Source organism: Candidatus Cardinium hertigii, from assembly GCF_003176915.1.
Taxonomy (GTDB): Bacteria; Bacteroidota; Bacteroidia; order Cytophagales; family Amoebophilaceae; genus Cardinium; species Cardinium hertigii_A.
Genome location: NZ_CP029619.1, coordinates 865,073 through 922,743 on the forward strand (window position 1 = coordinate 865,073; position 57,671 = coordinate 922,743).

Below are 57,671 nucleotides of genomic sequence, written 5' to 3' on the forward strand. Positions count from 1 at the left end.
GAAGGATTCTGTGAGGAAAATCCACACTTCGGCGCGCATCTGGTAAGCGTAGGTGGGGAGTTTTTATATGTAGCGGACTATGAGAAAGCGAGGCAAAGGTTTCGCGATTACCTTGATAGGTTGCTTTAAGCTAGTGGAAAAATGGATTTTTGTAGGTATTGGTCAGGCGTGTAGTTGGTACAATGGAATGTATTTGAAGTTGTGTTTCCTTTTTAATGGGCTTTAGGGAGTGTGTGTGCATATAAATAGTAATGATGAAAAAGATGATAAAGATGTGGAGATCTGTGCTATCTTGTTTTTTAGTAGCGATAGCTATCAGCTGTGGTAAACATAGTGGCCAATTAGGCATACAATCTAGGGAAAAAACAGCGTTGCAAATAGCGGCAGCAGAAAAAAATGCAGCAGCGCAACCATCCAAGCGATCAAAGCGAAAAAAACAATCGAGAAGTCCGTCGTGGACTAAGTGGGCTTGGACTATGTGGGCTAAATTTTATCGGTCTTTTATGCCTATATATTTCTTTTTATCTTTATTACAAGTAGGGCAAGCAGCATCTGCATATAATCCTATGTCTTGTGCTTTATTTCAGCCTGTATCTGTTGTGCCTGAAACAGCTACCTTATTGATTCCATTTCCATTAAATCTTCCTTTTAATGAAAGTAATGCTAGATTGCTCTTGTATGATTCCCTTAATAGTATTGAGGATTCGTTGCATCCAGAGGAGGTACGCAGAGGTGCGTGTCATTTATTTGCGGATCGAGACGTAGACATAACCGTTTCTGCTAGTAATACTACACTATGTCGTTCCTATCTCACAAAGGTACGTGGTTTTTTTTCCAATACAATAAGGAGTAGCATTACCTCAAGCAAGGGGCTGTGGTCGTTGCATTTTGAGCGCGTAAAGGATTATTTACGAAATTTTAAGCCAGTAAATGGATCCCCTTTTCAAAGAGTTGCTAAGCATAAATATGTAGTTTTTTCGAGCAATTCAAACAGAAGGCTCCCCCACCATCCTGTTCAAAGAGTTGCTAAGCATAAATACGTAGTTTTATCGAGAAATTCAATAAGAAAGATCCCCCACTATCCGCGTACTACCTTAGTGGAGAAGGTGGATGGCGCGTGGTATTTCCATATATGGCGCAAAGACCGGGGAAATGCTCCGCCAGTTTTTAGGAATTTCAATAAAGGGAATACCCGGCAAGGAATAAGGATGGTACATTATTTGAGTCCACAAAGTCAGTTTCATAAAATAATAAAAAAATATGGAAAGGAACCATCAAAATGCATTAATAAACTCCAGGCGCAAGGAGCAGCCATTTTAAGTAATGAAAACCTTGATGCATACTGTGATGATCCTAGTAAAGTAAAGCTAGCCGAGCATTTGATAAGTGTAGGTGGGGAGTTTTTATATGTAGCGGACTATAACAAATCAAGGCAACCGGTTAGTAATTACCTTAAAAAAATGATCGGATTCTAAGCTAGTGAAAAAATGGATTTTTGTAGGTAGTGGTAAGGCGTGTAGCTGGTACAATGGAATGTATTTGAAGTTGCGTTTCCTTTTCTAGTAGGTTTTAGGGAGTGTGTGTGCATATAAATAGTAATGATGAAAAAGATGATAAAGATGTGGAGATCTGTGCTGTCTTATTTTTTAGTAGCGATAGCTATCAGTTGTGGTAAACATAGTGGCCAATTAGGCATACAATCTAGGGAAAAAACAGCGTTGCAAATAGCGGCAGCAGAAAAAAATGCAGCAGCGCAACCATCCAATCGATCAGAGAAGCAAAAGAAGAGAAAAAGGAAAAATCAACCTAAATATACATGGTGGGATAGATGGATTGGATTTTGTAGGTTTCTTTTTCCTATACTTCTCCTTGAATCCTTGTTACAAGGAAAAGCAGCAGGCGCGTATCATGCTACGTCTTGTAAGCTATTTAAGCCTTGGCATGTTACGTCTGGATATGAAGGATCTAGAGATGACAGAACATTTACTATCCCCTTTACATTGCCAGCAGGCAGTAGTTTAAACGAAAATGGAGTTAAGTCGCTCTTATCTGATTTCCGTACTACGCTTGGTAAGGTTGCTGTTTGGTCGTATCCAGAAGAGGTGCGCAAACAAGCATGTCACTTATTTGCGAATCAAAACGTAAACATAACTTCTTCTGCTCATAATACTAAGTCATGTGATTGCTATTTCACAGATGTACATGATTTTTTCTCTAAAACAATAAATAGTATTACCTCAAGTAAGAACCTATGGCCGTTGCATTTTGAGCCCGTAAGGAATTATTATGGGTTCCCTGAAAGAGTTAAGAATAACAAATATGTAGCTAATAGAAGGCGCCTACATCCTGCTACCTCCTTAATAGAGGAAAGGGATGCCAAGTGGTATTTATTTTATGTATGGAGGGAATTCAGAAAAAATAATTCGTCATTTCCCATGAATTTTGTGAAAGAGCATATGCGGCGAGGAGTAAGGACGGAACATTACTATAGTCCACAAAGTAAATTTCTTGAAATAATGGAAAAATATGAAAATGAACCATTAAAACGCATCGAGAAACTTCAGGAGCAAGGAGTAGCTATTTTAATGAGAAATTGGAACCTTGAAGGATACTGTGATGAAAAGCCAAACTTAGCTAAGCATCTGATAAGCATAGGGGGGGAATTTTTATATGTAGCGGACTATGAGAAAGCGAGGAAAATTTTTAGCAAATACCTTAAGGGGTTGCCTTTAAGCTAGTGAAAAAGCTAACTTTTGTAGGTAGTGGGAAGTTGTTCAGCTGGTTAAAATGGAACATATTTGAAGTTATGTTTCCTTTTTAATGGGCTTTATGGAGGGGGGGCACTTATTTAAAAGGGAGGAAAGCAACATTAGAGCAAGGAAAATTACTTTACAAGTAGTATTTTTTTATAGGTGCGTTCTAAAAGAATTCTTGTGAAGAACTACAGAAAGATGTAACTTTAAATGATCTATGAAGTAGGTCAGTGAGGAGGGAGATAATCGGTGGGTAGTGTGGCATATCCCTCTGTCATGGAACACTATTATTTTAGCATGCATGCGCAAAATAGATGGCTATACGATCCACTCTTGTAAAAGGCACACGTGATTACAGTGCAGAAGAAATATACCGGCGTAATCATATACTTTCAGTCGTCCAATCGGTATATGCACTCTATGGCTTTGAGCCATTAGAAACGCCTGCTATAGAAAGCTGGTCTACGCTTGCAGAAAAATATGGAGAGGAGGGGGAACAGTTAATGTTTCATATCCTTAAGTCTGGAGATTTTTTAAAAAATATTTCTTTAGAAGGGGAGGATTATGCCAAAATAAAACCGATTATTAGCGATAAAGGATTGCGTTATGATTTAACCATTCCTTTGGTACGCTATATTGCCATGCATCGGCATCAACTTTGTTTTCCATTTAAGCGTTACCAAATACAGACCGTATGGCGTGCAGATAGACCGCAAAGAGGACGTTATAGAGAGTTTCTACAATGTGATATAGATATTGTAGGCAGTGAAGCTTGCTTGTGTGAGGCAGAAATTTTAAAAATCATTTATGATGTTTTGACAAAATTGCAGCTGCGCAATTTCCATATTAAAATTAACCATAGAGGGATCCTTTCAGCTATAGTATCCAAAGCAGCGCAGTCTACAAAAGAAATTCAATTCTGTACTATTATAGATAAGCTCGCAAAAATTGGATGGGAGCAAGTAGTGCTAGCTTTAAAGCAGGAAGGATTTGCTGCTGAGATCATTTCCTTACTTGATGGATTGGTCCATTTTAAGGGAAGCGATGAACAGCTTTTAGAACAGCTGCAAACAGCTGTTGGTTCAATAGATAAGGGGGCAATGGCATTGAACCTATTGACCCAAACGCTAACCCAAGCCCATCATTTAGGACTTCCAGCTGAGATCTGCCATATAGATCCTACTTTAGCAAGAGGATTGGCCTACTATACAGGAATGGTTATGGAAGTAATGGTAGCGGACAGTAGCTTGGGTAGCTTGGGGGGAGGAGGGCGGTATGATCAGCTGGGGGCTTGTTTTGGCTTAGATGCCTTGTCTGGTGTAGGTTTTTCTTTTGGGATCAATAGATTGTATGCTATTATGGAGGAGCAGCAGCTTTTTCAATCGACAGCTGGCTATACAACAGAGATTTTATTGGTTAATATGGAAACAACTGCCACCAAACGGCTGCTGCAAATGGCCAATCAGCTGCGTATACATGGGTTGAGCACAGAGTTATATCCGCAATGTATTAAACTCCAAAAGCAATTAGCATATGCCCATAAAAAAAAGATTCCCTTTGTAATCCTGTTAGGGGAGCAAGAGCTTGCTACGGATAGCTATACGCTTAAAAATATGCAAACAGGTCTGCAAATGAATTATAACTGGCCTGATCTTATGCAGGTCTTACAAAAAACATTACGAGCATAGTCTATGATAACGGCAGATGCATTTTGGACTATTTTAGTTGCTACGCTGGCTAGTATCAATTGTTCTTTGGTTGGAACTTATTTGATATTGAGGAAAGTAGCTATGGTTGGGGATGCCATTGCCCACGCAACCCTTCCCGGCATCGTAATCGCGTTGCTTGTAACAGGATCTAAGCATTCCTCTATATTGGTTGTAGGGGCTGGTATGACAGGATTACTGGTTACTTTTCTTATAGCTTTTTTAGAAAAAAAAGTAAAGGTACAAGCAGATGCAGCGATAGGTATCAATTTTACTTTTCTTTTTGCGTTGGGTGTTATTTTGTTTTCCTTTTTTAGTAGAAAAATAGATTTAGATCCAGAATGTAGCCTTTATGGAGAATTGGCTACGGTTCCATTAGATGTCTATCGTACGGCTACTGGTATTAGTTTAGGTCCTAAGGCATTTTACACTGTATGCATAGCCTTATTGATTAATTTGTTTTTTTTACTAATTGGTTATAAGCAACTCTTTGTGAGTACTTTCGATCCACAATTTGCCCAAAGTATTGGAATACGTACGACTAGTTGGCATTACTTGCTTATGGCTATTACTGCATTAACTACTGTTGCGACATTTGAAATAGCAGGGGCTATTTTAGTAGTAGCGCTGTTAATTGTTCCACCTACCACTATTTATTTGGTTACCAAATGCTTCAAGCATTTGTTAGTCTGTTCCATACTTTTTGCTATGCTCATGTCTATTGGTGGCTATTATCTTAGTTGTCTTTTTAACAGTTCTATGGCAGCCGCGATGGTCACTGTAGGGGGATGCTTGTTTTTAGTTGTTTATCTATTTGTTAGATTTAAAAATAGGTAGGATGATGGTAAAGTAGAATAAATAGAGGGGGACTTTTGTATAATAGAGCGTGGTTATTTTTGTTTGAATTTTTTATATAATGCTGTTTCACAATGAATATTACTGGGAGATTAGTTGAAATAAATGCTGTACAGCAGCTGTCTGATACCTTTAAAAAGCGTACATTTGTCATAGAGTATACGGAGAATCCTCAATATCCGGAGTATATTTCTTTTGAGTTGGTTCAGGACAGATGCGAGCTATTAGATGGATTTAGTGAGGGGGAAGAGGTGGTTGTCCATTTTAATTTACGTGGTAGGAAATGGTCAAATCCAGAGGGTATTGTAAGATATTTTAATACACTACAGGCATGGCGTTTAGAAAAAGGCAGTAGATTAGATGATGTGGCTACTACCCCTACCTCGTTTGATGTAGCAGATGATCTTCCTTTTTAGCAAGGCAGGCAGCCTGTATGGCCCTTCCCTTTGTAGGGTAGGATTTTTATACTATTTGTTTTGTGCAGATAATGTCTTATCCTGGGAAGGTTTTCCTTATGGGGTGCTTACTTCTTTAGAGGGGTAATGCCTTTACAGGTATAAAGCCCATGGTTTTACTGGAATAATTGGTTGAGAGGGAAGAGACGGGTAGCTTTGTAGCTCAAGTTGCCTGTGTAATTTATAATAAAAAGGCTACACAAGCTATGTATTATTTATTTTGTATCCAAACAAGGGCTAACCCATAAAACAGTTGATGCTTTAGAAAATTTCAGTGCATTATTCCATTTTAGGGAATGCACTTTGTTGTACTTTATTTACAGGATCTCCTAACTATAGGAGACCTCTTGTAAATCGTTATGACCTTACTAGATTAACATGTATACAACATTCAAATTTACAGAAAAGCATAGTGAACCCAAATCCACTCACACAGCCAAGAAGCCTTAAAACCACCAGAAAGAGAGGTAAAATCCTTACATCTGCCAGCAGGAGGAGAGGGTGCGTGCACCAGCGCCAGCCAACCAGTCACCAACAACAGCTAATCAATGAGTCAGGACAATTATCAGCAGCAGAAAGAAAAGTAAAACAAGCACAAGAAGGAGCAAGGGATTTTTCTTGTAGGCACAGATTCTGTTTCTGGCTCTTGCTCTTGCTCTTGCAGCTTCAGGTGAAGGAAATGAGCAAGAAGGGGGATTGTATTCTATTATAATGGAATCAGTAGGTTGGCTTTGCGCTTATAAGGAACCGTGGTAAGAAACTATTGTACTTTTTCTTGGCATAGCATTAATTTAGTTGGAGTATAGGGAATAAATTTTTACTTTCTTATAATAGTTATAAGCGTTCCTTAGAAAACCTAGGTAACTAGTAAATAAAGGAGGTTATAAGCTGTAAATTGTTGTAACACTTAACTAATAAATAAATTACATGCAACGTTCAAATTTAAAAAGGAATATACTGCCTTTATGGCTTCTTTCTACACTAGTGCTAGCATCGAATTGTGGTAAGAAGCACACTCCCATTAGCAGCAATGAGGTAGCAGTTGCAACCAAACCAAAGCCACTCGCACAGCCATTACCAGCAGCAACAGCCTTAAAATTACCAGAAGAAGGAGTGAACGTACCAGTAACAGCAGCTGTTCAGCCGACAAAAGAACAACAGCAGCAGACAGTCAGCAGCATCCAACCAGTTAGCAACAACAGCAGTAACAGTCAGCAACAATCGGAAGTAGAAAAAGACCCAATATCAATAACAGAAATGAAAAATTTCTTGTCTTGGTTCTCTACCTTTTTTGATGATTCAGCTTGTTAGTCAACAGCAGCAGTAATAGTCAGCAGTCGGAAGAAAGCGTAGACAATTTTCTTTTCAGTAGTTACATAAGACTATCACGCTAGGACGGATGATATAGCAAATTGCTTATTCCCTTGACTTTTTCATGGCAGAAAAATCGTACAGAAATCTATGGTAGTGCTTTAAACTAGATGAAAAGATATCTATGGTATTGTTTAAAGTGCTAAATGCCATAGGCTACAAAATTATTTTATTTAATTCAAGTGTTTATGGCTTTAGGGTGTACATGTTGGCATGTATAAGCAGCCTATTTGTAAAAGGAGATAAGGGGTTATTGATACTTTTTGTGTTCTTGTTTAGGGTAAAAAATATATGGTATTCCCATTCATTCTTATAGCTATCCACCCTTAGTAGTGTTTTATTGGAAGTGGCTTATAATTGTTATACCCTTCAAATTAATATATTTTGTCCAGCTAACTAGAATGTATTGCGTTGGATGCGGTAATTAATTTTCGTACTATTTTTCTTTCAGATAGAGGAGTGAGCAGTTTTTTAGTTTTTGTTAGCCGTTTATGGGATTTAGCCTTGCTCAAGGCAGTGTATAACTAATGATCAATAAGTTATAAACAGATTGGCATTGGTAAATAAATGCGCTATTGCAGGAAATAGGGTGGTAATAATGGGAATCCCATTTTAGCCTGTATAGCAAAAAGCATAGGCTTTTTTTGTTTTTTTATTATACTTCCGCAGTATAATTTTTTATTTCTACCTTATAGAATAAGGTCACTTTTCTATAAGAATGTAAAATATATCTATTTCATAAATAAAAATAAATAGATGTATTTTAGTTTTAGCCAGTCCATCTAGGATGAACATGCAAACAAGTCTAAGTAAAACTTTATCAGCAGTTCCTAAATCAGTAAAGTTGACGCCTGATTTGGTTATCAAGCAATTGGATGAATCTCATACAAAGGAATTGTTCTCTTTGACGGATAGAAATAGATCCTATTTGAAAAAATGGTTGCCTTGGTTAAATTCCTGTACTAGGGAAAGCGATACGTTACATTTTATTATTAGCACAAAAGATGCGCTTTCTCAACATACTGGACTTACATTTGGTATATTTTATAAATGCAGCATAGCTGGATCAATAAGTTTTAATCAGATTAACTGGTCGGATGGAAGGGCTGATATTGGTTATTGGATTGGAGAAGCGTTTCAAGGCAGCGGTCTGGTTACATTGGCTTGTTCCAAGCTTATCGATATTGGTTTCAAACAATTTGATTTAAAAAAAATATCTATTAGCTGTGCATTAGAAAATACTAGAAGTAAAAATATACCTATGCGATTGGGTTTTAAAAAAACCGAAATTGTGCCTAAAAAGGAAAATCTTTACGGAAGTTATGTAGATTGTATCGTTTATACCATGCACAAAGATGAATGGACTTGCTGAAAGCAAAAATTAACCGACCGTTCCTCCCATCTGGTTGAAATTATAGATGCCCTAATAAAGAACCTACCATGCAGCATTTTACCTTAGCAATAGCAGTTAGAGCATTGATAGTGCAAAATAAACAAATATTATTGGTTAGTAATGATAATAATATTTGGTATACACCTGGAGGGAAGTTAAAGCCAGGCGAAACGCTTCCCGCGTGTGCCATAAGAGAAGTAAAAGAAGAAACAGGTATAACCATTAAGCCAAAGCAGCTTGCCTTTGTGCTGGATTTCTTTGATAGCAAGGATAGTGTTCATAAAGTTGAGTTGTATTTCTCTGCTGAAATGCAAGGAAATGAGATCCCTAGCAATTGGTCAGATCAAGATGGGCCAGTTCGGTTTGTCCATTTTTTTGACAGGGAAACCTTGGAAAAGATAACTGTTGTACCAGCTTTTTTAAGAGAATGCTTCCATACGGATGCTGCTATTTACCGAGGATCGGAAAAGAGAGATCTGTTTTAAACTTGCCTACAGTCATCCCCCTAGCAAGCACGCAATAATCTACTGCTTGTATACAGTAAACGCAAACGCTCCTTTGCAGCAGCCTTTCCAACAAATTTTAGCATATTATTTCGCTCAGCCTTGGTTAGATTCACTAAAAGCATACAGAGGGTATAGCAAAACGTCAGCGGAACGAGCGTGCACGAAACCTGGTAGGACTTTTTTGTGGTAAATGTTATCTATAGCGCAGAGGCACGTGCCTTTTGCTTAGGAAACGCGCATTGCCTATTGCTAGCCGATACCGTTAGATAAGATCTTTTCACATATCTGTTTCATTTCTACTGTCCATTCCTTAGCTATCTTATGTTTTTCACCCCATGGGACATAGAACAGCAGTGTTTCTTGGGCGATGCGTTGCTGATCTTTCCATTTACGTATGGATAATGTACGCATATTATGTAACCTATCGGCCAATTTTATTTGCACTACCCGTACATCATCACATTGGTTCAGCCTATTTTTCTTTTCCTCTTTGTCCAGTTTCCAGGGGTATCCATTGGTATTATAATGGGTAACTTGGTCTACCAGTGTAGCCACTTCTGCCCCATACATAAGTTCTACTTGATGAAGCGTAACAGGGGTGTCCTCTACGACATCGTGCAATAGCCCAGCTAGCAATGTTATAGGATTCTTGGTAACTGTTAACAGCAGTTTGGTTACGGCCATAGGATGCGTGTAGTAGGGTTCCCCCGATTGGCGCATGACCAGCCCATGTGCATTTTTAATAAATGCAATAACAGGAATAATTTTTTCTTTAGTTAAGGTAGTGCCATTGGCAAGCAATGCAATCAATTCATTTTCTTGTGCAATACTTTCAGCCGTTTCAGCTTGTTTGTGCGCAGCTAAGTAAACAGGATCGTAGTTTTTAAAGCGCATTACTTTTTGCCCCTCTATAGGTAATACATAGAGCGCCTGTATAGCATCAGCTGTTTCCTGAATCGCTACGTAGCCCCCATGCGCCTCTACCATTTGTCTGCATTCTATTTGGTAAAGGTGCTTGTCAGTTAGCGGAGCAGCCGTTACCCTTGGTTCAGCAATGTTGTAAACAGGTAACGTTTGAGGCAGCTTTGTATCGGTAGTAAAGCAGAAAGCCAATGCAGGCAAGCGCAGCGGATCTGCTGCAGGCGTATCCCTATCGTAATTATACTGTAGCAGGCTATCCGCAATAGTAGCTGTAACCGTATGCTCTACTGTTTGTGCACATTGACTCATTTCCCATAGGTTAAGCATCAAAAAACATTCAAATAGCTCTGGGTCTACCCATAGCTGCGTACGATTTGTTTGTTTGTTTAAGAGTAATTGTATGTCAGTATCTAACGTTCGTATGTGATCGTGTACGGTTAGCAAGCAATCTTCCCATGCGATCCGTTTTATTTTGTTTTGATTCAATTCTATACCATGTCCCAATTGGGCTTTCCATAAGTGTAGTTTTCCAAATTTATGTAGCTTGTTTAAAAAGTTACTAATATTTTTACTCAGTTTTTCTTGCCCATGGGTAGCAAGGTAGCGATAGGGTTCCTCTAATGCATGGCTCATATCCAAAAGTAATTGATTACCATGGGTAGCATCCAGTCTGGACCAGTTGGCTTGGTTGTAAATGGCTTCTAGTGAAATCCTATGCTCATAGGTTCTGGTGAGTTCTATTACCCTAAGTTTGGCAGTTGATTTGTCTCGTAAGTACTTATAAATACTTAGTCCTACTATAATAACCAATCCCAGTGCAGTAGCATAGAGGAACTCTATCACTAAACTAGGCAGATTTAAAGCTGTAATTTCTTTATAAGCAGACCATAATGGATCTGAAGCAGAAACAAAGGGAGGAATGAATTTATGGATAAGCATAGCCAAACAAAGCATAACGCTGCTTACCTCTAGGGAGAGTAAGACAGTAGCAATTCCTAAATGACCTAACCATAATACACAAGCGGTTGGGCTGTAATGCCCCAATTTTACAAATTGTATAGGCGCTATAAAGAGCAGTAGAAATAGTAGGATAGGCCATAGCCAGTGTAAGCGGGTATTACCCCCCTGGCGGTAGGAATGCAAGGCTGGATAGATGGTTACCATAGTTCCGACTGCCATTAAAGCCATGTACCCATATATATAGGGGTAAAGATAGTGCCTTTTCATAAAGCACAATGCTATAATGCTGCTTACAATGATATATATACCCAATAATATAAAAGTACTTCCCCTATTGGGAAAAACATTGCTGCGATACGCTTTTGTAAAGGGCGCTTTAAGCTGCCTCCATCGGTTTAGCCACCATCGTTTGGTTGTTTGGTTTTGCAGATCCCATAGGCTACAATCTTTGATCCCTATCCACCCCGTTCCTGGAAGTTTAGGGAATAAGTAATGTAATAGCAATAAAATACATACACTAGCCATAAGTGCAAAAAATATCTTTTGCCCTAACAGAATCATTGCTGCAAATGGACTTGTGTTTGTACTTTCGTTTCCTTGACCTACCTTACAATAAAAGAAACCCAACGCTATAACCGAATTGATACATGCACCGCATAGGATAACCATTGTGCGGGGTCTAAAGCCCAAGCAGGCCATAATGAAAGGTATAGAGACGGCTGCCCCATAAATAATGCCAACATTAACTATCATATGCATAACATGGGTAGTATGTAATGCCACCACAAGGCTAATTAAGCCAATAAGAATAGAAGCCATACGCACTACTTTAAGGGAGGGTTGTGTGGCGCTATGTTTTTTCGTACGATTGTTTAAGAAAGGCCAGAGATCATTGGAAAATAAAATAGAAGCAGCGTGTAAATTGGAATCAGCCGTAGACATCAATAAGGCAAAAATAACTGTTACAAACAGGCCTCTAACACCTGGAAAGTGGGCAAAATCAATAATATAATAAAATGCATTATACCCCGATTCAATGGTATAGTTGCCAACATGCAACGCTACGGCAAGGCTGAGGAAAAGCAGCGGTATTATAATACGGCTTATAGCTGTTTGGTTGAAAATTTTGATAGCTTGGGTAACGGAAGAAGACATATAAAAGCGTTGCATACGAGCAGGATCAAATGGAATAATAGAGCGCCAAATAAAACAGGCCAATACGCTTACCAATGTATCATCCCATGTACACACCTTGCTTATATTGAACGCTGGCATAGCTGTGAGTTTTTGCCATCCTAAGGTTTCATGCTTGGCATAGAATAGGCAAATAAAAATGAGCAGTGGGAAGCACAATCCGAAAAGCAAAAACTGGTATACATCTGTGAAGGCTACAGATCTGGCACCTCCAAAGGAAGCATATAAAATAACCAATGATACCCACACTATCGTTGCCTGATTTGACCAGGTATGTAGGCTGGGCATTAATTTTTGGGTAATGTTTAAAGCGACCTTAATTTGAGCAGCTAAAATAGCAGTAGCCATCATAATGCCCAGTACTGCTGTAACTATGCGTATGACCGGACCATACAATTCCCCCATAGATTCCGCTATGGAAAGGTGCCCTATAAATTCCTTCATTCTTGAAATTACAAATCTGGAAGCTAGATAAAGATTGAATACACTGTTTAAGTCTAGCAGTAGCGCATAAATGCCTTGTCGGTAATAGGCATCTAATCGTGTATGCAAAATGCCACCATCATAGATGGTGGCTATCATAGAGAGGGTAAGCACTAGGGTAGGCATCTTTCTATTCCCAACTGCATAATCTTGGAAAGTTTTGATGCCCCTGCCATAGTATAGGCCAATGATAAGCGTGATAAGTAAGAATATACCTATAATTAAAAAGTCCATTGATGTCATAACGGTAACTACATTACATGTTTTTTGCTGATAAGTCTTTCAGCTATAATGTAAGAAAAATAGGTACGTTTATGCAAATAATAAGGTCCTATATGGACATATATGATCAAATATTGATTATAATGCCTATACAATAGATAAGGGATCTGTTTGCCTATACCATTCCTTAGTCTTCCTATTTGTATAGCATGGGGGTAAGCTAAAAATGGAGCAGGGAGTTTTTAAGAAGCTATCTATTTATTCCGTTAATTTTCAGTATTATAGAAAAAAATTGATGGAAGTATAATATAAGTTCCATGGGGTAATTGGCGAAAGGAGGCAAAGTAATTTTTTACCTTACTTGTTGGGAAGGGGAAAGTACCTTATAGGGTTATTCCCCATAAGGTACAAAGAGATCTATACGCTAAATGATAAGCTATGGTTATAGATCGGCCGTGGCATGAGAAGTACCAAGATTATGCTCTATTACTTCAAGGCTCTTTTTAGCAAGGTAGTAGTTAATTTTAGCTATTTCCACAATGGCTTTACCGATTATAGGAGCGGTTATTTTGGTTGCTTTCCAAATGCCTTCACCGATTATAGGAACGGTTGTCTTGGTTACTTTCCATAATCCTTGGCCTACTATGGGAGCAGTAACCTTAGCCTGATTCCACAAACCTTGAGCTATATAAACGCTGGCTTCTTTACCTTTATTTATAGCATAGTATGCTAGTTTTGCTGCAATTCCATAAGCTTCCATTCCACTTGATTGAGCAAGCGTAACGCCGTTATGGTAAGCAAAAGCTAACTGACTAGTAAGGCAGTTCTCTTGAGCTACTATTTCCTCTATACCCTGCGTAAAAATAATAGATAAATTGCGTACGTGGCAGATAATTTTGAATAAGTTTGTGAGATGGTTTTTTATGTGCAAGTGAATTTGCATGGAGTTGTCGTCCATAGGCTCACACATTCTATCTGCTATTGTATACATACGGTTTATTACCTTCTCCTCAATCTCATTTATAATAGCTACATAGCGTTTCACCTCTTCAAATCTTTCCTTTTTTATACGTGTAATAGCTGACTTTTCTGTATGTTCTATAGTACGTACATCATTCCTTAAATTAAGTATATTAATAGTGTTACAGTCTTCATTTTCTATTTCCTGAAGATATAGAAGTGTATCTTGTGGTTGGTTTCCTATCTCTGCAATGCCTACTGCCAATAGTGCTGCAAACTTATGTACCTCTTTGGAATCCCCTATGGTTTCATGAAGCATTTCGAACAACTTTTTGGTATAATTCTTTTCTAATAAGGCTAAGGTAACGCTCATCTTATCTAAATCTTTCTTAGACAATTTTTGAAATTGCGCTACTTGTACGCACAGCTCCTTTATATTTGCGATTGTGCCTTGTGCCTTATCTTCTGCTTTTCTTATGATGATATTTTTTGCTCGACTCCTGATTCTTTCTGCTTCTATTCTAGATATGGGGTCATGTGGCGTCCTTCTACTACTTTGACATTCCAAATCATTTATGCTTTTGCTGCACCCAACTAAAGCTACCGAGGCTAAACAAAATGAAATTTCCTTCCAAATTTTACTTAAGTGGCTTCTATTTTTGCTTTTATTGCTATACATACTGTTTATTCATTTTAATACGCTGCCTTCTATTGTTATAGGAAGTTCATTAATTATTGATTTTCTATATAAAAATGTACCCTTAAATATAATAAATCTAATTATATAAATCTAATTATAGTAGTTAAATGTACAGTATCGCTTGATCAGAACCAAATTTACGTTTTTTTATACAAAAAACAAATTATATTATTGCGTGCCCTCATTATTAATATTAACTAGCTTAAGGTCCTTTTTTAATTTATTAAGTTTCCAAGCCAAAACTTAGATCCTTCTTTTTTGCTGATCCATAAACCTAAAATATTCTTTCTACCTGATACATCTATACCTAAAGCATTGTATACCAATTGGTTAATAATGCGCTTATCTTGCCTGACTTTTACTGCAAGGCAATCAAAATACACTATAGCATATACTGATTTAAGCGGATAGCTTTGTTATAAAAACATGTCATCCATCGCATTATCTGTATTACTCATAGTGGCACCTTACAATGCTGCTAATTGCAGCTTACTATCAGATAAGCGCATGTTTTTGGCATAGAAAGATAGAATTTTTTCTAATCCAGGCACTTTATGCTTCTTTTCTGCTTAGGAACGATGATAGGGGGTCCAATGTCCCCGATCTATCCCTTAGAACATCCAGGGATATTTCCCATGATCTATAGTTAAACGCTTGTTATAGCTCCCATTTCTGGAATTATCAGACTGTTTCCTATTATATTTATTATGGCCTAAATGATTTTTTCCATCTCTACTTCTAGGGATTGTTCTACTATGTTTCTGGTTAAAACCTTTAATAGACCATTTTGAGCAAAGAAAGTTAGTCAATAAATCTGCTCCGCTTTGAAGTTTTGGATTAAGAAAATCTTTTTCGTTTGAATGCTGCATAGAATGCATAGAGATATATAATATGTAAGGATATAACAAAAAAATATTATTACATAATCTTTTCAAGACAACATTGTCTACAACTACATTCGTTGTTTAGGTTAATAGTTATTTTTTTCTTCTTACATTCTAAAATTATAGGAAAACGTATTTACACACTGCCAACACGCCCTCTTAGTAGATAAAGAAAAAGGTTCTATTTGTATAAAGGCTTTGGTATGGTATAGCGATGCTAAGTTACCCCTTTACACTACCTTTCATATCATTTTGATGCACTCTTCCTACTTCAGGCATAAGGTTAACATATGTTTCTTATGTTTCCTATAGCTGTTCCATTATTATAATAGCATTATTATTTGTGTACTATCTAAATAATGATTATGTATCAAAGTTCTACAAACAATTTTAATACATAAATACAAAGTACTTGGTTTTATAGCTTTGTATACTTATACTTACCCATGGTTGTATAGAGCTTCTGTATATTATAACAGATTGTATCTGAATAATTACGAACAATTCATTAATAACTTATCACAATGACACTATTCAATAATTTACCCCTTGTAATGGTAGTGACCTTCTTGTTATTGACATTAGCCGTGGGATTTTATTTTAGTAGAAAAACAACCACCTTCCGAGAATATGCGGTAGGGAATAAACAGTTTGCTACAGCTACGTTAGTAGCTACAATGTTGGCTACTAATTTTGGTGGAGGAGGGTTGGTGCGTGAGATAGAAAAAAATCCATGATATCGGACTTTATTGGATAATATTTCTAATTTTCGATAGCAGTTTTTGCGTTTGGATTATTAGTCGATTAGCAGTACGTATAAGACCATTTATGAAACACCTCTCTATGGCAGAGACCATAGGGCATGTATATGGTAAGTATCCAAGGATTATTACTGCTATATCCAGTATTTGTCGATCCATTATTAGTCTTTCTATCCAAATTGTTGTAATATCTAAAACAATTAGTATCTGTGTAGGACCAGTTGACTCCGGAGAAATTACAATCCTCGCTACCTTAATTCTTATTACTTATTCTGCTTTTGGGGGTATTCGTTCGGTTACTTTTACAGATGTACTGCAGTTTTTAACTTTTTCCATGATTATTCCTCTTTTAGCTTGGTTTCTTTTTATAAAAATAGGGATCCCAATCTCAGAAGTTATTTCTTTTTTACAAAGACAGGAAAAATTCCAGCTTAGAACTGTATTGCATTTTGATACTAAGCTAGCAGCTATGGTTTCACTGGTTTTATCTGGTATAGTGTATTATATAAAACCTACAACTATCCAGAGATTGTATATGGCTTCGGACCCACTTCAGGCCCAAAAAGTTTTCTCATATGGTAGTATTTTTAGTGTTCTTATAGAGGGTTGTATTATTCTAGTAGGTCTGTTTATTTTTGTTGAAACACCTGATTTACCAAAAGAAAAGATTTGGCCCTATATAATGCACAATATCCCCTCTACTTTTAAAGGTTTTTTTTCCATTAGTTTGCTAGCTATGTCTATGTCTACAGCTGATTCGTACTTAAATTCTTGTGCCATTATGGTTAGTCATGATATTGTGGGAAGTGTCCAAGGGATAAAAAAAACTTCCTATATCTATCAAATACGGATAGCTAGGCTGACTACTATAGTAATTGGCCTGTGTGCTATGTGTGTAGCTTTTTGGTGCAGGGATTTATTGAAATTAATGTTTCTAGCTATTGACTTTTCAATACCCGTAGTAACTGCTCCTTTTATATTATCGGTTTTTGGTTTTCGAGGTACTTCTCGTACAGCGTTAATTGGTATGGCTACAGGTACACTAGCCATTTTAGTTTGGAGCAAATGGGTTGAACCACTTGATCCAAGTATAGGTATAGATGGTGCTTTTCCTTCCATGCTAGCCAACGGATTAGCCATGTTAGCCGCCCACTACCTATTGCCGCAACCAGCAGGAACCGGCTGGGTACCTCCTGATAAAACGTACCAACAATGGCAACAAGAAAAGGAAAGAATCAAAAGGCGTAATAAACAAGAACGTGCCATTTTTTTTACAAAAGAAAACTTAGCCAAGCTGAAACCCAAGGCCATTACAACTGTATTTGTAGGGGTTTATCTTATTATAACTAGCTTAGTTAGCAGCTGTTATTACAACGGGCAAACAAAGGCAGTATGGGTATCTATTCCCTTTTGTATGCTAGGGGTTGCTTATATAGGCTATGTAGCCTTCTTTGCTAACAAAATCCCAGATTGGGCAATAGGCTTTTGAAACAATTTTTATGCATAAATAAAAAATTATCGGTTTTATAGCCTTATATAATATATTGTATACTTGGCTGTGGATAGGTTTGTAGTTGTTGTATTAACAGCTATTCACCATTCTATTACTTTAAAATAAAATTCACATATATCTTCCTGCTTATGATAAAGCTCATTATAAATGAATATAAAAGAAAGTGTGGTGATTTTTTGTTACGTTGGAAGCCCGAAAGTAAAAATCATAAACTTTGTATTGAGACGAAAAGATTTATAGCCTATACCTTATATTCAGAAGAAAATGTTTTTCAAATGTTCCCCTTAAGTATACAAAATTTGTATACCATAACTTTTGCAGATCCTATAGTAATGAGCAAATATAAATATGGATTACCAAAAACAGTTAAAGAGTTTGAAACTATGGTAAAAGAAAAATCTCTTTGTGCTTTACATGGTGATCCATTTGTTGCTTTTATAATCACAGATAAAGAGTCTGGTAATGTGATAGGATACGAAGAAATCGATAAAAGCGATACAGATGGCATTGGAGAAATTTCCTATATATTTAGTAAGCAGTACCATAATGGAGCTGGGCAAGCCTATAAATACGTAGGATATGAAAATGTTGGAGCACTAACATGGGGATATGGTGCCCATTTATACAGAAACGGTACCTTTGTTAATCCATCTAAACAACAGTTTAAGACAACTGTCCCATTTAAAGGGTTAATGGCTACTGTACGAACAGATAACTTTGCTTCTTCTAAAATATTGGAAAATTTGGGCTTTAAACAAATGGCTATCATTAAGAAATTTGGACATGAAAGATATCTATTTGAATTGGATTTTAATAATTTTGAATAAATATAAATATACGGACTATATCCACAAATTTATTCATTCAGGGTGATGGTTTTATTTTTATTATCTTGAGATTGTTGCTATAGATGAGACTTATTGCTAATTTAATATTTAATAACAATATAATGGGGATTTACGATGAATATTCCACTTATTATGGTAATAGCCTTTTTGTTACTATCATTAGCAACAGGGCTTTATTACAGTAAAAGAACCACTTCTTTAAAAGAATATGCAATAGGGCATAAAAAATTTACTACAGCTACATTAGTAGCTACTACATTAGCTACTACCTGGGGAGGGGGCCAGCTGGTACGTGATGTAGAACAGGTTTATGACCGTGGCCTTTACTGGATGATTTTCTCTTGTTTAAGTTTTGCTGATGTACTGATAATTATCCCCTTGTCTTTACGTATGGGTTCCTTTATGCAGCATTTTTCTATGCCAGAAAGCATAGGAAGTGTATATGGAAAATATCCAAGGCTTATTACTGCTTTAGCTGGTATTGCTTCTGCTATAGCAATTATTGCTAGTCAGATTAATGTAATGTCTTTGGCCATTAATAGATGTATAGGAACAGGGCATTCAGCATATACTGAATGTATTACAGTAGCTGCTACTTTGATTCTTATTCTTTATTCCACTTTTGGTGGCATTCGTGCTGTTACTTTTACAGATGTATTACAATTCCTAACGTTCTCCGCGATTATTCCTCTATTTACCTGGTTTATGTTTAGACAAACAGGGAAATCCATTGGTGAAATTGTTGCTTTTCTTCAGAATTATCCAAAATTTCAGCTAAGTTATGCATTTCATTTTGATCATAATCTTTTAATTATGTTATCGATGGTTTTAGGCATTGTTTCTTCCATAGATCCTACTACCATGCAACGCGTATACATGGCTTCTGATCCGAGGCAAGCTAATAAAACTTTCTTTTATTCTGGTATATTTAGTTTTATAATTATTGGCTGTGTTATTGCAGCTAGTTTATTTGTTTTTGTAAGTATGCCAAAACTGGCCATAATAGAAGTATGGCCTTATATCATGAATCATCTTCCCTCTATCTTCAAAGGGTGTGTTTGCATCAGTTTATTAGCTATGACTATGTCCACTGCCGATTCCAAATTGAATACTTGTTCCGTCATGGTTAGTCATGATATAGTAGAAAGCATAAAAACAATGAAGTTCCCTTATTTTTCTTCTTTACGGTTTAGAGCACGTTTACTAAAACGGTTGATTCGTTTAGTAGATGGAATAAATCCTATTCAATTGGCTAGACTTACTTCTATGATAATAGGTTTATTTGCTATGGTATTGGCTTTTTATTGCAAGGATTTGCTAACATTATTAATGCTAGCTTTAGCTTTATACGTTCCTATTGTAACAGCACCTTTCGTCTTAGCACTTTTTGGTTTTAGAGGCAGTTCCCAAACAGCATTAATAGGTATGATTACTGGTATAGTAGCTATTTTAGCTTGGAACCGATGGATTAAACCAATAACTGGTATGGATGGTTCCTTTTTTTGCATGTTAGCCAATGGTTTAGCCATGTTAGCCGCCCACTACCTATTGCCGCAACCAGCAGGAACCGGCTGGGTACCTCCTGATAAAACGTACCAACAATGGCAACAGGAAAAGGAAAGAATCGCAAGGCGTAATAAACAAGAACGTGCCATTTTTTTTACAAAAGAAAACTTAGCCAAGCTGAAACCCAAGGCCATTACAACTGTATTTGTAGGGGTTTATCTTATTATAACTAGCTTAGTTAGCAGCTGTTATTACAACGGGCAAACAAAGGCAGTATGGGTATCTATTCCCTTTTGTATGCTAGGGGTTGCTTATATAGGCTATGTAGCCTTCTTTGCTAACAAAATCCCAGATTGGGCAATAGGCAAATATGGGTTTATAAGTGTATTAGTTGGATTCCCGCTCCATCTTCTCTTTAGCTGCTTCCTATGCCAAACACTTTTAGTCCCCTTCCTTTTATTTTTTACCCATGGAACAGTTCTATTGTGGACACTTCCGTTGTATTGGAGCCTAAGAGTGCTAGCTATTACGGCAGGGGGTATGCTAGTAGCTATTTGTTATTGTAAAGCAACGGTAGTATGCCCTTCCCTCACACTATTATTGTCTATACTAGGGTTTGGCTTACTGCTTTTAATGATCAGTGTTTGGGCAAAAAATAGTATTGTACAAAAGGAATCCCGTAATCTTTATTTCCTGCAGAAACAAGCTACACAAGAAGCCTATGAACTAAAAAAATTAGCCTATAGTGAAGAACTGCCTATTGCTTCTTCCCAAAGCACCTTAGCCCAAGAGGGAACTATTTTAGAAAAAGCCATCCAAAATGTTACGCAATCTATTGCCTTTGTAGATAGTACCACTCCCTTCCTTAAGGAAGACTTCCAAAGCATCCTAGATAAATTTGCAGAATGGGCCTACTATTTAAAGCAGCGGGCTAAACGCCAGGACCAGCTCCTTTTACAACCAACGGTTATCCCATTAGAAGCGCTTATCGATGCAGGAGAGGTAGCCTACCAAAAAGAAAAAGGCTACTTACCTGGTTTATGGGTAGAAGAAGCCGACATTATGCCCGCTACGATGCTAGGCGATAGGGCGCAGTTGGTACAACTCCTATGCATGGCGTTTAGCTATGTAAGGGAAGCCAGTGCTTCCCGCTTCTCCCCTATTACGTTACAGCTGCAGTCTACCCAACTGCGCTACAAAAAAAGAGAACCGCTTGAAGAAAAAGAATCCCCTGATTGTATTACTTTCCCTGCATTGGCGTTGGTAGTACATACAGAAAATAAACAGATCCCCCTGCCTATCTTACAAACCATATATGACGTGGAAGGTCCTGCCGTTACCCAACCGGTGGTTTCTGCCCTATCTCCGCAAAAGGTAAACCTACACAAAGAAAAGTTAGCATCGATTGTGTATGCGCACTATGGGCTTTTGCTATGGCCCCATGCAGAGCAGCTGGTCTGCCTACTCCCCCTAGATGTAACCCAAGTAAGAGAGGAGATGCTAGCACTTTCCTTGCCGAGGGAAGCGGGTACGCAGGAGGAAGCCTCTATTACGCCCCATGAAAAGACCGCATCGCTCGCACAACTGTCCGCTTTTCATGATTGGGTGCGTTCCTTTAAAAATATAGATCCTTTTCTTATTGCAGAGATACTGCTCTTATTGCGGCGCTGCTATGGGTTTAAACGGCATGCATCGGGTCAGCTTTTTTATGTACGGGCCGTAAAGATTGCCGAGTGGGTAGCTACTTGGACAGATGGTTATGCTAAACTGGTTTATGCGACGCTGCTGTATGATTTGGTCCGCTATACCAGACTGCCGCTTTCCTATATCAAAGGTAATTACAAAAGGGGAATTTACTGCTTTGTAGAAAATACAATCGCTATCGATAGCCGAAAGCGTTTAGAAGAATCGCTGCTGGCTATTGCTAACCGCTTTAAGGAATCCTTGCAAAAAGAACATATTTCTGTACTCTATGTGAAGCTGGCAGAGCGGTTATATGACTTAAAGCATGCTTCCGGTTACAAAGATCCCGCCATTATACAAGCCATGGCCAAAGAAAGCTTAACCATCGATGTGGAGCTGGCCCAGCGCTGTAGAGAACCAGGTATGGCTATTCTTTTGAAGCAGGCAGCAGAGGAAGTATTGCTTATAAACAAACAATAGCATTCATTTGGAACATAGGTACTTTTTTAGGTAAGACATTACGTAGAGTACACATTTCTATTTTGTTATGTAAATCAAACAATACGTTAGGTGCAAACAATAGACACAACAAGTCAGCTTTGCAAGAAGACAATTTATGCTCTTTATACCCATTTTGCGTTTAAACCATAAGACAGTATGACCAGCCATCTAAAATAGGATGCTTTAATCAAAAAGATCTTAACGGATCAACTAGCTGCACAGGAATTCCTAGAACACTATTTACCAGCTGACTTTAAAGCGCTTGTTGATTTAAGTCAAATCACCATAGAAAAAGAATCTTTTGTTGAAGATAACCTTAAAAGAAAATTAACCGATCTCCTCTATTCCGTTAAAACCAAAAATCAGAAAAAAGCTTTTGTCTATGTATTAATTGAAGCACAGGTTATACCAGATCATTGGATGGCATTGCGCTTATGGAAATACATGCTTTTGTTATGTGAACGCAATAGGAAAAATAAAAACAGTTTACCTTTAATATGTCCCATTGTAATTTACCACGGCTCTAAACCATACCATGCACCCAGGAATATATGGCAATTGTTTAGCAACCCTGAACAAGCCCAAAAATTAATGGGGGAAGAGTATCAACTAATTGATTTACAAAGCATGTCAGATGATGCCATTTTACAAAAGAAACATTTGGCTATGTTTGAATACCTGCTCAAACACATCCATAAACGCGATATACTCAAATTATGGGAAAACGTATTTACACACTGCCAACACGCTCTATTAGTAGATAAAGAAAAAGGTTATATTTGTATAAAGGCTTTGGTATGGTATAGCGATGCTAAGTTACCGGAAGAAAAACAGGCGGCATTAGAACGGGTCATCTCGAGCCATTTATCTAAAGAAGAAACAGCTACGATTATGAGAACCATTGCACAAAAATACATTGAGGAAGGCAGACAGCAGGGGGTAATGCAAGGCATGGAGAAAGGTATGGAACAGGGGATAATGCAAGGTATGGAAAAAGGCATGGAAAAAGGTAAAATGGAAAGGAACCTTGAAATAGCTAAAGCCATGCTAGCGAATGGTGTTGAGGTCTCTTTTATTGCCCAAATTACTGGACTTGATACGGCTTGTATTGCTTCCCTTCAATTATAAATTTACAATAATTCATTCTAGTAAGAAAGCGGTTCCCCCTTAACATTGCATTATAAATAAGGTTATATTAACTTGCCCTATTGTAGAAGGGAAATAAAATTAACAAGGTAAACAAATAACCTGCATTGATTTCATCCCTATTTTGCAAGGTTTTTATACAAAAAATTCAAAATATAGTTATTGTATAGTATGAATATAATGATTTTTATATTGATTAATATATAAATATATAATACTTTAGGGCATACTACCTAGGGTAGTCATGGCTATATTCTTTACCATAAAAATAGTTAGATTAAAGCTCTTTTCAGCTGGCGTTAGTAAGGTATCGCTACTTGTTTTGCAATGGCATCTATAATAGTAGGGTTCCTCTCCTTGTAAAAAATAGATAGGGGCATAGCTACCTTTTTGTAATTTCTGTAGAACTGTTTCAACTGATTGTATCATACATATGTTTAAAACCTGGGTAAACGATGCTAACTTACCAATGGTTTCTAATGGGATGGCTTGTTTGTACGGTTGGTAGCTTCTTTATATATTTGTGCATCCAGGTGCGTAAATTACCCTTTGCTATATCTCATCGACCTTACAAAATACAAAAATATAATTTGTATATTGTCATATCAATGTAGGTAGGGCAGCTAATTATTTTTTTTTGCGTAGTTCCGCGGCAGCTCTATCGCTTCCCACTGTTTTTAAATTGGCTAGTTTTAAGTTGGCTAGGGTTTAAGTACAGCTAGAGGGGTAGGGAGTACTTTTTTGAAAAGGCAGAGTAGTATACAATTGGGCGCTCGTAGTTCAACCGGATAGAACGTCGGATTTCGGCTCCGAAGGTTGAGGGTTCGAGTCCTTCCGAGCGCACAAATTTTTCTAAATAAGCCCCTATAAGAGGTATAAAAAGAAATAACTGAAATACAATCAATTATGCCAATTGTTTATGTTATAGTTAATGCATTTGTTACCTCAGTAACCCCTTGTAATGACCAAGCAGCGTTTTCTGCCTCTTCCATTTCATCAAAATTACGCACACTGCCTTTAAGCATTACTTTATTACCAGCCACTTCGACTTGAATTCTACTGGCATCTATGCGGGCGTGTCGTTCGAATTCTTTCATAATCTGTTCTTTTACATTTCTTGCATCGATACCAACGCTGGGTTTTACTACGATAGTATTGACCACTGCTTTTACACCCCAAATATTGCCAACCACTGACGTAGCCGTATTCTTTTGATACTGCCATTCCACGGTTCCAGATAAAGTAACATAACCTTTCTCTACTACTATTTTAATAGATTCATCTGGTATCATCACATTTAATTTCAATGCCCTGGTTGCTGCTTCAGCTATCTCTGCATCGCTTCTTTTGCCCAATGTAGTAGGTTCTACTGTAATTTCATCTACCACACCTCGTACTCCAACTATATTTTTTACATTATTTTCCGCAATGGATTTTTCGATAAAGGTTTTGACGGTTCCACCGAGCACTACAACAGCATGCTTGCCTTTAATAGCAACCCGTAATATCAGCGGCGTCAAGTCTTGGCTCGAATTTACGTTTTTCCATTACAGTAGTATATAATTTTCCATTAGTTACCATATTACCTCCTTGTTTAAGATGGTTTTGATTAAATAACATCTAAACAAATTTGTATTTTGCAAAAAGTATGGCTCATTGTTGGATTACATGGATGAATGTATTATATTATTTAATCTAATAAATCTATTATTTTTTCCTAAGCTAATATTAGCATGAAAAGTTCAATTTATCAATAGCCCTAAAAATAAAAAAGGAGGTAGTTATGACATTCCATTTACCTTTTGTAAAACATAAATCAGATGGCAGCAATTTAGTTAGACGGGATTATTTTCATAATTTGTTTAATGAATTGTTTAATAATGATTTTTATACGTTTCCGACATCTTTTGCAGCTGGTAACGAAAAAAGCATATTGCCAAGAACGGATATTTCGGAGACGGATGCAGCTTATTGTATTGAAGTAGAGTTACCAGGTATGCAAGCAAATGATATAGAACTAAAAATAGATAACAATATACTAACCATCAGGGGTAAAAAAGAAGAAACAACGGAAGATAAAGACAAGAATTACTATATGCGTGAAAGATACTATGGCATATTTCAACGTTCTATAACCTTACCTAGTAATATAAGTGAGGAACACATAGATGCTCAATTTGATAATGGTATTCTGTGTATACGCATTCCCAAAAGAGAAGCGGGAAAAACAAAAAAAATTGAAATTAAATAATGAACATAATGAATTACAAAAAGTATTCAAGTTGTAAACATTTTTTACTGTTAGGCATATAAGCAATAAAAGTAGGCAGAAGGTTGCATATGTTATATAACGTATTTAATATTGTCCTATTAAGTTATATAAAGCTTAAGTGAACAGATTTTTGTAGAAGCATACAAAATATAAAGGAGGTTATTATGGTAGTACGTGGTCAATCACCAGAAGCAAAAGGTCATTTTTTTCATGTTACACACAATAAGGCAGATAATAAATGGCATGTAAAAGAGGTAAAAGCTAAAAATTTCGATACCTATGATTCTAAGGAAGAAGCCATTAAACGAGCAGAGGATCAAGCTAGAAGCATGGACCAGGGACATGTAGTGATTCATAGGGAGGATGGTAAATTTGATACCATTGAAAATTTCTAGTTTTAATTTAATTAATTAATAGATACATGCTAAAAATTTGAAACAGTGTTGAATGATTCAAACTTTTTAGCATGTATTTAAATATGTATGCTCCCTATTTCTTTTTAGGAAAATGCTGTTGCTTAGTTGGCTTTTCCCTTCCCAATCAAAACATAACTGTAAATTTATTGGTTTTATGCCAATAAATTATCTATACTTATAACTGTGGTTTAATAATTTGCCATTTATAAATGGCAAATGGTTTTTTTTTTGCTACTGACCTTAGTAGTAGGATTGTATTTTAGTAGAGAAGTGATTACCTTATGTACATATGCACTAGGGCGTAAGCTGTTTATTACAATCCCGTTGACTTTTTAATATAAACAAGGAGAACAAAATAAGGAGAACAAAATATGGAAATAACCTACACCTCTTGTCCAAGCCATTCATACGTTGACTTTTTAACCGATCGGCTTAATCAGGAGGCCCATCCGCTTCAAGCCATTACTCCTTTTGCCTTTTTTATAAAGGAAGCTAAGCATGAATCAATTATAGCTGGGTTAAACGGATTTCGGATATTTGGCTCGCTGTACATTGACCAATTATGGGTCGACCCTATCTATCGAAGTCAAGGGTTAGGTCGACAATTAATGGAACAAGTAGAGCTACTGGGGCGTAAAGAACAATGTAGTATGCTAACGGTTGCTACCATGAGCTTTTTAGGCGCACAAAAATTTTATGAAAAACTTGGCTATGTAGTTGAGTTTATAAGGGAGGGTTATGTCAACCAATCCAGTTGTATATATTTAAAGAAAAAATTATAATGGCCTCATTATACCATAATGCCCCTATTCGTATAGTAATAGCCTTCTTGCTATTGACGCTAGCAGTAAGTATGTACTTTCATAAAAAAACAATTACGCTACGGGAGTATGCAGTAGGTAATAAAAAATTTGCCACAGCTGTTTTAGTAGCTACCATGCTGGCTACTAAATTGGGGGGGGCACTATGCCTTTATATGTAGAAGAAATTCACAGTCGAGGTATTGATTGGATATTTATAGCCTTATCCACCAGTTTTACCTTTTTATTGCTTAGCCGTTTGGTATTGCGCATGGGGGGCTTTATGCAGCATCTTTCCATGCCCGAAAAACATAGGTAGTGTGTATGGGACCCCTATCCTAGAATGGTTGCGGCTTTATCTAATATCTGTAATTCTATTGCTGGGATATCCATTCAAATTACCGTAATCTCTAAAGCAATTGCAATGTGCATGCCATCATGTGCACCTCAAGCTATACAATAAACGGTATTCACTACCTCTGTTTAAATCTTCTATTCTTCTTTTGGAAGGATTCGTTCCGTTACCTTTACGGATGTATTACAATTTATAACTTTTACATTGATCATTCCTTTTTTATCGATCCTCATGATCCAAAAAATAGACAATCCCTTTGCCGATACCATTCCTTTTTTACAGAGTCAAACACAATTTCAATTAAGCAGTTTATTCCATTGTAATACCAGCCTAATCTCTACTATTTCCATGGCTCTATCAGCTTTTAGTAGTATATATGGAACACTCTAATATACAACGTATTTACATGGCTTCAGATGTGCTGCAGGCACAACGGGTTTGCCGTTATGTCAGCATTTTTAGTTTAATTATAACAATTTGTATTATTTTAATTAGCATAGCTGCTTTTATAGCTGCCCCTACTTTGCCCAGCACGGAAATCTGGACCTATATCACGCAGCATATTCCCCCCTTCTTTAAAAGATTCCTTGCCATTAGCTTATTGGCTATGACTATGTTAACTACTGATTCTGATTTGAATGCTTGTTCCGTTATAGTCAGTCACGATATATATGCAAGCTTACAAAATATAAGAAGGATGCCTGTTATAGCTTCCTTGTTCTTGGCCAGATGTACTACTGTTATAGTAGGTTTAACTGCTATGTTCTTGGCCTTTAAGCATAATAACTTATTAGAATTATTGTGTTTAGTAATTGATTTTTTTGTGCCGATTGTAACCGCTCCTTTTCTCTTGGCTGTGTATGGTTTTCGCGGAAGTTCCCGTACAGCGTTAATCGGGATGGTTACTGGTATAGGCACTATTCTAGCTTGGAATCGGTGGATTGAACCTATAACTGGTATCAATGGTTTAGCCATGTTAGCTGCCCATTACCTATTGCCGCAACCAGCAGGAACCGGATGGGTAGCTTCTGATAAAACCTACCAACAAAGGCAGCAAGAAAAGGAAAGAATCAGAAGTATGTATTTATACAATAGTTACTGTAATGGAAATCGAATACACATCTAATCCCAAGCATGAGGCAATTAATTACTTAATTAATCAGCTCAGTCAATCAGTAGAAAGAATTCCATTTTTGCGCCCTTTTTCCTTTTTTATAAAGAGCAAAGATAAGCAAATTAAGGCAGGTGTAAATGGATTTTTAGTATATGGTGCGATTTATACTGATCAATTGTGGGTAAGTCCTCAATACCGTAAACAAGGTTTAGGGCATGACTTGGGCCATATGGTGTGCGTTTAATGATGGAACAATAACAATTTTATGTAATCCAGATAGCTGCTACCGACTATAGCCTTTGTATAGCAATAAATATAGGAAGTGAAAGTATATTTATAAATGGCGTGATGGTTATCAAAGCGTACCCTACTATCCTTTTGATAGTACTATAGTTGTTTACTTTAAAGACTAGTGAGCATGATTTATAATACGCTACCAGCGTAAAAAATATATGGAATTTGTTATAAGATACTGCTTTAAATTAATTCGTTTTCTGTTGGGTAGCCTGGCGATGTTGCTGTTGGTGGGAGGGGTACTTCTATCTTTACCTGCTGTACAACAAGTTTTACTTCGAAATACCCTAGCGTATCTACAGACAAAAACCAGTTATCGGATACAGTGTGCTAAATTCCGATTTACTTGGTTACAGTATGTTACCTTAGAGGGTATAACAGTTAGAGATCCAGAAAATAAGCCCCTCATAGAAATGGATAGTTTTCAAGGGAAGTGCAATGTATTACGCTTTCTGTTGCATAGTCCGGCTGTTGTTGATTCCATTTCTATGGCAGGTGTACGGATTTATGTAGAAGAGCATGCACAGCAAGAATGGAATATAAAAACATTGTATACCAAAGTTATTTTCCCTTTTCTTCCAGAAAAAACAGCGGATTGGAGCATAAAGCAAATACAGCTTAATGACTGCCAACTGTCCTATAAACACCCAGTAAAGCAACAAACATTTGAGGTGACCCATTTGCAGTTGGCTATTGACCATTTCTTATCTGTTTCCAATGTCTATTCTGGTACCCTTACCCTATCCTATGAGGCAACCAATCTCTTCCCTTGTATAATAAAAAATTGTACAACGCACTTTGCTATGGCTGAGGATCGCATTATACTGACCGATTGTAAATTACATACAATGCATAGCCATATATGGGGTGATTTTAAATACCAATGTACCCATCAATCAGCACTTTGGAAGGCTAGTAAAGAGCCAATGACGCTAGAAATTCTATTGCATGACGCAACCCTTGCACCAGTAGAGTTAAGTAAAATTTCAAATTGCTTTAAAGGAACATGGCCTTTTCAGGACGCATGGCCTTCGAACAAGTGGAATGGGAGATGTAGGCTTGTAGGCAATAGGCAACAATTGCAACTAACAGGGCATGTTTCTACCCCTATTGGTTCTGTGCAAGCAAATGCTACCTTACAAAATTTAGGGAAGCAATCGCTAACCTATCAAGGTAAAGTGATGGTAGAGCAGCTCAATGTTTCTTTACTCTTTCCTAAGTTGCCCATTACCATGCTTTCAGCGGAAGCTTCTGTAACAGGCAGCGGGATTGGGAGCGGGCATACCTATATAGATGCGGCAGTAGCGGTAGCAGCTATGCAAATAGCTGCTTATACCTATAAAGATATAGCAGCTACTTGTAGCTTTTCCCCTGTAGGAATCAATTTTAAGCTGAATAGTAAAGATCGCAATGCCCTATTAGCGATAGCGGGTCGTTACCGTTTTTCCTCCTTAGCAGATTTGCAGGTAGAAGGTACCACTATTGCATGCTGTCTGGATAAGTTGGGGATTACCCCTCTTCCCTTGACAGTGAGCACAAAATTTTCCCTTCAACTGCATAATATAGTTGGAGGATACCCCCAAGGAAGACTCGATTTGAACCAATTTGTGCTGCAGAATGCGACAAAACAAGTAAAAAGCCAACACATAGCCATTCGGTTAACGCAAAAAGAAAAAAACGCGCTATTTACCCTATTTTCCCCTTTGTTGGATATGCGTTTGCAGGGGCACTTTACCCTTCCTGCTTTGAGTTATCACCTACGCTACCTTATAGAGCGGTTGAGAGGGAATCAATTGGTACTACCTGAAAAAATAGCTATACAGTATAGCTTGCATTGTAAAGCTATCACGCCTTTCTTAAATGGGTTCTTACCCGATTTTTACCTTTCTAAGGATACCTTTTTTAGGGGGCATTTTAGTTATGATAGCAGCTATCAGTTTGCCTTCTATTTGCCTAAGGTAGAAACTTTATGCTTCAATCAATTTCGTGTAGAGAAAGCAAAGATAGCGTTGAATATGCGCCATCTTATGGATCCTAAGAAGCGTTTTCTCCAATTGGCTATTGCTTCAGAAGCGCAAAATTGGTATAAAAAGTTTCAAACCGATCAGTTGACGCTTCAGCTATTAATAGATAAAGATAAAATTACTTTTTCTAATAAGCTATCCTTACTAAAATATGGAAGTAAACTTTCCGTGGAAGCTGCTGGTAATCTTGGAGAAACATCTATAGTTTTTCAACTATTACCTAGCAGTAAATGTATCATTAAAGATAAGATGTGGCGCTTACATATGGCGCAACCTATCCTATGGACGAAAGAAGGTATCTCTATTAAGCAGCTATCCCTCATAAACGGATCGGAAGCCATCTATATAGATGGACAGCTTAGAGAAGGGGAAAGCTGCCCTTTACGCTGTACGATACACAATGTTGCGGTAGATACTTTTTTGAAAGCGGTAGATGGCAACTTCAAGGCTGTGATGGATGCGCATCTAGTAGCCCGTTGGCAGGCAGGACATTTGGTTTCGAATGCTACCTTCCAGTTAAAAGCATGCACTATTGCATCACATTCAATAGGTGATTGTAAGGGTAGTATAGATTGGAATACAATAAATAAACATGTAAAGTTGGAAGGTGTACTGCAGGACTCAACTCAATCTGTATTACAAATCAGCGGTCTGTACAAGCCATTCCAAAAAGAGCATAGCTTACAATGTATGATTGCCTTGCAGCAAATGGATCTTAAGTGGCTTAATCCTTTGGTTGTACCTGTTTTTTCAGAAGTAAGTGGGAAATTAAGTGGTAACTTTCAGTTAGTAGGTACCCTAGCTGCCCCTATCTTACAGGGCAGAGGGCAAATAGAACATGGACAGCTAAAAGTTGATTATCTAAATACCATTTATAAAGTAGCAGGCCCTATTCAATTTCAAGATAATGTATTATACATTGATCGGCTGTGGTTGCATGATTTCCAAACAGGGCATGCAACTTTTTCTGGACAAATTGCTTTACAAAAAGAGTTCCCTTTGCGCCTCTCTGGGAAAGTATATGACCTTCACCTGCTCGATACCAAACAAACCTATGGTACGAATTTTTATGGTACGCTATATGCTACAGGTAGTATAACCATAGCAGGAAATGTAAGAAACTTGCTATTTACCATACAGGCAACAGCTAATAAAGGTACATTTGCAGTTGTTGCCAATGAGCAGAACAATATGGGTGCGCATACACAATTGGTACGTTTTATTGATAACCAAGGAGGTAAGAACCTAGATACTCGGTTGCTACAGCCGAAAGAGCAGGGACAACAGATCCCCATTCAATTGCTATTGAATGTAACACTACTGCCTTCTGTGCAAGTTAAGCTACAATTGCATCCCTACAATAATTATGATTTGTTACAGGGTAGAGGGGAAGGCAAAATACAATTAGAAGTAGGTACCCATCAAAAACTCCATATGCTTGGTAATTATCGTTTTCAAAGCGGAAGCTGTGCTATTTCCGTTTATGATTTAATCCCAAAGACATTTACTATTTTGCCTAGTAGTCAAATACATTTTAATGGTTACGTACAAGAAAGCATAGCAGACATTCAAGCATCCTATACGCAATTGGCTTCTATAGGAAACAGTAAATGTCCTATTCCAGTAGATATTTCCCTTTGTACTTATGGATCTCTCACAAATCCACGCATTACTTATGCGCTTTCCTTTCCCGATAAAGGAATAGCGGAAGACTTATATACCAATTTAAAAGAAATATCCTCAAGGGTATTATTAGATAAGTCCTATCGCAATAAGCAAATTTTAAGTATACTGATCACAAAACGTATTTGTGATGAGAAAAAAATAGGTGGATGGGATGCGCTTCGTGCTAGTATGAACGATCTACTGACGCAGCAGTTACAGAATTTAGCGTTTGTGCTAGATCGCAAGTTAGGCGTAGAAGCTGATTTAGCCATTGATCAATGGGGAGAGATTGATTTTCTGCAAAAAACAAGGGTTAAAATAAGCTATTTACTCTTTTCAGAGCAGCTTAAAGTATCCAGTACATTAGGGGAACATTCTAAATTTATCAATGATTGGGAAATTTCTTATAAGATTCCTAAAATGCATAACACGAGCATTAATTTTTATCAGAAACCTTTGCGAAGCAATCCATCACAACAAAGCAATCTTTTTGGTATTACGTTTACCTATTCCAAACGATTTTGGTAGATTTTATACATAATAATCACAGTATATCGTAATAAACCGCTTGTTTGTCTCATTTTTGCTGCCTGTAAGATTAAATCTTGACCGCTACAAGTTAAGCCTACCATTCAAGCATAGGAAGTATTTGCAATTCTTTTTTTAAGCTTTGTAAGAAGCCACCTCCTATGGCTCCGTCAATGATGCGGTGGTCATACGTATGGGATAAAAATAATTCATCACGAATGGCTATCGTTTCTTTACCTGCTGTATAGACCACAGCAGGGCGCCGTTCAATAGCCCCAGTTGCTAAAATGGCTACTTGAGGTTGTACAATGATAGGTGTTCCCATGAGATTCTCAAAACTACCTATGTTAGAAAGGGTATAGCTGGCACCTGTTAGTTCCTCTGCTGTAATGGAACCGTTCCGTGCTTTTTTAATTAATGTATCAATCTGTTGCGCTAAGGTAATAAAGTCGAGCGTGTTTGCCTTTTTAACTACCGGTACGAATAAATGCCCATCTGGTAAGGCCACCGCAAAACCTATATTAATTTGTTTTCTTTGGATGACCTTGTAATCAGAAACGACCGCATTCAGTAAAGGGAAAGTTTGTAAAGTACGGGCAACAGCTGCCATAAAAACAGGGCTATAGGTTAATTTTAGGCCATATTTTTGCTGGAAAGCTGCTTGATGTTGCTTCTTCCAGCTGACCATAGCTGTTACATCTGCACGTATGAAAGAAGTAACATGAGGAGCTACTTTCTTGGATTGTACCATTCTATCTGCAATAAGTCTTCTGATGCGATCCATAGGCATAACTTCATCTCCTGGTAAAGGTATTATTGCCTCATGAAAAAGACAGCTAGGGGAAGAAGCAGTTGAACAAGTAGATCGTTTAGGTAAGTAAGCCAGAAGTATCTTTTTGGTAATGCGTTTATCCTTTGTTTGCCCGATTAATTTTTCTAGTTCCTCTATTGGGATGGCATGCACCTTAGCCATATGCTTAACCAACGGCGTTAAGCGTGCTTGCTGCGTAGGTGGTAGTAAAACATTTGTGACGCCTAGCTGCTGGGAAGAGGGGGAAGCAAGCAGAGAAGGATAGGTCGTAAAAGAATCAGGTCCAGTAGATTGCGCATCCGTTGTTTCTAATAAGGCAATAGCGCTGCCAATGGCCACCACGGCACCCTTTTTTACCAATAGTTTTTGTATGATACCAGAACAAGCAGCTGGAATTTCTGCGTCTACTTTATCAGTGGCAACTTCTAGCAGTGGGTCCCCCTCTGTAACAGCTTCTCCCTCCTGTATAAGCCAATTGAGTACCACAGCTTCTACGATGCTTTCACCCATTTTAGGTAAATAGAGCGTTTGTATGGCCATAACTTTATTTTTTTAACTCGTGTTAACCTGATTAATCGGATAGAGCCAAGAAATAACCATAATAGCCGCATAGTAAATGAGTAGGCCTACTAATTCCACAATGGTATTAATGGCAGGACTAGCAGCTACTGCAGGGTCTCCGTTAAAATATTTGGCAGCCAGTGGAAGAGAAGCACCTATAATGGTAGAGCAGATAACCTGTAAGACAATGCTTAAGGCAATGATAAACGTCATTTGAAGCGTTCTATGTTCACTTGGCATGATATATATTTTTACATAAACCAGGAAGAATAAAATAGAGGCAAGTAAGATGGAAACCTTTAGTTCTTTTGCTATAATTTTAATCCAATCTGATAGGGTTACCTGCCCCCGATTGAGTGCTTGCAGCACGACAGATGCCGCTTGGCTGCCTACGTTACCACCCGTATCTGCAATCATACCTACATAAAAAAGATAGGGAATGAAATCTTGGCTTGAAAACTTAGTATGCGTAAAATAGTGGCTTACTATCCCTGACATAAACACGCCTACCGCCCATTTAACTCTTTTTTTAAGATGTTGTACGCTTGAAATTTTTAGGTAATCAGGGTCATCTTCTTCTGAATCAATCCCCATGAATTTATCCATGTCCTCTACCTGTTCAGCTCGGATAATTTCTATGGCATCATCGTAACTTACAATGCCTACTATTTGATTTTCCTGATTTAAAATGGGGATTACCGCTAGGTTATATTGTTCAATTTTCCTTGCTACTACTTCTTGATCTTCATCTACTGTGGCATATACAAAATTTGTGTCAAGAATAGAGGATATTTTTGTTTGAGGGGTACACAATACCAGCTGCTCTAAAGGGATAAAGCCAACTAATTTCATATGCTCGTTCACTACATAAATATAATAAAGCATCTTTTGTGTGGGGGCGTCTTCCCGAATTTTAGCCAATGCTTCCTCTATGTTCATAAAGTTCAAAACAGTGGCAAAATCTGTATGCATAATACCCCCTGCTGTATCAGGAGAATAGGAATTTAGCATAAGGACATCTTCCCGAACCTTTCTGCTTAAATAGGGTAACAAATGCGTCTGTTCTTTGCTGGGTAAGCGCTGATAAAAATCTACCCGTAAGTCAGAAGGCATGCAAGAAAATAGCTTAGCAAAAGTACCTTTAGAAAGTTGTTCGTAAAAGGCTATTTGTAGGGCACTATCCTTGAATAAGGCAAATAGCTCACCTTGACGGGTAATGGGCAGCATAGCTAATATGCGTAGGATAGATTCAATGGGTTGCTGTTCTAAAAAGTTGGCTACCTCTATAGGAGAAGCACGCTCTAAACAGTAAAGTAACTTTTTATTTTGCTGTTGCTTAAGAAAACGTGCCCATTTAATAAACTTATTCTCTCCTTTTTGTTTCATAATCGTAATGTTTTGTCTTGTATACTACAATCATGCTGGGTAAATTTAACTGAAAAAATTAGGTATCATGTAACCAGATTCTAAAACAGGTAAGAGAATAGAAAAGTATTAATAATTAGGTATTATTAGATAGTATTCATTCGATGGATTTGCACTATTTGTACTTGTTGCCGCAATAGCCACCCATTAAATAACTAGCAAATAAAAATAAAGTAAAAGTTTGATGTCAGCTAATTTAAGAGAATTTGATCAAAATAACCAATAAATAGGGAAATTATTTTAAAGCAATCCATCAGTAACTATTTAATTGTTAAATTAATTGAATAGAAAATACAGTTATTGTAACATAGATGACGCGTTATCTGTTGCTTGCTTATTGCACTGTATTACCATACCATACCCTTTAGTTGGTACAGTGTAAGCGTTATGGGCTTATACTAGGGTAGTATATGTAACATATTTTTATCAATATTGTTCGGTAATCGGTTTTCTTGCAGCGCATAGCTGGGAAGGAGTGCATTTTTTGGCATAGTCTTTTTTGTCCCTAGCGGGAGTTGGTTGCGGTATGGGCGCACAGGCATACTTTTCGAAAGCAAAGTCTATTATTTGGTATAATAGCAGAAAGCTATGTATCTTTATTTGTTTTCATATTATGCTTAACCTTATATAAATCTAATGCGTGCTAAAAAAATAGTATTGTTTGTAACAGTTGTTACTTCTTTTCTATCGTTATATTATCTTTCTTTTACTTTTATTGACTACCGCATACAGCGTCAAGCAGAACAGAAAGCAACAGATCAGGAGGGGCGGATAGATTTTGAGCAGCGGCAGGCCTATTTAATGGAAATGTGGAAAAAGCCAGTTTATAATTTATTAGGCAGCCACTATACTTATGAAGAAGTAAAAGATCGTTCGCTTAAGCTAGGCTTGGATTTGCAGGGTGGTACGCGTGTGGTGATGGAGCTTTCTCCCGTGGAACTTGTTAAAGCATTGGCTGGCGATAATGCGGATGCTGCTTTTTTTAAAGCACTTCAATCAGCAGATAAGGAACGAATGAACAAGCATACAGCTTCCTTTGCTAAACGTTTTATAGAAGCTTATAAAAAAATAGAACCAGAAGGAGATTTAAGCGATATATTTACTTCATTATCAAATGAAAAAGAAATTGAAAAAACCATTGATAAAGAAATTAGTCTTGCGTTAGACCGTTCCCTGACCATTGTACGTACTAGGTTAGACCGTTTTGGGGCATCCCAGCCTACTGTTCAGCGTTTGCCTATAACGGGAAGAATCCAGATTGAGTTACCAGGTATTACCGATGCACAACGGGTTAGGAAATTACTACAAGGCATAGCCCAATTACATTTCTGGGAAGTAGCAGAACCAGATGAGTATATAGCGTATGTAGAGTCTGTGAATAAGTTTTTGCTTGCGGAAGAAAAAGCGGCCATCTTAAAAACATTACCGCAGGGGATCCCTGAGGAAGAAAAAAACAAGCATATGCCTACCCAATCTCTTTTCCAGCGGTGTGCGCGTGCCCACTTCCCTTATACCATAAGTTATGCGGCCCAAGAGGTAGATCATATCAAATCTCTATTGGCTAGAGCAGAAGTACGTGCCCTATTACCTGCCCATATTACTTGGATGTGGGGGAAAGCAATACAAATACAAAATGATAGGAAGGAAGAAATTGTTACGCTGTATCCTATTAAACGTACTCCAGCGCAAAAACCGCTTTTAGAAGGCGATCTTATTACACGTGCCGAATCCTTACTGGATAATGGTAGGCCGGTAGTAACGATGCATATGAATAGCAGAGGCGCACATATCTGGAAAGAAGTTACAGCCAATCAGGTAGGTAAACGTATCGCGATAGTTTTAGATGATCAGGTTTATTCAGCACCTGTAGTACAGCAAGAGATTCCTAATGGTGTTTCTCAGATAAGTGGAGATTTTTCTCTTGAAGATGCCAAGGATTTAGCGAATATATTACAAGCAGGCTCTCTGCCCGCACCGCTTAAAATTGTTGAAGAAGTCATTATGGGCCCAACGTTGGGTAAAATAGCCCAAAATCAGGGGCTTGTTACAACAGCCATTGGATTAGCCCTGGTGCTGCTTTTTATGATGGTTTACTATGCTAAAGCTGGTATGATTGCCAATATGGCGCTCCTATTCAACTTGCTATTTATGGCAGGTATGCTAGCCCAATTAGAGGCAACCTTAACCTTACCGGGTATTGCGGGTCTTGTGCTGACCATCGGTATGTCTATCGATGCGAATGTGTTGATATTTGAACGTATTCGGGAAGAATTAGCCGATAAGGTTCCTTTAAAGGAAGCCATTCGACGTGGGTATGCAAAGTCTGCTAGCTCTATTATTGATTCTAATATTACCACCTTTTTAGTGGGCGTGATATTGTATTGCCTTGGTCAAGGTCAAGTTCGTGGTTTTGCTATCATTTTGATGATTGGCATTGTTAGCTCGCTTTTTTCTTCTATTTTTATTACACAATTGTTTTTTTCGTTCTATATGGAGCGTTACCCTGCCCCCTCTATCACTTTTGCTTACGGCAATGTAGCAATGCTTTTTAAACGGATGAAAATAAATTTTATTGCCATCCGCTATCGTTTGTATATTTTTTCCTTATTGTTTATAACCTTAGGGGGTTTTTGTTTTTACTATTGTAAAGGGTTGGCAGTTGGGGTGGATTTTGCTGGGGGACGCGCTTATGTAGTGCGTTTTGATAGCGCTGTAGAAGCTTCCTCGTTGCGAGACAGATTAGCTACTGAATTTGCAAAAGGCGTTGAGGTACGTACCTATGGTGCAAACCATGTGATGCAGATTACAACTAGCTATTTAAGCCATGATGATAGCCTTGCTGCTGATGAAACAGTAAAGGATAAGTTAGAGACGGCGTTACAACAATACGCTAAAGAGAAAGGTGAGGAACCCGCTAGCCATGCTAATTTTTGTATAGTTAGCAGTAGTAAAGTAACAGCTACCGTAGCGCAGGATATACAAAAAAGTGCTAAAAAAGCAATAATTTTTGCACTGTTTGCTATTTTTATTTATACCGCACTGCGTTTTAGAAAATGGAGCTATGGGGTGGCAGCTATAGTGGCGCTTATACATGATGCCTTGGCTGTTGTAGCCGGGTTTTGTATGGCGCGCGCTCTGGGCTTTAGTTATGAAGTAAATGAAGTTTTTTTGGCTGCTATGCTTACCATTATTGGTTACTCTATTAATGATACAGTGGTAATTTTTGATCGCATTAGAGAGAAGATAAAGAGTAAAGGAAACACAACTATTGTAGAGGCATCTATCATAAATCAGGCCATTGGTGAAACGTTAAGTAGAACGGTTATTACTTCTTTTACAACTTTATTAACTGTTGCAATGCTTTTCTTTTTTGGAGGGGAAGCATTGCGTGGTTTTTCTTTTGCTTTATTGTTAGGTGTATTGTTTGGTACTTATTCTTCTATCTGTATGGCAGCACCGCTTTTGACAGATTTAAGTAATAAGTTTTCTAAAGCTTCCGCACTAGCTTCAAAGCAACCATAAAAATAACATAGAGAAAAATAAAATTTATTTGTGTGACGAGATTTTATTGCTCAGCTGTCATTATTTTACTATCGTACTGGTTTAGTGGTATAACTATTGGAGCACAAGCCGCTGATACAAACCGCTATACTATGCGTGACTATAGGGGAAATCCTTCTATGGGGGGAAGTAATAACTGGTTGTATCCTCCTAAACAAGGGAGTCAATCGTATACCCCTTTTGAAGCATTCTCTAGAGAATCTTCGGTTTTGCTAGATTGTATTCGGCCTGAGCCTATTAAGAAAGATGATACGGTGGCCGTAGTGCAATATACCTCTGCAGAGTCAATTGTTTTTGATTCGAAACATAATGTTTTGTCTTTGTATGGCAAAGGGGTGTTAGACTATAAGGATATGAAGCTAGAGGCAGATAGGATTGCATTGCATTTGACTACACATATTCTTACTGCAGAAGGCAAGAAAGACCAGCATAACCAACTGGTAGGGAATCCTATTTTTACCTATAAGGATGTAACCGAAGATAAATATGGAAAGAAAAAAGAACCTATTACGCGTGTTTTTCATATGGAAAAAATTGAATACAATATCCATACAAAGCGTGCGTTGGTTTATCGGTTGCTTACTAAGCAGACAGATGCCATTGTAAAAAGTGAACAAGTTAAAAAGGAAAATGAAACCACTTTTTATACAGAGGATATGCGGTATACTACTTGCTTATTGGCGCACCCTCATTTTTATATCCGTGCTAAGAAAGCTAAAATGATACAGGATCAGCAGATAACTTCTGGACCTTTTCAATTTTACTTTGATGATGTTCCTACGCCGTTAGGTTTATTTTTTGGTATTTTATTCTTGCCAGGGAAGCGCAAACATGGTATTATTCCAGGGGAAATGCTAGTGGAAAATGACAATGGTTTTGGAATTAAGGAAGTGGGATATTATGTATCTTTAGGTGATTATGCAGATTTTAAAATTATAGGAAGTATTTATGAAAATGGGTTTAGATCCTTTAATCCAGAATTTCGTTATAAGCGAAGGTATCAATTTGAGGGAGACATAAATTATACCCAACAGCATGCGGCGGAAGAGAGTAATACGAGCAAGCGTTCTTTCAAATGGAAACATAAGACCGTTGCAAATGCCTATAACAAGCAAAGTATCAATATAGATATTGATTATACTAGTAAGGGTTATCATACAAGTTCCTCAGAGGAAAAAAAACATAAATCTAACAATGAATCAGTCGGTAATATACGGTATAGAAATAAAATAGGGCCTTTTGATTTAACCATTCCATTAAGGTATAAAGAAAAAGATCATCACTATATTGATCTCTTTTCTAAAAGTGGAAAGGAATCTCGGTATAAAAAATGGAACCTCCCTGAGCTATCGTTAGCTACTTCCTGGCGGCCTATTAAAGAGAGCTTTGGGTTGCCAGTTTGGTGCAACCAAATACGTTTGGATTATAATTTTAATTTTATAAATAGTTTACAAAACTTGAGAAATGAGGGCCATATCGGCAGTGAAACATTTCCTTCCACAATAGCGCCCTCTTCCTCATTTTATAGAACGTATGGAGCTAATCATAGGATAAAGCTTAAAACCATGTGCAAATTATTCAATCATTTCAATGTTGAGCCTGATGTTACCTGGGAGGAAGCATGGTATGGGAAAAAGTTGGCGCATATAGATGCCCGAAACAGCCTGGACCATCCTGGATGGCATAGAGTGTATACGTGTCATTTTGGATGTAAGGTGGATGTGAATCTTTACCAAAATTATTTTCAGAATAAATTTCGCATTGTTACAGTACCAGAATTTTCATTTATATATTCCCCAGATATACCTCAAAACCATGATTATTTTAAAAAAGTAGACGGGAAATCAGAACCAATGTATGTATTTGAAGGATGTGGTCCTTCCCCTGATATACATATAGAGGATAGGGCTGTTGCTAAACTTCGCTGTAAATTAAGAAATAGGGTAGATTTTAAAATAAAAACAACAGCAGACCCAAATATAAAAAAAGAAAATACCAAGCGTATTAAGTTACTAGAGAAGGTGGATTTTGGAACGGAATTTGATTGGCATAAACCCAAGCATCGTTTAGAGGACATTACGCTCGATATAGCTAGTGGGGAAATCCCCATTGGACGCATGTTGCGTGCATCGTTTGAGTTTGATAACCGTTTTGATCCTTATTTACCTTTGCCTAAAGATAAGGATGATAGCGAGAAAGAGGATACTCCTTTTGGGTGGCAGTATAAGGAGAAAAAAAGCAATGAATTAGCATGGGAAAAAGGCAAATGTATTGGGCAGTTGCGTGAGTCTACCTTTAGAATTAAAATGAATTTTGATCCCAAAGATCGTTCTAGTGAGCGCAAGCGAGAAGCAGAAAGGAAGCTGTTGCGTAATATTGTGGATGTAGCGGAGGAGGAAAATAAAATTGATTTTGATAAAGAACCTTTATGGCACTTAGGAGGGACGTTTTGTTGGGGTTATAAAAAACATAAGAGCTATGTATCAAAGAATGAATCCATTACAAAGGATAGATATATAAATCTGGATGGCAATATAAAATTAACGAAGTGGTTATTGAGTGCAAACACTGCCTATGATTTTGTGAAGAAGCAATGGAAATTATCTTCAACAAAACTATCTATTCAACGTGATTTGCATTGTTTTATACTGAAATATGAAATAGAGCCTTTGAGGGAATCAGGCGCTAAAAAGTATAAATATGCGTTTTCTTTAGGATTTAAGGCAGATGCATTAAAAAATTTAAAACTACCGAGAAAGAGGACTTTTGCTACGTTGGGAGATCAGAGTAAGCGTTTCTATGATGATTGGTAGGTATATAGGAAATACACTTGATTGTTAGTATAAATATGCCACTATAGGGTTTCCCTGTGCACTAATTTTACATGCGCGACCCAAATAATGCTGCCATTGTTTATAAAGTAAACGGATTTATTTGTTGTTTTGATGGAAATAACTGTGGACATTATTCCGCTTATGTAAAACGTAAAAAGAAATAGTATCAGGCCAATGATTTCCAAGTTGATGCTTTCCTCCCTTAACTTGCATCAACGTAGCATTTTTAGATAAGGAAATTATTACCTAAACTAGCAGATGTTCTATAATTCGGTTTACTTTTTGGTTATACAACTATGTCAATTAATAAACATTACCCAACGGTTTGTATGGTATTGTTCTCGTTGTGTTTCCATATGATAGGATGTAGATGTGGTAAAAGATCGCCATGTCGGAAGCTCTTTCTTAAACAGCTGAAAGAAAAGGTTCCTCCAGCTGCCCCCACTCCAGTAAGCCAAAAAGTTCCTTCAGCTGCCCCCACTCCAGTAAGCCAAAAAGTTCCTTCAGCTGCCCCCACTCCAGTAAATCAAAGAGTTTCTTGTATAACTCAACCCTTTGCGGGGCTCCCCAATGTGGGCAATACTTGTTACATGAATGCGGTGTTGCAAGTTGTAGCGGCATTGTATGCAGATGCAGTAAACAAAGACCCTTTAAGGGATCTAATAAATAGGATTAATAAGTGTGAGCCGTTGACAGCGGAATATATGCGTTCGTTTAAAAAAGAGCTTTATAATCAATCAAATAAATTCAATAAGTTATTGTTGAAGTCAAACGAGCAAGAAGACTGCTATGAATTTTTTCAAAATCTTACTGAAGATTTCTTATTTTTTCAAAGCGGCCTCATAGCTCAGGTTCCCCTCATCTTGTTTGATCAGAAGTGTCAAGATGACCCTGGCGTTATGAAGCCCGTCGACCTAAATGTTGGTTTATCTAAGCTGTTATGTGATGAGTATAGCGCAAAGAAAATAGCGCAATCGGATCAATTATGTATTCGCTTGGACCGCAGTGGGCATGATACAAATAGGATTAGTGAAAGTAATAGTAATAGTAATTTTAGAATTAATTCAGCTATGCAAGGAACAGAATGTATTACTCTAAACGGCTTAGATGGTCCGAACATTACTTATAACCTAAGTGGGTTTATTGGTCATGGTGGTACTAATCCAAATTCTGGACATTATATTGCTTATGTAAAGCGTGGAGAGAAATGGTATCATGCCAATGATGCACAAGTCAGCGAAGCAAAAAATACAGCTGCTATTAAAGCGTCACAAAATGCTTATATGCTGTTTTATACCAAAGAAGCTGCAAAAACTTCCTAATGTCCATTTGCTTGCGCTCCTTTTTTTTACGGGGAGAACTACCCATGAACAAGAGAATAATAGAAAAGGACAACCATTACCCAATTATACCGCTGGTTTTTTGAAATGCAAGCGGTTATGGCATAGCTTTAACCTGCTCCACTGGTTCAGCTATCGTTTTATGGTTTTATTAATTCTTAAGATTGAGATTGATAGTAATATATGAATAATAGTCTTATTGAATTATGTAGTTGAAAGTGTGTAAATTTTATGCTTTACACGTAATTAAGCCAATACGTTATGTTAAGCATATCATTTTAAAATAGATTTACTATGAAGCTATTTTAATTTAAATTAATAGCATGGATTTTGCATCCTAATTTAAGTACGTATTTGTATTATACTATAAAATGGAAGCCATGTTGGTCTGCATAAAACAATGGGATCAAACTTTATTTATCCTACTCAACCAATCGAACCATCCCCTATTAGATCTTTTTTTTAAATGTATAACGCATACCTTATGCTGGTTACCGCTTTATATTTATTTATTTTTCTTTCTTAAGAAGCAAATGGGGTTAGGGGGAGTGTTACTTTTTATAGGGATGCTTATCCTATCCGATCAATGTGCGGCTGGTTTCATGCGACCCCTTTTAGGCAGGTTGCGGCCATGTTATGCAGCGGATATAGCTTGTGTTCATTTGGTAGGGGTACACACCGGTATATATGGTTTCCCTTCTGCACATGCAAGCAATACATTTGCCTTTGCTATGCTTTTCTGGAAATTATTTAAGAAGGTTTATAAATATAGTTATCTCTTTTTTATTTGGGCCTCTTTGATTGCTTATGGACGTATATATGGCGGTATGCATTACCCGTTAGATGTAATATGTGGTGCATTGTTAGGCGTTGGTGTAGGAATGAGCGTATATCAAGTTTATAAAAAAATCAAAAATTCCAAAAATACTTTGGCTTAAACATTCAATTTACCCCTTGCCTCCTGCAGCAGCTTGTACAGCAGGGCAATGTGCTATGTGTAAGCGCACAACATTGTACAAAACGTCTTGTAAAGAAACCCCCTTTTCGTTTTGGCTATGACGTAATTTATTCTGTAGGGAGTGGTTTATCTGTTGCTACAGCGGTACGCATATGGGTATCTGCTTTGATATTTTGCATACGGTAGTAATCCATAATGCCTAGGTTGCCATTCCTTAACGCGGCGGCTAATGCTTTGGGGACCTCTGCTTCAGCTAAGGTAACCTTAGCTCTTGCTTGTTCTGATTGCGCTTTCATTTCTTGCTCTAGCGCTACCGCCATCGCCCTTCTTTCCTCTGCCTTGGCCTCAGCTACACGTAAATCAGCATTAGCCTGATCAATTTGTAACTTAGCACCAATGTTTTCCCCTACATCAATATCTGCAATGTCAATGGAGAGTATTTGAAAAGCAGTCCCCTCATCCAAACCTCTTTCCACGACTAAATTAGAAATGCTATCAGGATTAGCTAAAACTTCTTTGTGGCTCGCAGCAGAACCAATGCTGGTTACAATCCCTTCACCTACGCGTGCTAAGATCGTCTCTTCTCCCGCACCACCTACCAGTTTGTGGATGTTAGCCCTAACCGTAACCCTTGCTTTGGCAATAAGCTCAATGCCATCCATGGCTACAGCAGCTACAGAAGGCGTGTCAATTACTTTGGGATTAACAGAAATCTGTACAGCCTCAAACACATCTCTACCAGCTAGATCAATGGCGGTAGCCTCCTTAAAAGAAAGACTAATATTGGCCTTATCCGCTGAAATCAACGCCTTGATAACAGAAGGTACATGTCCCCCTGCTAAATAGTGCGTCTCGATTTCCGTAGTGGTCAATCGCAACCCTGCTTTGGTGGCTATAATTAAACCCTCTACAATAATCCTAGGAGGAACTTTCCTAATACGCATGGAAACCAGCTCAAATAGACCTACCTCTACACCAGAAAAGCGGGCAGTAACCCATAAGCCAATGGGAAAGAAATGTATAAACAAGAAAAAAACAACAACAAAAGCAAAGGAATAAAAATAAAAATACATATAGTCAAAATCCATAGTAGGAAATGGTTTTAAAGCTGTGTTTTGAAGACTACCTAACAGAAGATAAAGATATTTTTGATGAATTACTATTCTTTTCAAGTGTGCAAGTCCATCCTTGCATTATGGGTTATGCTGCCTATACTAGGTAGGAAAGGGGCAAAACCGCTTCCCTATGCAAGTCGTTAACTATTTTTTAATTTACTTTGTTTATTTTTACCATAACTAGACAAGGAGTCATTTGATGCGCGGAAAGGCCATACCATAATGGCTGTATGCCTCAATGAAAAGCCTGTGTACATAAAACCTATTATCCATTGCATAAAATCATACACAGCCACAATTAAAAATGATTTAGGCTTACCAATAGGTTTTGCTGAGGTAGGCAGTGATGCATGTTGTTATGGCCCGTTCGACTTCTAAAGGCATGGTTTAAAGCAGTCTATACGTATTAGAAAGTTGAACCTTTAGTTACATTTAACTAAGTTTACTGCTGCAGTTGGCAGCTTATCTTGTTTATCGCGTTGAGTTGCGTTGCGTATACCATTTTAACCCTATTAGTGTAGTTAATTATTAATTGTACCCTTACTGTAAAAGTAGATGAATACCAAAGTTTATACTGGAGTAGATGAACCACTCCTACAGGAAAATAAAAACAGATTTGTTTTGTTTCCTATTGAGCATCAGGATATATGGAGTTTTTATAAACAAGCAGAGGCCAGTTTCTGGACGGTAGAAGAAATAGATTTGAGCCAGGATATAAAAGATTGGGAAAATTTAACATCAGATGAAAAGCATTTCATTACGCATGTATTGGCTTTTTTTGCGGCTAGTGATGGCATTGTAAATGAAAATCTAGTACAAAATTTTGCGGATGAAGTGCAATATACAGAAGCTAAGTTTTTTTATGGGTTTCAGATTGCTATTGAGAATATTCATTCGGAGACCTATTCTCTACTAATTGATACGTATGTTAAAGATCCTAAGGAACGCCATTGGCTATTTAATGCCATAGATACGATTGAATGGGTAGGAAAAAAGGCAGATTGGGCGTTGCGTTGGATTAGCCAAGGGAGTTTTGTAGAGCGCCTTATTGCCTTTGCAGCGGTAGAAGGTATTTTCTTTTCTGGTAGTTTTTGTGCCATCTTCTGGCTTAAAAAAAGAGGATTGATGCCAGGGTTAACTTTCTCAAATGAGCTTATTTCCAGAGATGAAGGGTTGCACTGTGATTTTGCTTGCTTGCTCTATAATCGACATATTAAGCATAAACTTCCCCCAGAGCAAGTTGTACAGATTATAACCGATGCAGTGGCTATTGAGAGTGAATTTGTATCGGATGCCTTACCGGTTAAGCTCATTGGTATGAATGCGGCATTGATGATTCAATACATCCAATTTGTAGCGGATAGGCTTTTATTGGAGTTAGGCTGTAACAAATTTTACAATGTAACCAATCCCTTTGATTTTATGGAAATGATTGCCTTACAAGGGAAAACCAATTTTTTTGAAAAAAGAGTAGGAGAATACCAAAAGTCAGGGGTTATGGACAGTATCTCTGGCGATAAGGGGAAGACACGTTTTACCTTGGATGAAACTTTTTAGACAGCTCAATTATTTATTTTTATAAGCTATCCATGCTAGTTGTAAAACGAGACGGGCGTTTAGAATCGGTAAAATTTGATAAAATAACCAGTAGGCTAGAGAAACTCTGCTATGGTCTGAATAGAGATTATATCGATACCATTGTTGTTGTTAAAAAAATTATTGAGGGTATCTATGATCAGGTAACTACGGTTGCCATAGATAGTTTGGCGGCAGAGACTGTAGCAGCAATGACTGTAAGCCATCCAGATTATGCCATTTTAGCTGCACGTATAGCCATTTCTAATTTGCATAAGGAGACGAGTAAGTCTTTTTCTAGTACCATAAAGCGGCTTTACCATTATGTGAATCCTGTAACAGGAGAAAATGCTTCCTTGATCGATCGATCGGTTTATAAAATTGTCATGGCGCACGCAGCTTATTTGGATGAAGCGATTGTACAGGAGCGGGATTTTACCTATGATTATTTTGGTTTTAGGACGTTAGAGCGTTCCTATTTGCTTAAGATGAATGGGAAAATAGCGGAACGCCCACAATATATGTTGATGCGTGTAGCGTTGGGGATACATGGGGAAGATATGGAGGCTGTCCTAGAGACCTATCGGTTGATGTCGAACAGATGGTTTACGCATGCGACCCCTACACTTTTCAATGCAGCCACTCCTAAGCCACAGCTTTCTTCCTGCTTTTTATTGATGATGCAGGATGATAGTATTGAGGGGATCTATAATACATTGAAGCAGTGTGCTAAAATATCTCAGTCTGCTGGTGGTATTGGCGTAAGCATCCATAATATACGCGCTTCAGGTTCCTATATTCGTGGTACGAATGGTGTTTCCAATGGCATTGTACCTATGCTGCGTAACTTTGATATGACGGCCCGTTACGTGGACCAAGGAGGAGGGAAACGAAAAGGAAGCTTTGCCATTTATATAGAGCCCTGGCATTTAGATATTTTTGATTTCTTGGATCTAAAAAAAAATCATGGGAAGGAGGAAAGGCGGGCGAGAGATCTTTTTTACGCATTGTGGATACCAGATTTATTTATGAAACGGGTAGCTGAGGATGGGCTATGGTCGCTGTTTTGTCCGAATGAGGCAGCTGGGTTATCAGATTGTTACGGATCTGCTTTTGAGGATAAGTATGTACATTATGAACAAGCAGGGAAGGCACGGCGTACCATAAAAGCGCAGGAACTCTGGTTTGCTATTTTAGAATCTCAAATTGAGACAGGTACGCCTTATATGCTCTATAAGGATGCCGCTAACCAAAAGTCCAATCAGAAGCATTTGGGCACTATTAAGTCTAGTAATCTTTGTGCAGAAATTATAGAGTATACCTCCCCTGAGGAAATTGCGGTCTGTAACCTTGCTTCTATTGCGCTGTCTATGTGCGTGAAGGCAGATTGCTCTTTTGATTATATGCGCTTGTATACCATAACTTATGCTATAACCCACAATCTGAATAAGGTTATCGATAAAAATTACTACCCTGTAGCAGAGAGCGCTACTTCTAATAGAAAGCATAGGCCTATTGGTATTGGGGTACAGGGGTTGGCAGATGTTTTTTTGCAGATGAAGCTGGTTTTTGATAGTCCAGCGGCGCGGCTGCTCAATCAAGAAATTTTTGAGGCGATTTATTTTGCGGCCTTAACAGCTTCTAAAGATTTAGCAAAAAAGGAAGGGGTATATGAGAGCTATGTGGGGTCCCCTATTGCGCAGGGTATCCTTCAGTTTGATATGTGGGGAGTAACCCCTACTTCCGGTAGATGGGATTGGGCGCATTTGCGTACGGAGATAGCACGGTATGGCGTAAGAAATTCATTGCTGATAGCACTCATGCCCACTGCTTCAACCGCTCAAATATTGGGTAATAGTGAATGTATAGAGCCTTATACAGCTAATATTTATGTGAGAAGGGTTCTTTCTGGTGAATTTATTGTAGTGAATAAGTATCTGTTAGAGAATTTGATACAGTTAGGTATTTGGAATGAGTCCATGAAGGAAGCCTTGATGGTAGGCAATGGCTCTATTCAAGATATAGCGGCTATTCCCGCTCCTGTTAAAGCATTGTATAGAACGGTTTGGGAGATTCCTCAGAAAGCAATCATTGACATGGCTGCAGACCGTGCGCCCTATATTTGTCAAAGCCAAAGTTTAAATCTCTATGTTAAGGCGCCTACTATGGGTAGATTAACTTCTATGCATTTTTATGCCTGGCGAAAAGGCTTAAAAACAGGGATGTATTACTTGCGTACGAAGCCAGCAGCAGATGCCATTAAATTTACCATACAGAAAAAAGCAGCAGATTGCGTTATGTGTAGTGGGTAGAGGCTATAGAGAGCATATATTATTTTATTATTTATAAAGCTTATTGTCAATTATGTTACATATTGTTTTATTTGGTCCGCCTGGTTCTGGCAAAGGGACACAAGCTGAAAGGCTGGTTCGTACCCACCATTTTGTATCGCTATCCGTAGGGTTGCTATTGCGCCAGCAAGTTGCGGAAAATGGACCCGATAAAGCGTTAATTGAGCAATACATGCATCATGGTCGGCTGGTACCAGATGCGATATCTTTAAAATTGGTGCTACAAGTAATTCAAGCGCAACCGGTAGCGCAATCTATATTATACGATGGTTTCCCTAGAAATGTAAATCAGGCAACCTATTTGGATGCGGTATTACCTACCTACCATAAGAAAATAGATGCGGTTATTTTTTTAGATGTTCCAGAAGCGCTATTGCTAGAGAGGCTTAGGAATCGGGCGATTATTGAGGGAAGAATAGATGACCAAGATGATACCAAAATTAGAACACGTATGGACACCTATGCGCGAGAAACGCTTCCTGTAATCAATTACTATCAAAGCCAGCATAAGCTCCATAAGGTAGATGGTTCGCAACAGCCTGATCAGATAGCCCAAATCATTGAAGCCATCCTAGCGTCTTATGGGAATACCTAATTTTGTGGATTATGTTAAGATGCAGCTTCGTTCGGGGAAGGGAGGTGCTGGCATAATCCATTTTATGCGGGCGAAATTTCTGCCCAAGGGAGGTCCAGATGGGGGAGATGGTGGGAGGGGAGGACATATTATATTGCGCGGTAATAAGCAGTATGCCACTTTATTACATTTGAAGTACCGCAAGCATGTGCATGCGCCCAATGGACAGACTGGGGGAGATGGCTGTAAAACAGGTGCCAATGGTAAAGATGTGGTCTTGGATGTTCCATTGGGAACCGTAGCCAAGTCTGAAGATGGGGAAGAAATATTGCTGGAAATTCTGGAGGATAAAAAAAAGTATCTCCTATTGGAAGGGGGAAAAGGAGGGTGGGGGAATGCCCACTTTAAAACGGCTACCCATCAAGTGCCTCGTATTGCTTACCCAGGTGAAGCAGGGCTAGCAGCTTGGATTGTATTAGAGTTAAAGTTATTGGCAGATGTAGGTCTGGTAGGCTTGCCTAATGTGGGTAAATCTACTTTGCTTTCCGTTATTTCGGCTGCTAAACCACGTATTGCTGATTATCCATTTACTACTTTGCTGCCTAATCTTGGTGTGGTAGCTTACCGGGAGCAAGGTTCTTTTGTAATGGCAGATATGCCAGGTATTATAGAAGGTGCTTCTACTGGTAAGGGGTTAGGGATACGTTTCCTACGCCACATTGAGCGCAACTCAGTTTTAGTCTTTATGGTTGAGGCTACGGTTGCAGATATAGGGAAAGCCTATGCGTTACTGCAAAGAGAACTAACCGCCTATAATCCTTTGTTGCTTGATAAGCCAAGATTACTGGTTATCACAAAGATAGATTTACTAGATTCAACAGCTCGAGCTGATTTAGTACGAACGATACCCTCCCCTATACAAACACTATTTATTTCTGCCCATACAGAAGAGGGGCTGACGCAGCTTAAGGACGCTATTTGGCAAGCATTGCATCCAGTTGGATAAGAGCCGGGGGAAACTTTTGCAACTCCCTAAGGTTCTATCTAGCGCTTCTATCAGCTCTTGCGCATCCTCAATGCCACAGGATAGGCGCATAAAGCCTGCTTTTATGCCCATAGTTTGCAATTGTTCAGGTGTCATATGGCTATTAGACATGGTATTTAGGCAGGATACCAAGCTTTCTGTTGCATCCAAATTAACAGCAAAATTTACAGATATGTTTGATACCCATTTGTTTCACTAGTGCACTAACCGAAGCTAAATCCGTTAAACGGAGGGTAGGATTGGTAGGATATTCCGAGAAAAATAATTTTGTATGGGGGCGTATAGCGGCTTTTGCGTATATAGGCTATGTAGCCTTTTTTATTAACAAAATCCCAGATGGGGTAATAGGTTTTTTTAACAATTTTTATACATTAATATGAAATAATTTGGTTTTATAGCGCTATATATCGTATACTTAACTGTGATTAAGCTATAGTTGTTGTACCTAGGCTATGGCTGTACAAAACTAATTTTTTATTTACGCACAATGACACTATTCAATAATTTACCCCTTGTAATGGTAATGGCTTTTTTGCTATTGACCTTAGTAGTAGGATTGTATTACAGTAGGAAGGTAAAGACTTTTCGGGAATATGCCATAGGCAATAAAAACTTTGCTACGGCGACACTGGTGGCAACTATGTTGGCCACTGCCTTTGGCGGAGGAGGTTTATTGCGTAATGTAGAGCAAATTTATGAGCAGGGGCTTTTCTGGATATTACAGCTTTCTTCTGCCTCCATTGGTTTCTGGATATTAAGTCCTTTGATGTTACGTATGGGTCCTTTTATGCAGCATCTCTCGTTAGCAGAAAGTATAGGTTCCATCTATGGTAAGCTGCCTAGATTGGTTGTTGCTTTGGTTTCTATTATTTGTAACATGATCTCGCTTGCTATGCAAATTATTGCTACTACTAAGGCTATTGAAGCCTGTATAGATTTAAGTGGTAGTGATAACGAAGCAATGCTGCGAAATGGCATAACAGGGATAGCTACGCTTATACTTATCCTTTATTCCATGTTTGGGGGCATTCGTTCGGTTACTTTTACGGATGTATTACAGTTTATAACTTTTACGGTTATTATTCCCTCGGTAGCCTGGTTTATATTTAGGGCAACCAACCAATCAATGGTAGAAGTAGCCTCCATTTTGCACAAGGAACCAAAATTTCAGCTGAGTAGCTGTTTGCATGTGGATAAACTATTGGGCGTAACTGTATTATTTTTAGCCAATTTAGCTTCTTTTATTCAGCCCACTACGGTACAACGGATCTATATGGCTTCTAGCCCTATACAGGCTAGAAAGTTGTTTATACATGCTGGCATCTTTAGTTCTATAATAGTAGGATTTATAGCTTTAATAGCATTTTTTCTTTTTGTCAAGGTTCCGTCATTATCAGTACTCCAAATTTGGCCCTATATATTTGGAACGCTTCCTGCTATTTTCAAAGGGCTCATTGCCATTAGTTTACTGGCTATGGCCATGTCTACGGCAGATTCTAAATTAAATGTATGCGCCGTCATGGTAAGTCATGATGTAGTAGGCAGTATACAAGCTAATAGAGTGCTAACAGATAAGCATAAACTTGTATTGGCTAGATTAACTGCTTTAGTAGTAGGTATTTGTGCTATGCTGTTGGTCTTTTGGAAAAAGGATTTATTTACACTGTTAATGCTCGTTTTTGATCTTGGAGTTCCCATCATAACCGCTCCTTTTCTCTTGGCTGTCTATGGTTTCCGTGGAACATCCCGTACAGCCTTAATCGGTATGGCTACTGGTATAGTAGCTATCCTAGCTTGGAACCGGTGGATTAAACCCATAACTGGTATCAATGGTGCCTTTCCTTCTATGCTGGCCAACGGCTTAGCGATGCTAGCTGCCCACTACCTATTGCCCCAGCCAGCAGGAACTGGCTGGGTGCCTCCTGATAAGATCTACCAGCAAAGGCAGCAGGAAAAGGCAAGAATCGCAAGGCGTAGTAAACAAGAAAGGGAACGCTTTTTTTCGCAAGAGCATAGAGCGAAGCTAAAGCCATCTAGGGTAATGTTGCTGTTAACAGGTATCTATTTACTTGTTATAGGAGCTACTAGCTTTGGCCATTGCTATGACGATAGTGGACAAAGTATATACAGCTATAGCTTATTGTTGTTGTCTTGTATCGGCTTGTTCTACATGGGATATGCCGTCTATGGCTACCCTATCCTACCAGATGGGGTAGTAGGCAGCTGTTGGTTTTTTAGTTTATTGACTTCCCTTCCTTTACATATGCTGATAAGTTGTTGTTTAGTCCAGGATTTTTTGCTCTCCTTCATTTTATTTTTTACCCATGGAGCGGTTTTATTATGGGCGTTACCGCTCTACTGGAGCCTAAGGGGCCTGTTTGTTACAGCGGTTGCTGTGTTGGTCATGTACTGTTTCAAAACAACGATCCTATGGCCTGCTCCTATGGTACTATTTTCCTTGCTGGTAGCGGGCGTATGTTTTTTAACATTGCTTGTATATTTAAAGCAGCAAAACAGCATACAACAAGAATGTGCCGATTATTTACGGAAACAACAAGCATATAAAGAAGCCTATGCATTAAAAAGGTTAGCCTATAGCGAAGAACTCCCTACTGCTTCCCCTCAAAACGCCTTAGCCCAAGAGGGAACTATTTTAGAAAAAGCCATCCAACATGTTACGCAATCTATTGCCTTTGTAAACAGTACTACCCCCTTCCTCAAGGAAGACTTCCAAAGCATCATCGATAAATTTGCAGAATGGGCCTACTATTTTAGATCACGAGCCAAACGCCAAGACCAGCTTCTTTTACAACCAAAGGTTATTCCATTAGAAGCGCTTATCGATGCAGGAGAGCTAGCCTACCAAAAAGAAAAAGGCTACTTACCTGGTTTATGGGTAGAGGAAGTCGTAAATATACCCGATACCATGCTAGGCGATAGGGAGCAGTTGGTACGGCTTCTCTTCCTGGCTCTTAACCATGTAAGGCAATCCAGCGCTTCCTTTCGTTTCCCTATTACGCTACAGCTGCAACTTACCCAATTGCGCTACAAAAAGAGAGAACCGCTTGAAGCGGATGGAGATCCTGATTGTATCTCTTTTCCTGCGTTGGCGTTAATATTGTGTGTTGGAGAAAAAAGCATGCCTACCCTACAAGCAATATATGACGTGGAAAGCCCTGCGACTACCCAACCAGTGGATCCTTTTGTATCTCCGCAAAAGGTAAACCTACACAAAGAAAATTTAGCATCGATTGTGCATGCGCACTATGGACTTCTGTTGTTGCCGCATGCAGAACAGCTGGTCTGCCTACTCCCGCTGGATGTGACCCAAGTAAGAGAGGAGATGCTAGCACTTTCCTTACCGAGGGAAGCGGGTACGCAGGAGGAAGTCTCTATTACGCCCCATGAAAAGACCGCATCGTTAGCAACATTGTCCGCTTTTCATGATTGGATTCCTTCCTTTGAAAGTATAGATCCTTTCCTTATTGCAGAGATACTGCTCTTATTAAGGCGCTGCTATGGATTTAAACGGCATGCATCGGGTCAGCTTTTTTATGTACGTGCCGTAGGAATTGCTGAGTGGGTAGCTGCTTGGACAGATGGCCATGCTAAACTGGTTTATGCGACGCTGCTGTATGATTTGGTCCGCTATACCCGCCTGCCGCTTTCCTATATCAAAGCCAATTACCACCTAATCGTCTACTGCTTTGTAGAAAACGTAATCGCTATCGACAGCCGGAAGCGTTTAGAGAAATCGTTGCTGGCTATTGCCAACCGCTTTAAGGAATCCTTGCAAAAAGAGTATTTTTCTGTACTCTATGTGAAGCTGGCAGAGCGGTTATATGATTTAAAGCATGCTTCCGGTTACAAAGATCCTACCGTTGTACAAGCCATGGCCAAAGAAAGCTTAACCATCGACGTGGAGCTGGCCCAGCGCTATGGAGAACCAGGCATGGCTATCCTCTTGAAGCAGGCAGCGGAGGAAGCATTGCTTATAAACAAGCAATAGCCTTATTTTGTTAAGATAGGTATTTCCTTATTTTAAGATTAAGTTAGATACAGGCAAAGGCGTAACAGTGTCAGCTTTTTAAGAATATAGTTTATGCCCCTCTTCCGTTTAAACTATAAGGCAGTATGAGCAACAATCCAAAATAGGATGCTTTAATCAAAAAGATCTTAACGGACCAGCTAGCTGCGAAGGAATTTCTAGAACACTATTTACCAGCTGACTTTAAAGCGCTTGTTGATTTAAGTCAGATCACCATAGAAAAAGAATCTTTTGTTGAAGGTGACCTTAAAAGAAAACTAACCGATCTCCTCTATTCCGTTAAAACCAAAAATCAGGAAAAAGCTTTTGTCTATGTATTAATTGAGGAACAAGTTATACCAGATCATTGGATGGCATTGCGCTTATGGAAATACATGCTTTTGTTATGCGAACGCAATAGGAAAAATAAAAACAGGTTACCTTTAATATGTCCCATTGTAATTTACCATGGCTCTAAACCATACCAAGCACCCAGGAATGTATGGCAATTGTTTAGCAACCCTGCACAAGCCCCAAAATGAATGGCTGAAGATTATCAGCTCATTGATTTACAGAGTATGCCAGATGATGCCATCTTACAAAAGAGGCATTTGGCTATGTTTGAATACCTGCTTAAACACATCCATAAACGCGATATGCTCAAATTATGGGAAAACCTATTTACACACTGCCAACACGCCCTCTTAGTAGATAAAGAAAAAGGTTATATTTGTATAAAAGCTTTGGTATGGTATAGCGATGCGAAGCTACCGGAAGAAAAACAGGCGGCATTAGAACAGATCATTTCGGGTCATCTATCTAAAGAAGAAACAGCTACGATTATGAGAACGATTGCGCAGAAATACATCGAAGAAGGCAGACAGCAGGGGATAATGCAAGGCATGGAAAAGGGTATGGAGAAAGATATAATGCAAGGTAAAATTGAAATAGCTAAAGCCATGCTAGTGAATGGTGCTGAGATCTCCTTTATTGCGAAAATTACTGGACTTGATACGGCTTTTATTGCTTCCCTTCAATTATAACCCATAACTTGTACTTATTCAGTCTAGTAAGAGAAGTACTTCTCTCAACGCTATCTTATAATCCTTATAATAAGGAAAAAAGCCACCCATTATTGCAGAGATACTGCTCTTACTGCGGCGCTGCTATGGATTTAAACGACATGCATCTGGGCAGCTTTTTTCAATGCAGTATATAGGTTGATCGTAAAGATTTATAGTGCATATGCCTATTTATTGAGAGGAGATAAAATTAATGAAATACAGTTAAAACAATTACATGTTATCCTCAATAAGCAAGCCAATCAGCAAGAGTTAGAGGCTTCTTTAGAGTTACTCAGCCAATGTCTGTACCAATATCATGGCCAAAGAATGAATTATATTAAAATCCGATGCCATTATGTTTGTATTAGTAGGGATTTATCTGGTTATAGTTAGTTTAGTTGGCAGTTATTACTACATCGGATAAGGCAGAAGATTTTTGGAAATGTTTCCACTTTTAGGGCAATACCAAACAAGTTCCCGAATACCACCCTACCACTTTCTAAACACGTGATAGCGATTTAATAGAAAGTATCGGTCAGATTTCCATTATGCTTGCAACAGCAAATTTGATCCATAATACTGTTTTAACAGGTTTCTTATAGCTTTATTTTTTGTGTTAAGTTTTTGGATGACTTCATACAATTAGATTGGTTTTTAATAAGAAATGTTTTAATGTTTGCGAAACGCCTCAAAATTAGCATGCTATATGGCCCGGTGTACGTGGAAATGGAATAACGTCGCGTATGTTTTCCATACCTGTTGCAAAGAGCATAAAACGCTCTAATCCCATCCCAAAGCCGCTATGGGGTATCGTACCAAAACGCCTTGTATCCAGATACCAATTTAAATCCGCTAGCGAAATATGCATGCGTTGCATGGCTGCTGTTAAATAATCCATGCGTTCTTCCCTTTGGGAACCTCCGATTATTTCACCGACACCAGGAAAAAGCAAATCCATAGCGGCTACGGTTTTGTTGTCATCGTTTTGACGCATGTAAAATGCTTTTAGCCCCTTGGGGTAATCTGTTACAATAACAGGTCTTTGAAAGTGTTGTTCTACTAGGTAGCGTTCATGTTCAGATTGAAGGTCGCTCCCCCAACTTTTAATAGGATAGGCAAATGTCCCATTTTTATTGGGCAATGCATCCATAAGAATATCAATTGCCTCTGTATAAGTAATGCGGGTAAAAGGGGTTTCCCGTACAAAGGTTAAGCGTTCTAATAGAGGAAGTTGTGGGGAGGGTTCATTTATGTTGCGTATGGTACGCTGTTCCAACCATTTTAGCTCTTCTGAGCAGTTGGCGAGTAGCGCATCTAGTAATGCTTTTACCAATTCTTCTGCGAGCGCAATCGTATCATCCAAATCGTTAAAAGCCACTTCAGGTTCTACCATCCAGAATTCTGCTAAATGGCGGCTAGTGTTAGAATTTTCTGCTCTAAAGGTAGGTCCAAAAGTATAAACGGAATGGAGCCCCATCACAGCAGCTTCTGCTGCCAGCTGACCAGATACCGTTAAATGGGCAATCTCTTTAAAAAATGCTTCTGTAGGATCAGATGGTCCAGCTGCTGCTTGAGCAGTGGGGTTTGGGCTTGTTACCTGAAACAATGCACCAGCTCCTTCTGCATCTGCTGCTGTGATAA

Annotated in this window: 43 protein-coding genes, 1 tRNA gene and 2 pseudogenes (2 of these 46 running past the window's edge); 34 read left to right on the forward strand and 12 right to left on the reverse strand. The window is 38.2% G+C overall.

The window, feature by feature from the left end; all coding sequences use genetic code 11:
• The 10 genes from DK880_RS03545 to DK880_RS03595 all read left to right on the forward strand — a co-directional run.
• Positions 1-129, forward strand: partial view of a hypothetical protein gene (locus DK880_RS03545; protein ID WP_162534171.1) — the 3' portion only. It extends 987 nt beyond the left edge of the window; 129 of the gene's 1,116 nt are visible here — the last part of the coding sequence; its start codon lies off the left edge, out of view; its stop codon occupies positions 127-129.
• A gap of 134 nt (positions 130-263) precedes the next feature.
• Positions 264-1,475, forward strand: coding sequence for a hypothetical protein (locus DK880_RS03550; RefSeq protein WP_162534172.1), 1,212 nt, complete (start codon positions 264-266; stop codon positions 1,473-1,475).
• 135 nt (positions 1,476-1,610) lie between these two features.
• Positions 1,611-2,738, forward strand: coding sequence for a hypothetical protein (locus tag DK880_RS03555; protein ID WP_162534173.1), 1,128 nt, complete (start codon positions 1,611-1,613; stop codon positions 2,736-2,738).
• Between the two features lie 329 nt (positions 2,739-3,067).
• On the forward strand, positions 3,068-4,441 hold the full coding sequence (gene hisS / locus DK880_RS03560) for a histidine--tRNA ligase (RefSeq protein ID WP_109997435.1): 1,374 nt from the start codon (positions 3,068-3,070) through the stop codon (positions 4,439-4,441).
• A gap of 3 nt (positions 4,442-4,444) precedes the next feature.
• Positions 4,445-5,296, forward strand: a complete 852-nt coding sequence (locus DK880_RS03565; RefSeq protein WP_109997436.1) for a metal ABC transporter permease — start codon at positions 4,445-4,447, stop codon at positions 5,294-5,296.
• 92 nt (positions 5,297-5,388) lie between these two features.
• Entirely contained in the window at positions 5,389-5,730 is a 342-nt protein-coding gene (locus DK880_RS03570) for a DUF3127 domain-containing protein (protein ID WP_109997437.1), read from the forward strand.
• Positions 5,731-6,274: 544 nt separating this feature from the next.
• Positions 6,275-6,481 (forward strand): hypothetical protein, encoded by a 207-nt coding sequence (locus DK880_RS03575; RefSeq protein ID WP_204082253.1) that lies wholly within the window; start codon positions 6,275-6,277, stop codon positions 6,479-6,481.
• Between the two features lie 215 nt (positions 6,482-6,696).
• On the forward strand, positions 6,697-7,080 hold the full coding sequence (locus tag DK880_RS03580; RefSeq protein ID WP_109997439.1) for a hypothetical protein: 384 nt from the start codon (positions 6,697-6,699) through the stop codon (positions 7,078-7,080).
• Positions 7,081-7,933: 853 nt separating this feature from the next.
• Positions 7,934-8,512: a GNAT family N-acetyltransferase gene (locus DK880_RS03590; RefSeq protein WP_162534175.1), complete on the forward strand. Its 579-nt coding sequence runs from the start codon at positions 7,934-7,936 to the stop codon at positions 8,510-8,512.
• 68 nt (positions 8,513-8,580) lie between these two features.
• A complete protein-coding gene (locus tag DK880_RS03595) occupies positions 8,581-9,018 on the forward strand; it encodes an NUDIX domain-containing protein (protein WP_109997442.1) in 438 nt (145 codons plus the stop codon).
• A gap of 270 nt (positions 9,019-9,288) precedes the next feature.
• Here the strand turns inward: DK880_RS03595 and DK880_RS03600 are convergent, their stop codons facing one another.
• The 3 genes and pseudogenes from DK880_RS03600 to DK880_RS05695 form a co-directional block, all read right to left on the reverse strand.
• Entirely contained in the window at positions 9,289-12,840 is a 3,552-nt protein-coding gene (locus DK880_RS03600; protein WP_109997443.1) for a sodium:solute symporter family protein, read from the reverse strand.
• Between the two features lie 421 nt (positions 12,841-13,261).
• Positions 13,262-14,347, reverse strand: a complete 1,086-nt coding sequence (locus DK880_RS03605) for a hypothetical protein (RefSeq protein ID WP_162534176.1) — start codon at positions 14,345-14,347, stop codon at positions 13,262-13,264.
• A gap of 347 nt (positions 14,348-14,694) precedes the next feature.
• Positions 14,695-14,877 (reverse strand): annotated as a pseudogene (locus DK880_RS05695) (transposase); the annotation flags it as partial.
• A gap of 1,010 nt (positions 14,878-15,887) precedes the next feature.
• On the opposite strand from DK880_RS05695, the gene DK880_RS03615 reads away from it, so the two are divergent.
• From DK880_RS03615 to DK880_RS03635, 5 genes are all read left to right on the forward strand, one after another.
• Positions 15,888-16,100: a hypothetical protein gene (locus tag DK880_RS03615; protein WP_109997446.1), complete on the forward strand. Its 213-nt coding sequence runs from the start codon at positions 15,888-15,890 to the stop codon at positions 16,098-16,100.
• A gap of 28 nt (positions 16,101-16,128) precedes the next feature.
• Entirely contained in the window at positions 16,129-17,613 is a 1,485-nt protein-coding gene (locus tag DK880_RS03620) for a sodium:solute symporter family protein (protein ID WP_262494596.1), read from the forward strand.
• A 152-nt stretch (positions 17,614-17,765) separates the two neighbouring features.
• Positions 17,766-18,464, forward strand: a complete 699-nt coding sequence (locus tag DK880_RS03625) for a GNAT family N-acetyltransferase (RefSeq protein ID WP_109997448.1) — start codon at positions 17,766-17,768, stop codon at positions 18,462-18,464.
• 168 nt (positions 18,465-18,632) lie between these two features.
• A complete protein-coding gene (locus DK880_RS03630; RefSeq protein ID WP_162534178.1) occupies positions 18,633-22,154 on the forward strand; it encodes a sodium:solute symporter family transporter in 3,522 nt (1,173 codons plus the stop codon).
• Positions 22,155-22,361: 207 nt separating this feature from the next.
• Complete coding sequence (locus DK880_RS03635; RefSeq protein WP_204082299.1) at positions 22,362-23,303, forward strand: Rpn family recombination-promoting nuclease/putative transposase; 942 nt, start codon at positions 22,362-22,364, stop codon at positions 23,301-23,303.
• Positions 23,304-23,540: 237 nt separating this feature from the next.
• On the opposite strand, the gene DK880_RS03640 is transcribed toward DK880_RS03635, so the two are convergent.
• Positions 23,541-23,750 carry a hypothetical protein gene (locus DK880_RS03640; protein WP_109997450.1) on the reverse strand — a complete coding sequence of 70 codons (210 nt, stop codon included), beginning with the start codon at positions 23,748-23,750 and terminating at the stop codon, positions 23,541-23,543.
• A 340-nt stretch (positions 23,751-24,090) separates the two neighbouring features.
• Here DK880_RS03640 and DK880_RS03645 point away from each other — a divergent pair.
• A tRNA-Arg gene (locus tag DK880_RS03645) sits at positions 24,091-24,164 on the forward strand.
• Positions 24,165-24,238: 74 nt separating this feature from the next.
• Here the strand turns inward: DK880_RS03645 and DK880_RS03650 are convergent.
• Positions 24,239-24,841 (reverse strand): BON domain-containing protein, encoded by a 603-nt coding sequence (locus DK880_RS03650; protein ID WP_109997451.1) that lies wholly within the window; start codon positions 24,839-24,841, stop codon positions 24,239-24,241.
• Positions 24,842-25,104: 263 nt separating this feature from the next.
• Here DK880_RS03650 and DK880_RS03655 point away from each other — a divergent pair, with 263 nt between their 5' ends.
• The 4 genes from DK880_RS03655 to DK880_RS03670 all read left to right on the forward strand — a co-directional run bounded on the left by DK880_RS03655 (position 25,105) and on the right by DK880_RS03670 (position 26,991).
• Entirely contained in the window at positions 25,105-25,572 is a 468-nt protein-coding gene (locus tag DK880_RS03655) for an Hsp20/alpha crystallin family protein (RefSeq protein WP_109997452.1), read from the forward strand.
• A gap of 185 nt (positions 25,573-25,757) precedes the next feature.
• Positions 25,758-25,988 carry a DUF2188 domain-containing protein gene (locus tag DK880_RS03660; RefSeq protein ID WP_109997453.1) on the forward strand — a complete coding sequence of 77 codons (231 nt, stop codon included), beginning with the start codon at positions 25,758-25,760 and terminating at the stop codon, positions 25,986-25,988.
• Between the two features lie 392 nt (positions 25,989-26,380).
• Positions 26,381-26,791, forward strand: a complete 411-nt coding sequence (locus DK880_RS03665; RefSeq protein WP_109997454.1) for a GNAT family N-acetyltransferase — start codon at positions 26,381-26,383, stop codon at positions 26,789-26,791.
• Positions 26,791-26,991, forward strand: a complete 201-nt coding sequence (locus DK880_RS03670; RefSeq protein WP_162534179.1) for a hypothetical protein — start codon at positions 26,791-26,793, stop codon at positions 26,989-26,991. Before DK880_RS03665 ends, DK880_RS03670 begins: the two co-directional genes overlap by 1 nt.
• A 310-nt stretch (positions 26,992-27,301) precedes the next feature.
• Here the strand turns inward: DK880_RS03670 and DK880_RS05605 are convergent, their stop codons facing one another.
• On the reverse strand, positions 27,302-27,433 hold the full coding sequence (locus DK880_RS05605) for a hypothetical protein (protein ID WP_262494591.1): 132 nt from the start codon (positions 27,431-27,433) through the stop codon (positions 27,302-27,304).
• Positions 27,434-27,540: 107 nt separating this feature from the next.
• Between DK880_RS05605 and DK880_RS03675 the strand changes: the two genes are divergently transcribed.
• From DK880_RS03675 to DK880_RS03685, 3 genes are all read left to right on the forward strand, one after another.
• A complete protein-coding gene (locus DK880_RS03675; protein ID WP_109997456.1) occupies positions 27,541-28,290 on the forward strand; it encodes a sodium:solute symporter family transporter in 750 nt (249 codons plus the stop codon).
• Entirely contained in the window at positions 28,268-28,522 is a 255-nt protein-coding gene (locus tag DK880_RS03680; RefSeq protein WP_109997457.1) for a GNAT family N-acetyltransferase, read from the forward strand. Before DK880_RS03675 ends, DK880_RS03680 begins: the two co-directional genes overlap by 23 nt.
• Before the next feature lie 208 nt (positions 28,523-28,730).
• On the forward strand, positions 28,731-32,789 hold the full coding sequence (locus DK880_RS03685) for a translocation/assembly module TamB domain-containing protein (protein WP_109997458.1): 4,059 nt from the start codon (positions 28,731-28,733) through the stop codon (positions 32,787-32,789).
• 97 nt (positions 32,790-32,886) lie between these two features.
• Here DK880_RS03685 and DK880_RS03690 read toward each other — a convergent pair whose 3' ends face one another.
• On the reverse strand, positions 32,887-34,140 hold the full coding sequence (locus DK880_RS03690) for a dihydrolipoamide acetyltransferase family protein (RefSeq protein ID WP_109997459.1): 1,254 nt from the start codon (positions 34,138-34,140) through the stop codon (positions 32,887-32,889).
• A gap of 12 nt (positions 34,141-34,152) precedes the next feature.
• The gene (gene mgtE / locus DK880_RS03695) at positions 34,153-35,547 is read right to left on the reverse strand and encodes a magnesium transporter (protein WP_109997460.1); all 1,395 of its coding nucleotides are present in this window, start codon (positions 35,545-35,547) and stop codon (positions 34,153-34,155) included.
• A gap of 675 nt (positions 35,548-36,222) precedes the next feature.
• On the opposite strand from mgtE, the gene secDF reads away from it, so the two are divergent.
• From secDF to DK880_RS03720, 5 genes are all read left to right on the forward strand, one after another.
• Positions 36,223-39,108 (forward strand): protein translocase subunit SecDF, encoded by a 2,886-nt coding sequence (secDF, locus tag DK880_RS03700; protein WP_109997461.1) that lies wholly within the window; start codon positions 36,223-36,225, stop codon positions 39,106-39,108.
• A 32-nt stretch (positions 39,109-39,140) separates the two neighbouring features.
• Entirely contained in the window at positions 39,141-41,960 is a 2,820-nt protein-coding gene (locus DK880_RS03705; protein ID WP_162534180.1) for a putative LPS assembly protein LptD, read from the forward strand.
• A 317-nt stretch (positions 41,961-42,277) separates the two neighbouring features.
• Positions 42,278-43,303, forward strand: a complete 1,026-nt coding sequence (locus DK880_RS03710) for a hypothetical protein (protein WP_109997463.1) — start codon at positions 42,278-42,280, stop codon at positions 43,301-43,303.
• Positions 43,304-43,310: 7 nt separating this feature from the next.
• Positions 43,311-43,508, forward strand: a complete 198-nt coding sequence (locus tag DK880_RS03715) for a hypothetical protein (protein WP_162534181.1) — start codon at positions 43,311-43,313, stop codon at positions 43,506-43,508.
• Positions 43,509-43,701: 193 nt separating this feature from the next.
• Entirely contained in the window at positions 43,702-44,259 is a 558-nt protein-coding gene (locus tag DK880_RS03720) for a phosphatase PAP2 family protein (protein WP_162534182.1), read from the forward strand.
• A 127-nt stretch (positions 44,260-44,386) separates the two neighbouring features.
• On the opposite strand, the gene floA is transcribed toward DK880_RS03720, so the two are convergent.
• Positions 44,387-45,352 carry a flotillin-like protein FloA gene (gene floA / locus DK880_RS03725; protein ID WP_109997713.1) on the reverse strand — a complete coding sequence of 322 codons (966 nt, stop codon included), beginning with the start codon at positions 45,350-45,352 and terminating at the stop codon, positions 44,387-44,389.
• A gap of 597 nt (positions 45,353-45,949) precedes the next feature.
• On the opposite strand from floA, the gene DK880_RS03730 reads away from it, so the two are divergent.
• The 4 genes from DK880_RS03730 to obgE are packed head-to-tail and all read left to right on the forward strand — an operon-like array spanning position 45,950 to position 50,900.
• Positions 45,950-46,951, forward strand: coding sequence for a ribonucleoside-diphosphate reductase small subunit (locus DK880_RS03730; protein ID WP_109997466.1), 1,002 nt, complete (start codon positions 45,950-45,952; stop codon positions 46,949-46,951).
• A gap of 32 nt (positions 46,952-46,983) precedes the next feature.
• Positions 46,984-49,281, forward strand: coding sequence for a ribonucleoside-diphosphate reductase subunit alpha (locus DK880_RS03735; RefSeq protein WP_109997467.1), 2,298 nt, complete (start codon positions 46,984-46,986; stop codon positions 49,279-49,281).
• 52 nt (positions 49,282-49,333) lie between these two features.
• Positions 49,334-49,915 carry an adenylate kinase gene (locus tag DK880_RS03740; protein ID WP_109997468.1) on the forward strand — a complete coding sequence of 194 codons (582 nt, stop codon included), beginning with the start codon at positions 49,334-49,336 and terminating at the stop codon, positions 49,913-49,915.
• A complete protein-coding gene (gene obgE, locus DK880_RS03745; RefSeq protein WP_109997469.1) occupies positions 49,902-50,900 on the forward strand; it encodes a GTPase ObgE in 999 nt (332 codons plus the stop codon). Before DK880_RS03740 ends, obgE begins: the two co-directional genes overlap by 14 nt.
• Here the strand turns inward: obgE and DK880_RS05700 are convergent.
• Both DK880_RS05700 and DK880_RS05705 read right to left on the reverse strand, forming a co-directional pair.
• Positions 50,820-51,113 carry a PLP-dependent transferase gene (locus DK880_RS05700; RefSeq protein ID WP_109997470.1) on the reverse strand — a complete coding sequence of 98 codons (294 nt, stop codon included), beginning with the start codon at positions 51,111-51,113 and terminating at the stop codon, positions 50,820-50,822. The two genes, obgE and DK880_RS05700, sit on opposite strands and share 81 nt — an antisense overlap.
• Positions 51,091-51,240, reverse strand: a complete 150-nt coding sequence (locus tag DK880_RS05705; RefSeq protein WP_109997714.1) for a PLP-dependent transferase — start codon at positions 51,238-51,240, stop codon at positions 51,091-51,093. The genes DK880_RS05700 and DK880_RS05705 overlap by 23 nt, the downstream gene beginning before the upstream one ends.
• A gap of 186 nt (positions 51,241-51,426) precedes the next feature.
• On the opposite strand from DK880_RS05705, the gene DK880_RS03760 reads away from it, so the two are divergent.
• Positions 51,427-54,948 (forward strand): sodium:solute symporter family transporter, encoded by a 3,522-nt coding sequence (locus tag DK880_RS03760; protein WP_109997471.1) that lies wholly within the window; start codon positions 51,427-51,429, stop codon positions 54,946-54,948.
• A gap of 155 nt (positions 54,949-55,103) precedes the next feature.
• A pseudogene (locus DK880_RS05555) lies at positions 55,104-56,009 on the forward strand (Rpn family recombination-promoting nuclease/putative transposase).
• A gap of 715 nt (positions 56,010-56,724) precedes the next feature.
• Here DK880_RS05555 and asnS read toward each other — a convergent pair.
• On the reverse strand, positions 56,725-57,671 hold the 3' portion of the coding sequence (gene asnS, locus DK880_RS03775; RefSeq protein WP_420886308.1) for an asparagine--tRNA ligase. The gene runs 475 nt beyond the window's last position; only the last 947 of its 1,422 coding nucleotides appear in the window; its start codon lies off the right edge, out of view; the stop codon is at positions 56,725-56,727.

Coding starts and splice junctions, on each gene's coding strand:
- DK880_RS03550 (WP_162534172.1), top strand. CDS start 264: ATGATAAAGATGTGGAGATCTGTGCTATCTTGTTTTTTAGTAGCGATA.
- DK880_RS03555 (WP_162534173.1), top strand. CDS start 1,611: ATGATAAAGATGTGGAGATCTGTGCTGTCTTATTTTTTAGTAGCGATA.
- hisS (WP_109997435.1), top strand. CDS start 3,068: ATGGCTATACGATCCACTCTTGTAAAAGGCACACGTGATTACAGTGCA.
- DK880_RS03565 (WP_109997436.1), top strand. CDS start 4,445: ATGATAACGGCAGATGCATTTTGGACTATTTTAGTTGCTACGCTGGCT.
- DK880_RS03570 (WP_109997437.1), top strand. CDS start 5,389: ATGAATATTACTGGGAGATTAGTTGAAATAAATGCTGTACAGCAGCTG.
- DK880_RS03580 (WP_109997439.1), top strand. CDS start 6,697: ATGCAACGTTCAAATTTAAAAAGGAATATACTGCCTTTATGGCTTCTT.
- DK880_RS03590 (WP_162534175.1), top strand. CDS start 7,934: ATGCAAACAAGTCTAAGTAAAACTTTATCAGCAGTTCCTAAATCAGTA.
- DK880_RS03595 (WP_109997442.1), top strand. CDS start 8,581: ATGCAGCATTTTACCTTAGCAATAGCAGTTAGAGCATTGATAGTGCAA.
- DK880_RS03600 (WP_109997443.1), bottom strand. CDS start 12,840: ATGACATCAATGGACTTTTTAATTATAGGTATATTCTTACTTATCACG.
- DK880_RS03615 (WP_109997446.1), top strand. CDS start 15,888: ATGACACTATTCAATAATTTACCCCTTGTAATGGTAGTGACCTTCTTG.
- DK880_RS03625 (WP_109997448.1), top strand. CDS start 17,766: ATGATAAAGCTCATTATAAATGAATATAAAAGAAAGTGTGGTGATTTT.
- DK880_RS03640 (WP_109997450.1), bottom strand. CDS start 23,750: ATGATACAATCAGTTGAAACAGTTCTACAGAAATTACAAAAAGGTAGC.
- DK880_RS03655 (WP_109997452.1), top strand. CDS start 25,105: ATGACATTCCATTTACCTTTTGTAAAACATAAATCAGATGGCAGCAAT.
- DK880_RS03660 (WP_109997453.1), top strand. CDS start 25,758: ATGGTAGTACGTGGTCAATCACCAGAAGCAAAAGGTCATTTTTTTCAT.
- DK880_RS03665 (WP_109997454.1), top strand. CDS start 26,381: ATGGAAATAACCTACACCTCTTGTCCAAGCCATTCATACGTTGACTTT.
- DK880_RS03670 (WP_162534179.1), top strand. CDS start 26,791: ATGGCCTCATTATACCATAATGCCCCTATTCGTATAGTAATAGCCTTC.
- DK880_RS05605 (WP_262494591.1), bottom strand. CDS start 27,433: ATGGTATCGGCAAAGGGATTGTCTATTTTTTGGATCATGAGGATCGAT.
- DK880_RS03675 (WP_109997456.1), top strand. CDS start 27,541: ATGGAACACTCTAATATACAACGTATTTACATGGCTTCAGATGTGCTG.
- DK880_RS03680 (WP_109997457.1), top strand. CDS start 28,268: ATGGAAATCGAATACACATCTAATCCCAAGCATGAGGCAATTAATTAC.
- DK880_RS03685 (WP_109997458.1), top strand. CDS start 28,731: ATGGAATTTGTTATAAGATACTGCTTTAAATTAATTCGTTTTCTGTTG.
- DK880_RS03690 (WP_109997459.1), bottom strand. CDS start 34,140: ATGGCCATACAAACGCTCTATTTACCTAAAATGGGTGAAAGCATCGTA.
- mgtE (WP_109997460.1), bottom strand. CDS start 35,547: ATGAAACAAAAAGGAGAGAATAAGTTTATTAAATGGGCACGTTTTCTT.
- secDF (WP_109997461.1), top strand. CDS start 36,223: ATGCGTGCTAAAAAAATAGTATTGTTTGTAACAGTTGTTACTTCTTTT.
- DK880_RS03710 (WP_109997463.1), top strand. CDS start 42,278: ATGTCAATTAATAAACATTACCCAACGGTTTGTATGGTATTGTTCTCG.
- DK880_RS03720 (WP_162534182.1), top strand. CDS start 43,702: ATGTTGGTCTGCATAAAACAATGGGATCAAACTTTATTTATCCTACTC.
- floA (WP_109997713.1), bottom strand. CDS start 45,352: ATGTATTTTTATTTTTATTCCTTTGCTTTTGTTGTTGTTTTTTTCTTG.
- DK880_RS03730 (WP_109997466.1), top strand. CDS start 45,950: ATGAATACCAAAGTTTATACTGGAGTAGATGAACCACTCCTACAGGAA.
- DK880_RS03735 (WP_109997467.1), top strand. CDS start 46,984: ATGCTAGTTGTAAAACGAGACGGGCGTTTAGAATCGGTAAAATTTGAT.
- DK880_RS03740 (WP_109997468.1), top strand. CDS start 49,334: ATGTTACATATTGTTTTATTTGGTCCGCCTGGTTCTGGCAAAGGGACA.
- obgE (WP_109997469.1), top strand. CDS start 49,902: ATGGGAATACCTAATTTTGTGGATTATGTTAAGATGCAGCTTCGTTCG.
- DK880_RS03760 (WP_109997471.1), top strand. CDS start 51,427: ATGACACTATTCAATAATTTACCCCTTGTAATGGTAATGGCTTTTTTG.